At 71.1% G+C, this 57,671-nt stretch carries 46 protein-coding genes and 1 pseudogene (1 of these 47 running past the window's edge); 17 read left to right on the forward strand and 30 right to left on the reverse strand.

Translation table 11 applies throughout. The features are described 5' to 3' along the window. Positions 1-561: 561 nt before the first annotated feature. From D581_RS0128945 to thyX, 3 genes are all read right to left on the reverse strand, one after another. Positions 562-2,247 (reverse strand): ribonuclease J, encoded by a 1,686-nt coding sequence (locus D581_RS0128945; RefSeq protein ID WP_018960638.1) that lies wholly within the window; start codon positions 2,245-2,247, stop codon positions 562-564. A 146-nt stretch (positions 2,248-2,393) separates the two neighbouring features. Then, positions 2,394-3,293 (reverse strand): 4-hydroxy-tetrahydrodipicolinate synthase, encoded by a 900-nt coding sequence (dapA, locus tag D581_RS0128950; protein WP_018960639.1) that lies wholly within the window; start codon positions 3,291-3,293, stop codon positions 2,394-2,396. A 152-nt stretch (positions 3,294-3,445) separates the two neighbouring features. Continuing rightward, positions 3,446-4,183 carry an FAD-dependent thymidylate synthase gene (gene thyX / locus D581_RS0128955; RefSeq protein ID WP_018960640.1) on the reverse strand — a complete coding sequence of 246 codons (738 nt, stop codon included), beginning with the start codon at positions 4,181-4,183 and terminating at the stop codon, positions 3,446-3,448. Positions 4,184-4,378: 195 nt separating this feature from the next. Between thyX and D581_RS0128960 the strand changes: the two genes are divergently transcribed. Both D581_RS0128960 and D581_RS0128965 read left to right on the forward strand, forming a co-directional pair. Continuing rightward, entirely contained in the window at positions 4,379-4,618 is a 240-nt protein-coding gene (locus D581_RS0128960; protein WP_018960641.1) for a hypothetical protein, read from the forward strand. 109 nt (positions 4,619-4,727) lie between these two features. Beyond that, positions 4,728-5,279, forward strand: coding sequence for a hypothetical protein (locus D581_RS0128965; RefSeq protein WP_018960642.1), 552 nt, complete (start codon positions 4,728-4,730; stop codon positions 5,277-5,279). A 108-nt stretch (positions 5,280-5,387) separates the two neighbouring features. Here the strand turns inward: D581_RS0128965 and D581_RS0128970 are convergent, their stop codons facing one another. The 6 genes from D581_RS0128970 to eccD all read right to left on the reverse strand — a co-directional run bounded on the left by D581_RS0128970 (position 5,388) and on the right by eccD (position 12,725). Beyond that, a complete protein-coding gene (locus tag D581_RS0128970) occupies positions 5,388-5,948 on the reverse strand; it encodes a tetratricopeptide repeat protein (protein WP_018960643.1) in 561 nt (186 codons plus the stop codon). An 11-nt stretch (positions 5,949-5,959) separates the two neighbouring features. Next, positions 5,960-6,712, reverse strand: a complete 753-nt coding sequence (dapB, locus tag D581_RS0128975) for a 4-hydroxy-tetrahydrodipicolinate reductase (RefSeq protein WP_018960644.1) — start codon at positions 6,710-6,712, stop codon at positions 5,960-5,962. Between the two features lie 17 nt (positions 6,713-6,729). Further along, positions 6,730-8,109: a M16 family metallopeptidase gene (locus D581_RS0128980; protein WP_018960645.1), complete on the reverse strand. Its 1,380-nt coding sequence runs from the start codon at positions 8,107-8,109 to the stop codon at positions 6,730-6,732. After that, positions 8,106-10,319 (reverse strand): polyribonucleotide nucleotidyltransferase, encoded by a 2,214-nt coding sequence (locus tag D581_RS0128985; RefSeq protein WP_018960646.1) that lies wholly within the window; start codon positions 10,317-10,319, stop codon positions 8,106-8,108. Before D581_RS0128985 ends, D581_RS0128980 begins: the two co-directional genes overlap by 4 nt. Positions 10,320-10,656: 337 nt before the next feature. After that, a complete protein-coding gene (rpsO, locus tag D581_RS0128990; RefSeq protein WP_003965855.1) occupies positions 10,657-10,947 on the reverse strand; it encodes a 30S ribosomal protein S15 in 291 nt (96 codons plus the stop codon). A 275-nt stretch (positions 10,948-11,222) separates the two neighbouring features. Beyond that, positions 11,223-12,725: a type VII secretion integral membrane protein EccD gene (gene eccD / locus D581_RS0128995; RefSeq protein WP_032753250.1), complete on the reverse strand. Its 1,503-nt coding sequence runs from the start codon at positions 12,723-12,725 to the stop codon at positions 11,223-11,225. A gap of 282 nt (positions 12,726-13,007) precedes the next feature. Here eccD and eccCa point away from each other — a divergent pair, with 282 nt between their 5' ends. Then, positions 13,008-16,976, forward strand: coding sequence for a type VII secretion protein EccCa (gene eccCa, locus D581_RS0129000; RefSeq protein ID WP_018960648.1), 3,969 nt, complete (start codon positions 13,008-13,010; stop codon positions 16,974-16,976). A 226-nt stretch (positions 16,977-17,202) separates the two neighbouring features. Here the strand turns inward: eccCa and D581_RS0129005 are convergent, their stop codons facing one another. The 7 genes from D581_RS0129005 to eccB all read right to left on the reverse strand — a co-directional run bounded on the left by D581_RS0129005 (position 17,203) and on the right by eccB (position 24,338). Further along, positions 17,203-17,499 (reverse strand): WXG100 family type VII secretion target, encoded by a 297-nt coding sequence (locus tag D581_RS0129005; protein WP_018960649.1) that lies wholly within the window; start codon positions 17,497-17,499, stop codon positions 17,203-17,205. Between the two features lie 36 nt (positions 17,500-17,535). Continuing rightward, positions 17,536-17,889 carry a WXG100 family type VII secretion target gene (locus D581_RS0129010; protein WP_018960650.1) on the reverse strand — a complete coding sequence of 118 codons (354 nt, stop codon included), beginning with the start codon at positions 17,887-17,889 and terminating at the stop codon, positions 17,536-17,538. 73 nt (positions 17,890-17,962) lie between these two features. Then, positions 17,963-19,210, reverse strand: coding sequence for a S8 family serine peptidase (locus D581_RS0129015; protein WP_026291004.1), 1,248 nt, complete (start codon positions 19,208-19,210; stop codon positions 17,963-17,965). 28 nt (positions 19,211-19,238) lie between these two features. Then, a complete protein-coding gene (locus D581_RS1000000140180) occupies positions 19,239-20,894 on the reverse strand; it encodes a hypothetical protein (protein WP_078625957.1) in 1,656 nt (551 codons plus the stop codon). Continuing rightward, positions 20,891-21,373, reverse strand: coding sequence for a hypothetical protein (locus D581_RS0129020; RefSeq protein WP_026291005.1), 483 nt, complete (start codon positions 21,371-21,373; stop codon positions 20,891-20,893). The genes D581_RS1000000140180 and D581_RS0129020 overlap by 4 nt, the downstream gene beginning before the upstream one ends. 162 nt (positions 21,374-21,535) lie before the next feature. Further along, complete coding sequence (mycP, locus tag D581_RS0129025; protein ID WP_018960653.1) at positions 21,536-22,798, reverse strand: type VII secretion-associated serine protease mycosin; 1,263 nt, start codon at positions 22,796-22,798, stop codon at positions 21,536-21,538. A gap of 13 nt (positions 22,799-22,811) precedes the next feature. Further along, on the reverse strand, positions 22,812-24,338 hold the full coding sequence (gene eccB, locus D581_RS0129030; protein WP_026291007.1) for a type VII secretion protein EccB: 1,527 nt from the start codon (positions 24,336-24,338) through the stop codon (positions 22,812-22,814). A gap of 183 nt (positions 24,339-24,521) precedes the next feature. Between eccB and eccE the strand changes: the two genes are divergently transcribed. The 9 genes from eccE to D581_RS0129075 all read left to right on the forward strand — a co-directional run bounded on the left by eccE (position 24,522) and on the right by D581_RS0129075 (position 36,766). Next, complete coding sequence (eccE, locus tag D581_RS0129035) at positions 24,522-25,877, forward strand: type VII secretion protein EccE (RefSeq protein ID WP_026291008.1); 1,356 nt, start codon at positions 24,522-24,524, stop codon at positions 25,875-25,877. Continuing rightward, positions 25,874-26,584, forward strand: a complete 711-nt coding sequence (locus tag D581_RS0129040; protein WP_018960656.1) for a hypothetical protein — start codon at positions 25,874-25,876, stop codon at positions 26,582-26,584. The genes eccE and D581_RS0129040 overlap by 4 nt, the downstream gene beginning before the upstream one ends. 86 nt (positions 26,585-26,670) lie before the next feature. After that, positions 26,671-26,904, forward strand: coding sequence for a DUF397 domain-containing protein (locus D581_RS0129045; RefSeq protein ID WP_003965867.1), 234 nt, complete (start codon positions 26,671-26,673; stop codon positions 26,902-26,904). A gap of 449 nt (positions 26,905-27,353) precedes the next feature. Continuing rightward, complete coding sequence (locus D581_RS0129050; RefSeq protein WP_018960657.1) at positions 27,354-30,521, forward strand: SCO5717 family growth-regulating ATPase; 3,168 nt, start codon at positions 27,354-27,356, stop codon at positions 30,519-30,521. A 218-nt stretch (positions 30,522-30,739) separates the two neighbouring features. Beyond that, positions 30,740-32,617, forward strand: coding sequence for an ABC transporter substrate-binding protein (locus tag D581_RS0129055; protein ID WP_026291009.1), 1,878 nt, complete (start codon positions 30,740-30,742; stop codon positions 32,615-32,617). A 3-nt stretch (positions 32,618-32,620) separates the two neighbouring features. Next, entirely contained in the window at positions 32,621-33,712 is a 1,092-nt protein-coding gene (locus tag D581_RS0129060; protein ID WP_018960659.1) for an ABC transporter permease, read from the forward strand. Between the two features lie 8 nt (positions 33,713-33,720). After that, complete coding sequence (locus tag D581_RS0129065) at positions 33,721-34,665, forward strand: ABC transporter permease (protein WP_018960660.1); 945 nt, start codon at positions 33,721-33,723, stop codon at positions 34,663-34,665. Then, a complete protein-coding gene (locus D581_RS0129070; RefSeq protein ID WP_018960661.1) occupies positions 34,662-35,738 on the forward strand; it encodes an ABC transporter ATP-binding protein in 1,077 nt (358 codons plus the stop codon). Before D581_RS0129065 ends, D581_RS0129070 begins: the two co-directional genes overlap by 4 nt. Then, a complete protein-coding gene (locus D581_RS0129075) occupies positions 35,735-36,766 on the forward strand; it encodes an ABC transporter ATP-binding protein (protein WP_018960662.1) in 1,032 nt (343 codons plus the stop codon). The genes D581_RS0129070 and D581_RS0129075 overlap by 4 nt, the downstream gene beginning before the upstream one ends. Before the next feature lie 12 nt (positions 36,767-36,778). Here the strand turns inward: D581_RS0129075 and D581_RS1000000142300 are convergent. Further along, positions 36,779-36,886 (reverse strand): annotated as a pseudogene (locus D581_RS1000000142300) (dihydrofolate reductase family protein); the annotation flags it as partial. A 194-nt stretch (positions 36,887-37,080) separates the two neighbouring features. Here D581_RS1000000142300 and D581_RS0129080 point away from each other — a divergent pair. Both D581_RS0129080 and D581_RS0129085 read left to right on the forward strand, forming a co-directional pair. Next, a complete protein-coding gene (locus D581_RS0129080) occupies positions 37,081-37,719 on the forward strand; it encodes an ArsR/SmtB family transcription factor (protein WP_018960663.1) in 639 nt (212 codons plus the stop codon). Continuing rightward, entirely contained in the window at positions 37,716-39,056 is a 1,341-nt protein-coding gene (locus tag D581_RS0129085; RefSeq protein WP_018960664.1) for an MFS transporter, read from the forward strand. Before D581_RS0129080 ends, D581_RS0129085 begins: the two co-directional genes overlap by 4 nt. Here the strand turns inward: D581_RS0129085 and D581_RS0129090 are convergent, their stop codons facing one another. The 10 genes from D581_RS0129090 to rimP all read right to left on the reverse strand — a co-directional run bounded on the left by D581_RS0129090 (position 39,057) and on the right by rimP (position 52,323). After that, complete coding sequence (locus tag D581_RS0129090) at positions 39,057-40,184, reverse strand: XdhC/CoxI family protein (RefSeq protein ID WP_018960665.1); 1,128 nt, start codon at positions 40,182-40,184, stop codon at positions 39,057-39,059. A 119-nt stretch (positions 40,185-40,303) separates the two neighbouring features. Next, positions 40,304-41,260 carry a bifunctional riboflavin kinase/FAD synthetase gene (locus D581_RS0129095; protein ID WP_018960666.1) on the reverse strand — a complete coding sequence of 319 codons (957 nt, stop codon included), beginning with the start codon at positions 41,258-41,260 and terminating at the stop codon, positions 40,304-40,306. A 43-nt stretch (positions 41,261-41,303) separates the two neighbouring features. Then, the gene (locus D581_RS0129100; RefSeq protein ID WP_018960667.1) at positions 41,304-44,855 is read right to left on the reverse strand and encodes a trypsin-like peptidase domain-containing protein; all 3,552 of its coding nucleotides are present in this window, start codon (positions 44,853-44,855) and stop codon (positions 41,304-41,306) included. Between the two features lie 301 nt (positions 44,856-45,156). Then, positions 45,157-46,056 (reverse strand): tRNA pseudouridine(55) synthase TruB, encoded by a 900-nt coding sequence (gene truB / locus D581_RS0129105; RefSeq protein ID WP_018960668.1) that lies wholly within the window; start codon positions 46,054-46,056, stop codon positions 45,157-45,159. Further along, positions 46,053-46,547 (reverse strand): 30S ribosome-binding factor RbfA, encoded by a 495-nt coding sequence (gene rbfA / locus D581_RS0129110; protein WP_018960669.1) that lies wholly within the window; start codon positions 46,545-46,547, stop codon positions 46,053-46,055. The genes truB and rbfA overlap by 4 nt, the downstream gene beginning before the upstream one ends. Positions 46,548-46,583: 36 nt before the next feature. After that, positions 46,584-46,877, reverse strand: coding sequence for a DUF503 domain-containing protein (locus D581_RS0129115; RefSeq protein WP_018960670.1), 294 nt, complete (start codon positions 46,875-46,877; stop codon positions 46,584-46,586). A gap of 199 nt (positions 46,878-47,076) precedes the next feature. Beyond that, on the reverse strand, positions 47,077-50,232 hold the full coding sequence (gene infB, locus D581_RS1000000140190) for a translation initiation factor IF-2 (RefSeq protein WP_078625959.1): 3,156 nt from the start codon (positions 50,230-50,232) through the stop codon (positions 47,077-47,079). 152 nt (positions 50,233-50,384) lie between these two features. Continuing rightward, on the reverse strand, positions 50,385-50,663 hold the full coding sequence (locus D581_RS0129125; RefSeq protein ID WP_199787847.1) for a YlxR family protein: 279 nt from the start codon (positions 50,661-50,663) through the stop codon (positions 50,385-50,387). Between the two features lie 113 nt (positions 50,664-50,776). After that, positions 50,777-51,817, reverse strand: coding sequence for a transcription termination factor NusA (nusA, locus tag D581_RS0129130; protein WP_018960673.1), 1,041 nt, complete (start codon positions 51,815-51,817; stop codon positions 50,777-50,779). Between the two features lie 2 nt (positions 51,818-51,819). Further along, positions 51,820-52,323, reverse strand: coding sequence for a ribosome maturation factor RimP (gene rimP / locus D581_RS0129135; RefSeq protein ID WP_018960674.1), 504 nt, complete (start codon positions 52,321-52,323; stop codon positions 51,820-51,822). Between the two features lie 176 nt (positions 52,324-52,499). On the opposite strand from rimP, the gene D581_RS0129140 reads away from it, so the two are divergent. The 3 genes from D581_RS0129140 to D581_RS0129150 are packed head-to-tail and all read left to right on the forward strand — an operon-like array spanning position 52,500 to position 54,519. Then, positions 52,500-53,039, forward strand: a complete 540-nt coding sequence (locus tag D581_RS0129140; protein ID WP_026291011.1) for a hypothetical protein — start codon at positions 52,500-52,502, stop codon at positions 53,037-53,039. Continuing rightward, positions 53,036-53,554, forward strand: a complete 519-nt coding sequence (locus tag D581_RS0129145) for a ferritin-like domain-containing protein (protein ID WP_018960676.1) — start codon at positions 53,036-53,038, stop codon at positions 53,552-53,554. Before D581_RS0129140 ends, D581_RS0129145 begins: the two co-directional genes overlap by 4 nt. Before the next feature lie 50 nt (positions 53,555-53,604). Beyond that, positions 53,605-54,519 (forward strand): aminoglycoside phosphotransferase family protein, encoded by a 915-nt coding sequence (locus D581_RS0129150; protein ID WP_018960677.1) that lies wholly within the window; start codon positions 53,605-53,607, stop codon positions 54,517-54,519. A gap of 71 nt (positions 54,520-54,590) precedes the next feature. Here the strand turns inward: D581_RS0129150 and D581_RS0129155 are convergent, their stop codons facing one another. The 3 genes from D581_RS0129155 to D581_RS0129165 all read right to left on the reverse strand — a co-directional run. Then, positions 54,591-56,294 (reverse strand): proline--tRNA ligase, encoded by a 1,704-nt coding sequence (locus D581_RS0129155; RefSeq protein WP_018960678.1) that lies wholly within the window; start codon positions 56,292-56,294, stop codon positions 54,591-54,593. 69 nt (positions 56,295-56,363) lie between these two features. After that, entirely contained in the window at positions 56,364-56,945 is a 582-nt protein-coding gene (locus tag D581_RS0129160) for a GNAT family N-acetyltransferase (protein WP_018960679.1), read from the reverse strand. Positions 56,946-57,067: 122 nt separating this feature from the next. After that, on the reverse strand, positions 57,068-57,671 hold the 3' portion of the coding sequence (locus D581_RS0129165) for a GNAT family N-acetyltransferase (protein ID WP_018960680.1). The gene runs 242 nt beyond the window's last position; the window shows 604 of its 846 coding nt (coding positions 243-846); its start codon lies beyond the right edge, outside the window — the gene reads right to left on this strand; its stop codon occupies positions 57,068-57,070.

The raw sequence follows: 57,671 nt of genomic DNA on the forward strand, positions 1-57,671 counted from the left end.
ATTGCCTACCGGTCACCGAAGTGAACCCGTAGGACTTTCAAAGGAACCACCAACCTGCCGAAGCAGGCCGGGGTATCAACATATCTGGCGTTGACTTTTGGCACGCTGTTGAGTTCTCAAGGAACGGACGCTTCCTTCGGTCCCGTTTCACCGGGGCCCTCCGGGCGCTTCCCTTCGTTTACTTCTTTGTCTTGCTGTCTTGCGTTTCCGACTCTATCAGACTCTTTCTTGTCCGATTCCCGGTCGAAGCGGGTCTCACATCTCGCTTTCCAGGTCCTCCGCTTTCGCGTTCTCCCTTTCCAGCGAGTCCGACTTTACCAGACTCTTTTCCGTTCCGTTTCCGGTTCGAATTCGATTTCTGATGGCCTGCGGAGTGGCCTTACCTTTCGGCGGATCCGACTTTATCAGAGATTCTGAGTCGGAATTCCCGCCCCGTCCGGGGCTTCCCAGGCGCACGAGTGCGCGCGGTGCTTCCCGTTCAGGCGGAGACGTAAACGTACTGGAGCGGGGCTCCCCGATGCAAATCGGGGGCCCCGCTCCAGGTCAGGCGGTCGTGAGGGATCAGACCTCGACGACGACCGGAAGGATCATCGGGCGCCGGCGGTAGGTGTCGGACACCCACTTGCCGACGACCCGGCGGACCATCTGCTGGAGCTGGTGGGGCTCCATCACGCCGTCCTGCGCCGACTTGTCCAGGGCTTCCTGGATCTTCGGCGTGACGGCCACGAAGGCGCCGTCGTCGATACCGGAGCCCCGGGCCTGGATGTGGGGACCGCCCACGATCTTGCCGGAGGAGCTGTCGACCACGATGAACACCGAGATGATGCCCTCGTCGCCGAGGATGCGGCGGTCCTTGAGGGAGGTCTCGGTGACGTCTCCGACGGAGAGGCCGTCGACGTAGACGTACCCGGCCTGGACCTTGCCGACGATCTTCGCCTTGCCGTCGATGAGGTCGACGACCACGCCGTCCTCGGCAATGACGATGTGGTCCTTCGGCACGCCGGTAAGGGCGCCCAGTTCGGCGTTGGCGCGCAGGTGGCGCCATTCGCCGTGGACCGGCATCAGGTTCTTCGGCTTGCAGATGTTGTAGAAGTACAGCAGCTCGCCGGCCGAGGCGTGGCCCGAGACGTGGACCTTGGCGTTGCCCTTGTGGACGACGTTGGCGCCCCAGCGGGTCAGGCCGTTGATCACGCGGTAGACCGCGTTCTCGTTGCCCGGGATCAGGGACGACGCGAGGATCACCGTGTCGCCCGGGACGATCCGGATCTGGTGGTCGCGGTTGGCCATCCGGGAGAGGGCGGCCATCGGCTCGCCCTGCGAACCCGTGCAGACCAGCACGACCTCGTCGTCCGGGAGGTCGTCGAGGGTCTTGACGTCGACGACCAGTCCGGCGGGAACCTTCAGATAGCCCAGGTCGCGGGCGATGCCCATGTTGCGGACCATCGACCGGCCGACGAAGGCGACCCTGCGGCCATACTCGTGTGCGGCGTCCAGGATCTGCTGGATGCGGTGCACATGGCTGGCGAAGCTCGCCACGATGATGCGCTTCTGGGCGTTCGCGAAGACCGTGCGCAGGACGTTGGAGATGTCCCGCTCCGGCGGCACGAAGCCGGGAACCTCGGCGTTCGTGGAGTCGGAGAGGAGGAGGTCGATGCCTTCCTCGCTCAGCCGGGCGAACGCGTGGAGGTCGGTGAGACGGCCGTCCAGCGGAAGCTGGTCCATCTTGAAGTCACCGGTGGCCACGGCCATGCCCGCAGGGGTGCGGATGGCGACGGCGAGAGCGTCCGGGATGGAGTGGTTGACCGCGATGAACTCGCAGTCGAAGACGCCGATGCGCTCGCGCTGGCCCTCGGTGACCTCAAGGGTGTACGGGCGGATCCGGTGCTCCTGGAGCTTCGCCTCGATGAGCGCGAGGGTCAGCTTCGAGCCGATGAGGGGGATGTCCGGCTTCAGGCGCAGCAGGTACGGGACACCACCGATGTGGTCCTCGTGGCCGTGCGTGAGGACGATGCCCTCGACGTCGTCCAGGCGGTCCCGGATCGTGGTGAAGTCCGGAAGGATCAGGTCGATGCCGGGCTGCTCCTCCTCGGGGAAGAGGACGCCGCAGTCGACGATGAGTAGGCGGCCGCCGTACTCGAAGACCGTCATGTTGCGGCCGATCTCGCCCAGGCCGCCGAGCGGGGTGACCCGCAGGGCGCCCTTCGGGAGCTTCGGCGGGGTACCGAGTTCAGGATGCGGATGACTCAAAAGACTCTCCTTACCACGCACGCCACGTACCGCTGAGGCACGTGGCGCGCATGTCATTCGTGCACTTGCTGCTGTCTTGGGGTGGTGCTCGATGCGAGTCGCCTCGCGTGTTCAGTTGTGAAGTCCGTGTTCAAAGAAGTCGGTGCTCAGAGCTGTACCCCGCCGGCGGCGAGATCGATCTTGAGCTGCGCCGTCTCCTGGGCGCTGAGTTCCACCAGCGGCAGGCGCAGCGGTCCGGCCGGGAGTCCCTGGAGGGTCAGGGCGGCCTTCGTGGTGATGACGCCCTGGGTGCGGAACATCCCGGTGAAGACCGGGAGCAGCTTCTGGTGGATCTCGGTGGCCTTCTGGACGTCGCCGCTCACGTACGCGTCGATCAGGGCCCGGAGCTCGGGGGTGACCATGTGGCCGACCACGGAGACGAAGCCGACCGCGCCGACCGAGAGGAGCGGCAGGTTGAGCATGTCGTCGCCGGAGTACCAGGCGAGTCCCGATTCGGCGATGGCCCAGCTGGCGCGGCCCAGGTCGCCCTTGGCGTCCTTGTTCGCGACGATCCGCGGGTGGTCGGCCAGCCGGACGAGGGTCTCCGTGTCGATCGGCACTCCGCTGCGGCCGGGGATGTCGTACAACATCACGGGCAGGCCGGTGGAGTCGGCGATGGCCGTGAAGTGCCGGAGCAGGCCCTCCTGCGGCGGCTTGTTGTAGTACGGCGTCACGGCGAGCAGCCCGTGGGCGCCGGTGCGCTCGGCCGTCCGGGCGAGCTCGACGCTGTGCCGGGTGTCGTTGGTGCCGATGCCGGCGACGACATGCGCTCGGTCGCCGACCGCTTCGAGCACCGCCCGTACGAGCTGGTCCTTCTCCGTGTCACTGGTGGTCGGGGACTCACCGGTGGTGCCGTTGACGATCAGGCCGTCATTGCCTGCGTCCACCAGGTGGGCGGCGAGCCGCTGGGCGCCGTCGAGGTCGAGAGCGCCGTCCGCCGTGAAGGGCGTGACCATAGCGGTGAGGACCCGCCCGAAGGGGGTCTGCGGAGTGGAGATCGGAGCCATGGGTAACACGCTACTCGCTGCTCAGCGCGCGGGGTCCCCTCGGGGGGACGGGGAAGAGGAGCCCGGCACTGCCTGCTCGGGGGTTCAAGCAGTGCCGGGTCCGTTTGATCAGCCTAGATGAACTTCTCGAAACGCCGCAATACGGACACCGCCTACGGGGCTACCCGTCCATTTTTGTTGAAGGCCGCATGAGTGAGCGGCATGAGCTGCTCCCAGTGGGCTTCCATCTGCTCGCCGACCATCTCGATCTCGCGCTGCGGGAAGGACGGAACCTTCGCCAGCTCGTGCTGGGTGCGCAGGCCGAGGAAGTGCATCAGGGAGCGCGCGTTGCAGGTGGCGTACATGGTGGAGAAGAGGCCGACCGGCAGGACCGCGCGGGCGACCTCGCGGGCCACGCCCGCGGCCAGCATCTCCTGGTACGCCGCGTAGGAGGCCCGGTAGGACTCCTCCATGGCGCGGGTCGTCAGGTCGTACTGCTCCTCGGTGCCCTCGACGAACTCGTACTTGCCGGGGCGGCCCTGCTGGACGAGCTTGCGGGAGGTCCCGGGGACGTAGAAGACCGGGTCAAGCTCCCTGTAGCGGCCCGATTCCTCGTTGTACGACCAGCCGACGCGGTGCCGCATGAACTCGCGGAAGACGAAGATCGGGGCGCTGACGAAGAACGTCATCGAGTTGTGCTCGAACGGGCTGCCGTGCCGGTCCCGCATGAGGTAGTTGATGAGCCCCTTGGAGCGCTCGGGGTCCTTGGTGACCTCTTCGAGCGACTGCTCGCCGGCGGTGGAGACCCGGGCGGCGAACAGCACGTCCGCGTCGCGCGCGTCGCTCTTCACCAGCTCGACGGTGACGTCGCTGCGGAAGTGGGGCTTTGCGGGTTCGGGAGTGTCGGTCACCGACAGGGGTCCTTCCAATGGCGTCGCTCTGGCGGCGACCACTTTACGGGCCGTCGGCACGCGTGCACGCGCCGACCTCGGGGCAGCCGTTCGTGGAGTTCCCCCAACAAGTACGGCGATTCGGGCACCGATCCGGTCTCTCGTACGTCTGACTCATTAGCAGCACCCGTCACTGAGATCAAGGAGAGTTTCCTCATGTTCCGCCGGCGTGAAGCCGTCCCGTTCTCGTTCGTCGCCGAGTCCGACCGATTCCGCAGCAATGTCACTCCCCCTCCCTCGGCCCGCGCCACCGTTCCCGAACTTCTGGGACGGTCCCTCGTCGGGCTCACCGTGGTCGCCGGCCTCGTGGGCTCGCTGCTGCTGGGGCTCCCGGGTCTCGAATCCCCGCAGTCCCCGGCGCACGGCAAGCAGTCCGAAGCGTCACAGGGTCGCTGACTCGTACGCCGCTGACTCGTACGGACCCCCTGGGGTGGTCGGGCCGGTGGCACTCTCGGTAGCCTCACCGGGCACAGCAATCGAGCGTGCTTGTGAGTGAGGATGAGTCGTGCCCCTGCCCTTTCTGACGGCCGACCGCGCATTCGACGCGAGCGCGGAGGACGTCGCACTGCCGTTCGACGACCACGACAGCTGGCGGCGGCCCTACCGCCCCGGCCCGTGGCGGGTCGCGGCGGCGGCCACCCTGTTGTTGCTGGCCTCGTTCGTTCTGCTCGCGGCCATGATCATCGGTGTGGCCGGAGCGCCTTCGGGCGCCACCGTGTGCCTGGCTCTGGCCGGCGCGCTGATCGGCGCCGCCCTGCGACTGCTGCGGGTCGGCGCTTGGGTCAGCCGTCACGGAGTGCGGCGCGTCGCGTTCTTCCGGACCACCACGGTGGCCTGGAGCGGCACGTCCGCGGTTCGTACGGTCCAGCAGCCCGTGAAGTGGATGGGTCTTCCCCGTACGGTCCAGGGCCAGGCGCTCGTCGTGGTCCGGCAGAGCGGTGAGACGCTGCCGCCGCTGACCACGGACCACAACGCGGACTTCCTCGGGCGTGAGGAGGCGTTCGAGCGGGCCACGGACGCGGTGGAGGCCTGGGCGGACGAGTACCGCCAGGTGTGAGCCGTCGCTTGTACGTGGATGAGCCCGGGGCCCCTGGTGGGGTCCCGGGCTCATCTGCGTACGCGGGGAGGGATGTCCTCGATCGCCGGACGGGCTTGGTTGGTGTCCTCAAGCGCCGGACGGGCCGGATGGTGCGGTCGGGCTTGGTGGTGCGGTCGGGCTTGGTGGTGCGGGGGCGTCGGACGCACCGGAGGGTGCGGGCTCGTCGGGCGGGGCGGAGGCGGTCGCCGGGCTGGATCGGTGCAGGGCGATGGCCCTCTGCATGGCCTTGCGGGCTCTCGGCGTGTCCCTCGCGTCCTGGTAGGCGACCGCCAGCCTGAACCAGGTGCGCCAGTCGTCCGGGGCGTCCTCCGTCTCCTCGCGGCGCTTGGTGAAGACCGCGTCGGCGGCGTCCCGGTCGATGCGGCCGGACGGCGTGCGGGCCAGGTCGTCGACCGGCAGGCCGCCCTCCGCGTCCAGCTCGGCTGCCAGGGCGTTGGCGCGGCGGACGAACTGGGTGTTCTTCCAGAGGAACCAGACGCCGATCACCGGCAGGATCAGCACGGCGACGCCGAACGTGACCGTGACCAGCGTGCCGTGCCGGATGAGCATCAGGCCGCGGCTGCCGACCAGGACGAAGTAGAAGACCAGGACGGCGGCCGTGACGATGTAGGTGATCTTTGCGCGCATGAGGGGCTCAGTCAGTTCAGGTCGAGGAAGTGTTCCAGGCCGAACGTGAGGCCCGGAGTGGTCACCACGCGGCGGACACCGAGCAGGATGCCCGGCATGAAACTGCTGTGGTGGAGGGAGTCGTGGCGGATGGTGAGGGTCTCGCCCTCGCCGCCGAGGAGCACTTCCTGGTGGGCCAGCAGGCCGCGGAGCCGGATCGCGTGGACCGGGACGCCGTCGACGTCCGCACCGCGCGCGCCGTCCAGCGCGGTGGCGGTGGCGTCCGGCTGGGGTGCGCTGCCCGCCTTGGCGCGGGCCGCCGCGATGAGCTGGGCGGTGCGGGTGGCGGTGCCGGAGGGGGCGTCGACCTTGTTCGGGTGGTGCAGTTCGACGACCTCGACGGACTCGAAGTAGCGGGCGGCCTGCTCCGCGAACTTCATGGTGAGGACGGCGCCGATGGAGAAGTTCGGGGCGATCAGGACGCCCGTTCCCGGGGAGTCGTCCAGCCAGGTGGTCAGCTGCGCGAGCCGTTCGTCGGTCCAGCCCGTGGTGCCGACGACGGCGTGGATGCCGTGCCGGACGCAGAAGTCGAGGTTGCCCATCACCGACGCGGGGGTGGTGAGCTCGACGACTGCCTGGGCGCCGGTGTCGGTGAGGATCTCCAGCTCGTCGCCCCGGCCCAGGGCCGCCACCAGCTCCAGGTCGTCGGCGGCCTCGATCGCGGTGACGGCCTCTGAGCCGATGCGGCCCTTCGCACCGAGAACGGCTACGCGCAGCTTGCTCATCTTGATTCCTTAGGGGATTAGGAGACCGCTTCGTGGAGGCGGTCCGCCTGCTTGTCCTTGAGCGGGCCGATGACCGAGAGCGAGGGGCGTCGGGTGAGGAGCTCGCCCGCCACCTCCCGTACGTCGTCGGGGGTGACCTCCGCGATGCGCGTGAGCATGTCGTCGACGGACATCTGCTCGCCCCAGCACAGCTCGCTCTTGCCGATACGGTTCATCAGCGCGCCGGTGTCCTCCAGGCCGAGGACGGTGGAACCGGATAGCTGCCCGATGGCGCGGGCGACCTCGTCGTCGTCCAGGCCGTGCGTGGCGACCCGGTCCAGCTCGTCGCGGCAGATCTTCAGGACGTCGTGGACCTGGTTCGGGCGGCAGCCCGCGTACACGCCGAAGAGGCCGCAGTCGGCGAAGCCCAAGGTGTACGAGTACACGCTGTAGGCCAGGCCGCGCTTCTCCCGGACCTCCTGGAAGAGGCGGGAGCTCATGCCGCCGCCGAGGGCGGTGTTGAGCACGCCGAGCGCCCAGCGGCGCTCGTCGGTGCGGGCGAGGCCGGGCATGCCGAGGACCACGTGGGCCTGCTCGGTCTTGCGGTTCAGCAGCTCGACCTTGCCGGCGGTGCGCAGGGTGCGGGAGCCCTCGCGGGGCGCCATGGGGGCGGCGTCGTGACGGGAGAGGGCCCCGGCGCGTTCGAAGGCCTTGCGGACCTGTCGTACGACCGTGGCGTGGTCGACGTTGCCGGCGGCGGCGACGACCAGGTGCGTGGGGTCGTAGTGCTTCTTGTAGAAGCGGGCGATCTGGCCGCGGTTCAGCGCGTTGACCGTGTCGACGGTGCCGAGGACGGGGCGGCCGAGGGGGGTGTCGCCGAGCATGGTGTGCGCGAACAGGTCGTGCACGCAGTCGCCCGGGTCGTCCTCCGTCATCGCGATCTCTTCGAGGATGACGCCGCGCTCGGCGTCGACATCCTCGGGGGCGATCAGCGAGCCGGTCAGCATGTCGCAGACGACGTCGATGGCCAGCGGCAGGTCGGTGTCCAGGACCCGCGCGTAGTAGCAGGTGTACTCCTTCGCCGTGAAGGCGTTCATCTCGCCGCCGACCGCGTCGATCGCGGAGGAGATGTCGAGGGCGGTGCGCTTGGCGGTGCCCTTGAAGAGGAGGTGTTCGAGGTAGTGGGTCGCGCCGTTCAGGGTGGGCGTCTCGTCGCGGGAACCGACGTTGGCCCAGATGCCGAAGGTGGCGGACCGGACGGAGGGCAGGGTCTCGGTGACGATCCGCAGACCGCCGGGGAGGACGGTCCGGCGGACGGTGCCGATGCCGTCCTTGCCCTGGAGAAGCGTTTGGGTACGGGCGACGGCCCGCCCCTCCGAAGAGGGGCGGGCCGTCGTCGCGGAACTACGGGACGTCACTTGTCGGTGTCGTCCTTCGTCTCGTCCTCTTCACCCTCGACGACGGGGATGAGGGAGAGCTTGCCGCGGGAGTCGATCTCGGCGATCTCGACCTGGACCTTGGCGCCGACGGCGAGCACGTCCTCGACGTTCTCCACGCGCTTGCCACCGGCGAGCTTGCGGATCTGCGAGATGTGCAGCAGACCGTCCTTGCCCGGCATGAGCGAGACGAACGCACCGAAGGTGGTGGTCTTGACGACCGTACCCAGGTAGCGCTCGCCGACCTCCGGCATGGTCGGGTTGGCGATCGCGTTGATCGTGGCGCGGGCGGCCTCGGCCTGCGAACCCTGCTGGGCACCGATGTAGATGGTGCCGTCGTCCTCGATCGTGATGTCGGCGCCGGTGTCCTCCTGGATCTGGTTGATCATCTTGCCCTTCGGGCCGATGACCTCACCGATCTTGTCCACCGGGATCTTGACGGTGATGATCCGCGGGGCGTTCGGGGACATCTCGTCCGGGACGTCGATGGCCTCGTTCATGACGTCCAGGATGTGCAGACGCGCGTCACGGGCCTGCTTCAGCGCGGCGGCCAGGACCGAGGCGGGGATGCCGTCGAGCTTGGTGTCGAGCTGGAGCGCGGTCACGAACTGCTTCGTGCCGGCGACCTTGAAGTCCATGTCGCCGAAGGCGTCCTCCGCACCGAGGATGTCGGTGAGGGCGACGTAGTGGGTCTTGCCGTCGATCTCCTGCGAGATCAGGCCCATGGCGATACCGGCGACGGCGGCCTTGAGGGGCACACCGGCGTTCAGCAGCGACATGGTGGAGGCGCAGACCGAGCCCATGGACGTCGAGCCGTTGGAGCCCAGCGCCTCGGAGACCTGGCGGATCGCGTAGGGGAACTCCTCGCGCGAGGGGAGGACCGGCACGATGGCGCGCTCGGCGAGCGCTCCGTGGCCGATCTCGCGGCGCTTGGGCGAGCCCACGCGGCCGGTCTCGCCGACGGAGTACGGCGGGAAGTTGTAGTTGTGCATGTAGCGCTTGCGGGTCACCGGGGAGAGGGTGTCCAGCTGCTGCTCCATCCGGAGCATGTTGAGGGTGGTGACGCCCAGGATCTGGGTCTCGCCACGCTCGAACAGCGCCGAGCCGTGCACGCGCGGGATGGCCTCGACCTCGGCGGCGAGCGTACGGATGTCCGTGACGCCACGGCCGTCGATGCGGACCTTGTCCTTGATGACGCGCTCGCGGACCAGCTTCTTGGTCAGCGAGCGGTACGCGGCGGAGATCTCCTTCTCGCGGCCCTCGAACGCCGGGAGGAGCTTCTCCGCGGCGATCTCCTTGACGCGGTCCAGCTCGGCCTCGCGGTCCTGCTTGCCGGCGATGGTGAGCGCCTGCGTCAGGTCGGAGGTGACGGCCTTGGAGAGCGCCTCGAAGACGTCGTCCTGGTAGTCCAGGAAGACCGGGAACTCACCGACCGGCTTGGCGGCCTTGGAGGCCAGGTCGGACTGGGCCTTGCAGAGCGCCTTGATGAAGGGCTTCGCGGCGTCCAGACCGGCGGCGACGATCTCCTCGGTGGGAGCCTCGGCGCCGTCCTTGACGAGCTGGATGGTCTTCTCGGTGGCCTCGGCCTCAACCATCATGATCGCGACGTCGCCGTCCTCCAGGACGCGACCGGCGACGACCATGTCGAAGACGGCGTCCTCGAGCTCGGTGTGCGTCGGGAACGCGACCCACTGGCCCTTGATCAGGGCGACGCGGGTGGCGCCGATCGGGCCGGAGAAGGGCAGGCCCGCCAGGATGGTGGAGCAGGAGGCGGCGTTGATCGCGACCACGTCGTACAGGTGGTCGGGGTTGAGCGCCATGATCGTCTCGACGATCTGGATCTCGTTGCGCAGGCCCTTCTTGAAGGAGGGGCGCAGCGGCCGGTCGATCAGGCGGCAGGTGAGGATCGCGTCCTCGGAGGGCCGGCCCTCACGGCGGAAGAAGGAGCCGGGGATCTTGCCGGCCGCGTACTGCCGCTCCTCGACGTCCACCGTGAGGGGGAAGAAGTCGAGGTTGTCCTTGGGCCGCTTGGAAGCGGTGGTGGCCGACAGCACCATGGTGTCGTCGTCCAGATACGCGACGGCGGAGCCTGCGGCCTGCTTGGCCAGGCGGCCCGTCTCGAAGCGGATGGTGCGGGTGCCGAAGGTTCCGTTGTCGATAACGGCCTCGGCGTAGTGGGTCTCGTTCTCCACTAGTAATTTCTCCATACTCGTCGTCTTTCGTCCTCACGCCCGTGTGGCGGGGGACGGTGCGGGAGAGGCGCACCGTGGATGCGGGCCGGTCTTCGATCGAAGCTCCCGGGCATGTTCCCGGGGGCCACTACCGAGGACCGGCGGCGGCGTCGTCGCGCCTCTCCCTCGTTCCTGCGTTCTTGCGTCCTGCATTTTTTGCTCGCGCGTTCCCGCTGATGCGTTCTCGGGCGAGCGGGTGTCACTGCACCCAGGTTACTGAGCTTGACACCGGTCGTGCACATACGGCAAAGGGAGCGGTCCCCTCAAACGCGGGAACCGCTCCCTTTCCACAGCGTCCTTACTTGGCGCCGCCGGCCGCGCCACGGCGGATGCCGAGGCGGTCGACGAGCGCACGGAAGCGCTGGATGTCCTTCTTGGCCAGGTACTGCAGGAGGCGGCGACGCTGGCCGACCAGGATCAGCAGACCACGACGGGAGTGGTGGTCGTGCTTGTGCGTCTTGAGGTGCTCCGTCAGGTCCGAGATCCGGCGGGAGAGCATGGCGACCTGGACCTCGGGGGATCCGGTGTCACCCTCCTTCTGGGCGAACTCGGACATGATCTGCTTCTTCGTAGCGGCGTCGAGCGGCACGCGTACTCCTCTTGATGTTCGAAGCGCCCACGAGTGCCCCTGGTCTTGATCTCAGGGGAGCTTCCGTGACTCGGAGGCGAAGGTCCGATGAGCGCAGCCCCCAGGATGATCCGAGGACGCGTACACAAACGGCCACTGGACAGAGTACCAGCCATTCGGGTCATGCCTCACCGCTGGTCAGCCGGTGCCCGGCGCTGAACGACCACCGCCCGCCGGTCGCTGATCGACCCGTGCCCTTCGGTGATCATTCGACGCCCTTCGACGCCTTCTGGTGATCAGCTGGTGAGGGCCCGGATCGAGTGGTAGACGTCGAAGACCGCGAGGCAGAGCGGGAGCAGGGTCAGCAGGACGACCGTCTCGGCGATCTCCAGGAAGCGTCCCCAGAACGGGGTCACCCCCTTGCGCGGCACGATCAGGCCGATGGCGGTGATCAGGACGGCGACGCCGGCGACCGCGGCGGCGAGCCACACCGTACGGATGTCGAGTGCGGCGCCGTCTCCCCGCAGCGCGTCGCGCACCAGGGCGACCGGCGGGTTGAGGGACAGCCCCAGGCCCAGCAGGACGAGGGAGCCGAGGCCCGCGGCGAGCGCGCAGCCGACCTGGGCCGTGTAGCGGAACAGATGGGCGCGCATCAGCATGGCGACGCCGGTGGCCAGGGCGAGCAGCTGACCCCAGACGTTGTTCGAGAATCCCAGCACCGCTGCGGCGGCCACGGCGACCAGGGCGCAGCCGCCGACCAGGCCGAGGAGCAGTTCATGGCCGCGCCGCGCCTGGGCGGCGAGGCGTACGGCGTCCACCGGGCCCGTGGACGCGGGCTCGGAGGTCCCGTAGTCACCGACCGTGGTGCGGGGCGGCTCGAACCCGATGGGCAGCCGGGCGAAGCGGGTGGAGAGTCCCGGCAGGAAGGCGAGAGCCCCCACGGCGAGCGGGGAGCACACGGCGGCGGCCTCGATCGGCCTCATGTCGCTCAGGATCGCGATGAAGGTGACCAGGAGGCCGACGGCGCTCGCGAAGACGAACGCGACGAACGGCCCGTCCCCGCCGGGCGCGACGATCATCAGAATGACCGCCACGACCAGGACGGCCGCACAGGCGAGCAGGAACTGAAGCCGTCCGACGCCCTGCCCGGCGCTCAGGGGCAGCAGACCGGAACCGGCCACCGCCGCGTTCACCAGGGCCCCGGTGCCGAGCGCGATGGACGAGGCACGGTCGTCGTACACCCGCGCACGCACACAGGCGAAGGCGAGCAGGAGCAGGGCGACGATGCCCGCCAGGATTCCGGGCAGGCCGTTCATGTCGTGGCGCGGATCGGCGGTCCACAGCACGAAACCGAGCAGTGTCAGCAGGACGGAGCCGCCGAAGAGGCCGGCCCCGCGCATGAGGGCGTCGCCCCAGAGCGTGCGGTCCTTGGCCACGGCGGTGGCGACGGCGTCCGACACGTCGTCGAAGACGGCGGGGGGCAGCGATTCGGAGAAGGGCCGCATCGACAGCAGCTCGCCGTCGAGAATGCGGTGGCCGGCGAGCGTACGGGCGCTGTCCAGGACGGTGCCGTCGCGGCGCACCAGGTGGTAGCCGACGGGTGCGCCGGGAGCGGGGCTCTGTCCGGACAGCCGGAGGATCTCGGGATACAGATCGGCTACGGGGATGTCCTCGGGCAGGGCCACGTCGACACGGCTGTCGGGCGCGACGACCGTGACCCGGCAGAATCCGGTGCCGCTGCCGGACGGGGTCCCGTGACTCTGCCGACCGGATCCGGTGGCTGCCGCTTGGGCCGTCATGGTCACCTGTTGCTCCCCCTACTGGCTTGTCCTGCTGCTGTCTGCGCCGCTTCCGCCGGGTCGCGTCCGCTTCTGCCGGAATCACACCGCCGGGACCACGGATCGCACCGCTCGTCCCGAATGACCGTCTTCTCGGATCAGTTAGCGGATGCGTACATGCGTCGCGACACCCTACCGCCATGGGACCGCCGCTTCGCCAGTAGGATCCTTCCCGCGGATGGAGCCCGTCGCCACGGGGGCGCCGATAGGAACACTTCCGTCCGGCAAGGGAATTGGTGAGCTGTGAGCCAGATCGTCGTCAAGCGCCCGCCGCGGGCCCTGCCCACCGAAGTGCCGGTCGAGCAGGTGCAGTTGCAACCTCCGCCGGAACTCCCCCGGGGCCAGCAGGAGGGGGCGCTGATGCAGCTCCTGCCGATGCTGGGCATGGGTGGTTCCGTCGTCTTCTTCTTCATGACGCCGAACCCGATCATGCGCATCATGGGCATGATCATGATCGCCTCGACGCTGGCCATGGCCATCGCGATGCTCGTGCGGTACCGGCGCGGCACTCAGGGCGAGCTGGCGGACATGCGCCGCGACTACCTGAAGTACCTGACGCAGACCCGGCGCACGGTGCTGAAGACGGCCCGCAAGCAGCGGGACGCGCAGTTCTACCTCCACCCCTCTCCCGAGCAGTTGTGGGCGCTCGTCGCCGAGGGCAGCCGGGTGTGGGAGCGGCGTGCCGGTGACGCGGACTTCGCGCAGGTGCGCATCGGGCTGGGCAGTCAGGAGCTGGCCACGCCGCTCATCGCGCCCGAGACGGCGCCCGTGGACGAACTGGAACCGCTGGCCGCCGGGGCCATGCAGCAGTTCCTGGCGACGCACTCCACGCTGGACGGTCTGCCCATGGCCGTCTCGCTGCGGGCGTTCTACCACCTCACGATCAGCGGCCACGCGGATTCCGCGCGCTCCGCCGCGCGGGCCGTGGTCGGCGGGCTGGCCTCTCTGCACTCCCCCCAGGACCTGGTGATCGCGGTCGCGACCGGCACGGAGGCCGCGCCGCAGTGGGAGTGGGCGAAGTGGCTCCCGCACGCCCAGACCTCCGGGCCCGTGGACGGAGCGGGGAGCCGGCGCCTCATCACCACCAACGCCCTGGCCCTGGAGGAGCTGCTGGCCGGACGCCTGGAGGGCAGGCCCCGCTTCCAGCCGGGCGGTCAGCCGCTCATGGAGCAGCCGCACGTCGTGGTGGTCCTGGACGGCGAGTCGGTGCCCCCCATGTCGGTGCTCGCCTCGGCGGAGGGCCTCCAGGGTGTGACGGTCATCGAAGTGGTGCCGGGTGAGGTCACCGGGTCCCGCGGGGGCCTCTCGATCGTGGTGCAGCCGAAGTCGTTGCAGCTGGAGTCGGGCCAGGGGCTCGTCTACGACGGGGTACCGGACCTGCTGAGCTACGAGGCCGCCGAGGCGCTCGCCCGCCAGCTGGCCCCGCTGCACATGGCCACCGGCGGGGACGACGACGAACCCCTGCTGGCCAACCTGGAGTTCACCGATCTGCTGAACCTGGGGGACGCCGCCTCGATCGAGGTCAGCCGGACCTGGCGGCCGCGGTCGCAGGCGGAGCGGCTGCGAGTGCCGATCGGGGTGGGCGAGGACGGCGCGCCTGTGATGCTGGACCTCAAGGAGGCGGCCCAGGAGGGTATGGGTCCGCACGGTCTGTGCGTCGGCGCCACCGGTTCCGGCAAGTCCGAGCTGCTGCGTACGCTGGTGCTCGGTCTCGCCGTCACCCACACCTCGGAGACGCTCAACTTCGTTCTCGCCGACTTCAAGGGCGGTGCGACCTTCGCCGGTATGGCGCAGATGCCTCACGTCGCGGCTGTGATCACCAACCTCGCGGACGACCTGACGCTGGTCGACCGTATGGGTGACTCCATCAGCGGTGAGCTCAACCGCCGGCAGGAGATGCTGCGCGACGCGGGCAACTACGCCAACATCCACGACTACGAGAAGGCGCGCGCGGCCGGTGCGCCCCTGCAGCCGATCCCCTCGCTCGTCCTGGTCATCGACGAGTTCAGTGAACTTCTCACCGCCAAACCCGACTTCATCGAGATGTTCGTCCAGATCGGCCGTATCGGCCGTTCGCTGGGTGTGCATCTGCTGCTGGCCTCGCAGCGTCTGGAGGAGGGGCGGCTGCGCGGTCTGGAGACGTATCTGTCGTACCGGGTGGGTCTGCGGACGTTCTCGGCGGCCGAGTCCCGGGCCGCGATCGGTGTGCCCGACGCGTACCACCTGCCCAACGTGCCCGGTTCCGGGCTGCTCAAGTTCGGTACGGAGGAGATGGTGCGGTTCAAGGCCGCGTACGTCTCCGGGGTGTACCGCTCGGGCGCGCACCGGGCCGTCGCGCCGGGTGCGCCGCTCCCGGTGGACCGCAGGCCGGTTCCGTTCACGGCCGCTCCGGTTCCGGTGCGGTACGTCCAGCCGGCGGCGCAGCCCGGAGGCGTACCGGATCAACGTGCGACGCAGGACGACGCGCTGGCGGACACGGTGCTCGATGTGATCGTGCGCCGTCTGGAGGGCCGCGGGGCCTCCGCCCACCAGGTGTGGCTGCCGCCACTGGACAATCCGCCGTCGCTGGACGAACTGCTTCCGGGGCTCTCCCCGGTGCAGGGACGGGGGCTGACGCAGCCCGGCTTCGAGGGAGCCGGCCGGCTGGTCGTGCCCCTTGGCGTCATCGACAAGCCGTTCGAGCAGCGGCGCGACACCCTCTACCGGGACTTCTCCGGCGCCGCCGGCCACATGCAGATCACCGGAGGGCCGCAGTCGGGGAAGTCGACGCTGCTGCGGACGCTCATCGCCGGCTTCGCGCTCACCCACACACCGGAGGAGGTCCAGTTCTACGGCCTCGACTTCGGTGGTGGCGGTATGTCCTCGATCGCGGGTCTGCCGCACGTCGGCGGCGTCGCGTCCCGCCTCGACCCCGAGCGGGTACGCCGTACGGTCGCCGAGGTGTACGGCATCATGGCGCGGCGCGAGGAGTACTTCCGCAGTGCCGGGATCGACTCCATCGCCACGTTCCGCAGGCTGCGGGCGCGCGGTGACATCTCGGTGACGGACCAGCCGTGGGGTGACGTGTTCCTGGTCATCGACGGGTGGGGCAGCTTCCGGACGGACTACGAGGGGCTGGAGACGGCGGCCACGGACATCGCGGCCCGCGGGCTGGGTTACGGCATCCACCTGATCGTCACGGCGTCGCGTTCCATGGAGGTGCGGGCCAGTCTGAAGGACCACCTGATGAACCGCCTGGAGCTGCGGCTCGGCGACGTGATGGACTCCGAACTGGACCGCAAGGTGGCGGCCAACGTGCCCGCCGGGGTGCCGGGCCGCGGTCTGACCCCGGAGAAGCTGCACTTCATGGCGGCGGTGCCGCGGATCGACAGCATCAACTCCGACAGCGACCTCTCGGAGGCCACCGCGGCGATGAACCAGGAGGTCGCCCGGCACTGGACGGCCGCGCCCGCCCCGGGGGTGCGTCTGCTGCCGCGCGAGCTGCCGGCGAGCCAGCTCCCGGCCGGCTACGCGGTACCGGAGCGGGGCGTCGCTTTCGGTATCGACGAGAACAATCTGGAGCCGGTGTTCCTGAACTTCGAGCAGGACCCGTTCTTCCTGGCGTTCGGCGAGAGCGAGTCCGGGAAGTCCAACCTGCTGCGGCTGCTGATCAAGCAGCTGACCGAGCGGTACGACGGCGATTCCTGCAAGCTCTTCGTCATCGACAACCGGCGTTCGCTGCTCGATGTGACCCCGCGGTCGCACCTGGCGGAGTACATCCCGATGTCCAACAACATGGAACATCACATGGCGGCGCTGCACGACCTGATGAAGCGCCGCACACCGTCCGCCGACGTCACGGCGCAGGAGTTGCGCGACCAGAGCTGGTGGCAGGGCCCCACGGTGTACGTCGTCATCGACGACTTCGACCTGGTCTCCACGTCGAGCGGCAACCCGCTGTCGGCGATCACGGAGCTGCTGCCGTTCGCCCGTGACGTGGGCGTCCGCTTCATCATCGCCCGCAACACGGCGGGGGCGAGCCGGGCCCTGTACGAGCCCTTCCTCCAGCGCATGATCGAGCTGGGCGCACAGGGCGTGATGCTGTCGGGCGACCCGAACGAGGGCGACATCCTCGGCAACGTACGACCGCGCCCGATGCCTGCGGGCCGGGGCATCTTCGTCACCCGGCGCCGGGGGAACCCGTTGGTGCAGACGGGACTCGTGGAGGGGTAGCGGCGGGCCGCTGAGGCAGGGGCCCGGGGCGGAGCGGGGGCGGGAGGCACGGATGGATCGTGCGTCCCGCCCCCGCCTCCGATCCGACGCTCTTGAGCAGGCCCGGCTCGGCTTCGGGGTACAGCTCAGGGTGGACACCTCCCGCGCGTGTCCACCCTGATGTGATGTGCTGTGCTGCTGTGTAGTGCAGTTTCTGTGGTGCTTTTGGTGCTGTGGTCGAACTTCGTCAGAAGTTCGCTGCCGCCCGCTTGTCACCGCTGCGGTAGATGGGCGACGCCTCGCTGACCTTCCTGGCGATGTCATCGAGGTTGCCGCGGATGGCGTCGGCGTCCGTCCTCCACCTGTCCTGGGCGGCGGTGTAGGCGCGCTTCGCCTCTCCCTCCCACACTTCCGAGACCTTCGCGATCATGGACTGGATCTCCTTGAGGTCCATGTCGAGCTGCTTGGCCTGCTTCCGGATCTCACCGGCCGCGAGATCCAGGCTCGCGTAAGTGACGACCGTCGTACCGTCGTTGTTTCCCATGCGGTCCTCCGCTGCTTTCGAGTTACGGGATAAGGGTCAGAAGCTGTTCAGGCTGGACGACTGTTCCTTGGCGCTGGTGTTGTGGCCCTCGACGACGTCCACACCCGCGAGGGCCTGGCGGATCTCGTCCTCGTTGTCGCCCGAGATGGTACGGGCGGCCTTGATGGACTCCTGGAAGCGGACGAGCTGCTTGGCCAGGCTGACCATGCGGTTGTTGATCTCGGTCTGCTTCTGGTTGAAGTGGTTGGCTCCGATGCCCTTCCACTTGCCTTCGAGGTTGTCGATCGTCGCCTGGAGCTGCCGGAGCTGCCCCTTCACCGAGTCGAACTTGATGCTGAGGTCACCCTCCAGCTTCAGGAGCGCGGCATCTGAGACCTTCTGATCTGCCATGGTTCTCTCTTCCCTTTCGGTTGGTTCTGCAAGGCCGGCACGGGTCGCCGGCCGGTACATGCGGAACGTGCGGTCAAGCGGCCCTACGCCTGCGGACCACGGCGTAGGCCACTCCTCCGAGCACGACCACAGCTGCGGCCACTCCGAGGATCAGGCCCAACTGGCTTTCGTCCCCGGAGGACTTGGCTTCTTCTGCCGCCACGGGCTTGTCGGCCTCCGCGCCGTTCTTGGCGGGCTGCGGCGAGGCGGAGGTCGAGGCGTCGGGCTTCTTGGACGGGTCGGCGGGGCCGGTCGTCCTCTCCTTGGTGAGCGGGCTGATGTCCGGGTCGCCGGGGTCGCCCTTGCCCTTGAGGACGTTCATCGAAGGGCGGATCAGACCGTGACCGAGGTACTTGCTGGTCTCGCCCTTCTTCCAGTCACGGCCAGCCGTGTCGAAGAGGACGTTGAGCACCTGGTTGGCGGTCCAGTCGGGGTGGAGGGACCAGACGAGGGCGGCGGAGGCGGAGGCGATGGCGGTGGCGGCGCTGGTGCCGCCGTCGCCGTCGCAGTAGCTCTTGAAGGAGTTGTCGCACCAGTACGGGACGTCGCTCCCGGGGGACGCTACATCCACCGTGCCCGCGTGCTGCGAATAGAAGGAGACCTTCCCCTTGCGGTCTGCTGAAGCGATACCCACTACCTCAGGGAAAGCGGCTGGATACCCCTGCTTGTTCTTCTTGTGCCCTTCATTCCCTACGGCCGCAAAGAGCAGCTTGCCTTTACTTTCTGCGTACTTGATCGCTTCATGTTCCTGAGGCGAGAAGTAAAAGCCACCGAAGGACATGCTGATGATCCGTGCATCACCGTCGGCCGCAGCACGGATGGCGTTCGCCGTGTCCTGGATCGTGATGGAAGGCTTCTTCTTCTCGAACTCGCCCAGGGCAACGCGCAGAGGAATGATCTTGGCTCCCGGGGCGAGTCCCTTCAGACCGCCTCCCTTGCCTGTCCCGGCGATCAACTCAGCCATCGTCGTACCATGACCGTCATAGTCGTCGGTTTCGTCGCCTGGCGCCTCGGTTGCGTCGACTCCCTTGAGCACTTGTCCCTGCAGCGACGGCGTGGACGAATTCACACCCGAGTCAATGACAGCGACTTTGACGCCTTCGCCCGTTGTGACCTTCCACATGTCCTCAGCCTGCATCGCGCTGAGATACCACTGCTTCGACTGCGTGTCGGCTGCGGCGGGCTGCGCCGCGCCGACGAACAACACACTCCACGAAGCGGCCACAGCCAACGCGCCGAGCCCACGTACGCGCCTCTGAGCTCGGCTCATTCCTGCTGTCATCCCGGCTTCCGTACCTTCCATGGGGCTGCTACTCGACCACCGGCGGCACGGCTCCGCGCCGACCGGCATTCCACGTCTCTTCGTCTTCCGTCAGGTAGTCGGGACGGGTCGAACCGTTGCCGTCCTCTTCCTCCCGGCCGGAATTCCGCCGGCCAGCAGGACCACGGACGAGCCCTGCCCCACCGGCCGTGAAGCCCTTGGCATTCGAGCTGGCTCCCCCAACCTTGCGGGGAGCACCCATGACTCCGTTGGCTCCCGAAGCCTGAGCGGGCCGTCCGCCGGGCCGGGATGCGGCAGCCGCTGCTCCACGTCCTCCGATCACGCCCCGCTGACCGGCAGCTCCGATCCTTCCCTGGGGCGCATTCTGAGGGGTTCCGCCGACGATGCCGGTTCTCCCTCCCCCACGAGGACCTCCGACTGTGGACGTTCCTCCTTGGCCGGTAACCGGTCGTCCACCGGTCGGAGTGGAACTGCCAGTGATCGGCGCCTGCGGCCCGACCGGTGGACGGGTGGACGTCCCTCCACCTCCCATGGGGCTGGGACGGCCGACCGGGGGCCCACCCGGGCCCTTGGCCACGGGCCCTCCCCCGGTGGGCTGCGCCTTACCCAAGCTCGGGCCTGCCGGGTTCACCGTCCGTTGCGTTGCAGGCCCTGTCGTACGCGGCGGGTTCCCCTGCGTGGTGGTCATGAAGGGCGGCGGAACGAGCGAGGGCTGCGGAACAGTGGGCCCCGTCGTGGGCGTGGGCGACGGGAGCGGAGGCGTGCCGGTAATCGTCGTCGGAGCAGGCGGCGTTTTGACGCTATTGATCTCCGTAGCTGTGCTCCCGTCCGGCAAGGGTGCCGAGCCGAGAACCTGAGCTGGTGGCCTACTGGTTGTGGCTACCGGAGCGGGGTCCCCCGCCGTAGAGCGTCCTGAAGAGTCTGGCACTGGACTGTTGCCGAGACTCTCGGAGCGCTCGCCGGAAGTACCGGAGGTCGGGGTGCCCCAACGATCCCTCGGCGGAGGCATATAGATACCCAGCGGTTTATCGAACCGCGGCGGCTCCTGCCCCGCCAGCACTTCCTCGGAGACCGAGTAGTACGACGCCAACCGGTTGATCTGGTTGATCGCCTCCTGGCGGTTCTTCTCCACCTCAAGCGCAGCCGCGTACTGCGGGTTCGTCTCGGTCCGGGCCGGGAACAGGATGTCCTTCACGTCTGTCTGGATCATCCGACTGTCACGCGGCGGCATAGCGCTCTTCACTGACGCCAGGCCGGTGCCCGCAACCGTGATCTGGGTGCCGGCCGCGTCCGCGAAGTCGCCCAGCTTCTCGGCGTGGGCGACCAGGCCCGTGCCGAAGGCTCGGAAGGCCGTGCCCGACTCGCCTTCCCAGTCGACTCCCTTGAGGTGGTCCTTCAGCTCCTTCGCCGCGCGCCGGATGGCGTCCCTGGCCTTCCAGAGGGCTTCGCCGGCGCTCTCCAGGTGTTCCGGGTTGGAGTTCTCCACCATGTCGATGAGCGCGTTGAGCTGGTGTCCCTCGAAAGAGGTACGGCCCCCGGTGCGGGGGTTACCGAAGCCGAAGGATTCCATGACCCGGCCGACCGTCTCGGTCATGTCCGTGACGACGATCTGGGTCTGGACCCGTCCCTCGTCCTGCTCCGACTGCTCGGCGGGGGTCAGGTTCGGCTGCTTCTCGTCGCTCATTCCGCTGCCCACCCGGCGTCCGACTGCTGGTCGTTGTTGGTCTGTTCAGGCTTCGCCTGCTCGGCCTTCGCGTGCTTCTCGCGTTCCTGTTCCATGCGCGTCTGGATCTCGTAGAACCGCCGCCTGATGTCGTCCTCGACGTTGTCGAAGCCGACGGCTGCCGCGTGCACGCCCAGGCTCAGGTACTCGATCTGGTCGCCGAGCGACTTGGAGAGCGAGACGAGGGAGGAGTGGACCCGGTTGTACTGGGTGTAGAGGCCGTCCGCCTCGGCGAAGCGTGCGTTCGGGCCGCTCAGTGAGGCCCGCGAGACCTTCTGGTCGGCGACCTTCGTCTTGCTGGCCGCCGAGCCCTCGAAGTCCGCCAGCAGGGCGTCTACACGACTCTTGAACTTCTCCAGCGCACCCACTCCGCGCCTGAGGTCACCCGTACCGCCACCGCCACCTGGATCGGTCACAATGCCGTCCTCCCCGTTCCGCATCCCCGTTTGCTCGGATCGTCCCGCGTTGCTATCGCACTGACGCGGTCCGATCCGATCTCATCCCGACAACTCTAGTCACTGCGTACGACAGCGCCAATCGACTTGCGAGTCACGTGACTTGTCTCATGACCGACTCTTCGCTCTTGGTCACCGTTCCCGTCGTCATGCCTCCCCCGCCAGGCGCCCCGCGCGTCTCCGGTTGTCCCGTACCGCCACAGCCGTACCCGCGATGGCCGCCACCAGGACGCCGCCGCCGACCATGACATACGTCGCCAGGCGCGCGTTCCGCTCGTCGGCCGATTCGCCCAGGTGGAGTTCGGCGGGAGTGGGGGCTTTGCCCTTGCTCATCCCTTCGCTCGCGACCGGGCGGTCGATCGGCTTGTCGTCCTCGGTGAGGGCGCGAACCGGGTCGACCACGCCCCAGCCGACCAGGATGTCGTGGCCCGCGACCGAGCGTTCCGCCGTCTGCTGCATCTGCGCGACGATCTGCTCCTGCGTCCAGTCGGGGTGCTTCGCCTTGATCAGGGCGGCGACTCCCGCGACGTACGGGGCGGAGAAACTGGTTCCGTTGTCGGCGCAGTGTCCGCCTCCGGGAACCGTGGAGACCATGTCCACCCCGGGGGCGGCGATGCCGACGAAGTCGCCGGACTGGGAGAAGGCCGCCCTTTCGTTGTTCCGGTCCGAGGAGGCGACGGCGAGCACGCCCTTGAAGGACGCCGGGTAGGTCTCCTTGACGTTGCCGCCGAGGCCGTCGTTGCCGGCCGAGGCGACGACCACGACGTCCCGGGCGAGAGCGTTGTCCACGGCCTGCCGCAGTTCCGCGGACGGCTTCACGGCGTCGGCGGTGTCCTGCGAGATGTTGATGATGTCCGCGTCCGCGTCGTTGACCGCGTACTGGATCGCTCGGGCGAGGCTGTCGGCCGTTCCGTGGCCCTCGGCGTCGTTCTGCTGGATCGGGATGATCGTCGCGTCGGGGGCCAGACCGCTGAAGCCCGTGCCCTTCATCTCGCGCGCGGCGATGATGCCGGCGACCTTGGTGCCGTGGCCCACGGTGTCCGTGGTGCCGTTCTCCTTGCCGCGTTCGATCTTCGTTCCGTCGTCGTTCTTGAGGTTCTTCGGCAGGAAGTTGCGGCCCGCCCCGGTGTCCACGGCCGGCTTGAGCTGTTTGTTCCTGACGTCGACTCCGGTGTCGATGACCGCTACGCGTACGCCCTTGCCGGTGGACTGCTTCCACACCTCGTCCAACAGGACACGCTGCAACGCCCAAGGCCGGCCCGGGTAGTTCTTCGAGGGGAACGTGCACTGGGTCGAGTCGTCCGCGGCCGCCGGTAGCGCCGGCAGGGTGACGACGAGGACGGCCGCCGCCGCCGTGGCGATGAGCAGGCGGCGGGCCGGCCCGTGGAGGTCGTGGTCGTGGATCGCCATGTCTGTGCCCCGCTCACGAACCCTGCGGCTGGCTGGCCGCGCCGGTGGAGAGCCGGGGGCCGGTCGGCAGAAGGGCGGACCAGACCGCCGGTACGGGGTTGGGGTCGACGCCCTTGTAGCCCAGCCGGTTCTGCGCCTGCTGCGCCTCCTCCTGCTGGGACTCCCGCTCCTTCTTCGAGCCGGATTCGCCGATGCCGGAGTCGCCCTGGCCGCTGTCGCTGTTGGACTGCATCGCGTAGCGCAGGCCGGTGTCGGTGACCAGGAACAGGAAGCCGGCGCTGGTCGAGGAGCCCTTGAACTGGCGGAAGAACTCGCCCGATCCCGGCGTGACGTAGGCGCTGCTGGAGCCGGTGGGGAGCGTCGCGGGGAAGCTCGTACCCACCCAGGTGCTCAGCGTGGTGGCGCCGCTGTCCGCGTCGACGCCGCGCAGTACGTTGCACACGGTGTTCCGGCTGCCCTTCTTGACGTCAGGGGAGTTGACGGGCTCGGGCTTGCTGACCGGCCAGTCCCTCTTCTGGTTGAAGGGGGCGCCCGGCTCGAGTTCGGCGGCGCTGACCGGTTGGGCGTTGCCCGCCTGCTTGAGGTCCACCAGCTGCCGGCTGCTGAGCAGGAGCTTGGCGGTGAAGTCCGAGACGGGGGCGACCCTGCCCGGCAGGACGACGTAACTCTGGGTCTTGGTTCCCGCTGTGGCGGTCAGGACCATGCCGACCCGGTTCGTCCGGTCGTCGAGCGTGCCGGGGGCGCCCGCGGGGGACCCGGGGGTGCCGTCCACGGTCGGGAAGGTGATCGGGTCCCCGGTGTGGAGCGTGGCGAGCCAGGCGGCCGAGACCCGCTGGGGCTTGGGGTTCTGGTCGACCAGGGTGCGCAGGAGCAGTTCGTCCTTCTGGACGGGGTAGGCCTTGCCTGCGGCGTCCACGATGTAGCGGGTCCGGTCCGGTCCCTCGACGTACATCAGCTGACCGCCCCGCAGGGCGTTCTTGCCCCCGGTCTTCTTCTCCTCGCGCTCGGCGAAGATGAAGGTCGCCTTCTGGATGGCCCTGCCGCCCTCGCCGGGCCGTTCGCAGACCGCCCAGCGCTTGGCCGCGCCCGCTTCCTTGGCGTCGGGCAGCCGGTCGGGGGCGTACGGGATGCCGAGCGTCGCACCGTGCGGAATCTTGCCGCTGTCCAGGACCGACTCGTTGACGTTGACGACGGTGCCCTTGTCCGGGGCGAGCAGGAGCTTGGCGGAGGCCATGTTCAGGACGGGGTGCAACTGCTTCTTGCCGTCGGTCTCCAGCACCACGTACCGGGTAGTCGACTTGCTGGCGATGATGACGTGTTCCTTGGCGACGTTCCACTTCTGGGGGGCCACCGGCTTGAACATGCCCCAGGCGCCGAAAACGGCGAGAACGACCACGGCGACGATGGCCCCGGGAAGTACCGCGCGCAGCGGTTTGGGGGCGCCTTCCTCGGAACCGGTGGGGTTGGGTTGCAGGAACTGTGCGATCAACCTCCGCTTCGCAAAGGTATAGGCGTTGAGCTCATCCCGCCGTGATGCCATGTGTCCGCTGACCCTTCTCCCCAGTGATCGAACAGGGTCCCACACGCACCGTCGGCCCCCGCTGCCGTACCGCGCCCCTACTATGCCTGCTGGGGTTCCGCTCCCTGTGCTCAGGTAGGGTGACGAGCCGATCAACACCCGTGTAAAAAGCGGTGAATACGGACACGAGGGGGCAACGCGGCGATGGGTGCAGCTACGCGCGAGCGTACCGGGCGGGCCGGCCGTCGAACCTCCGGGACTTCCCGGAGGCAACGTAGCAACGAGTCGCCCGCGACGCCTCCCGCCCAGCCCTCGGGCACCCCCGGTCCGAACGCCCCCGCCGCGACGACACTGCGTTCGATCTCGCGGACCGACCGGGTGCGCCCCGTGCTGCGGCAGCTGGTCATCGTCGAGGTGGGCCTCGTGATCGCCGCCGTGGGCGCGGCTCTCGGTGGCGCCTGGCTGATCCCGTCGCTCGTGGTGCTCTGTCTGCTGGTCGCTCTCGCGGTGGTACGCCGGCGGGGCCGCGCGCTCCAGGACTGGGTGTCGAGCGCGCTGGGGCTCCGGGCCCGCCGCCGGTCCGCGGCCACGCCGCCCTCGGACGCGGAGCCGATGCTGGCGCCGGTCGCCGAGAACGTGCCCGGCTTCGGCCCGCAGGTGTATGTGGACCGGGCTCACCGGACGGTCGGCATGCTCGGCGACGGCACGTTCCTGACGGCCGTGGTGCGGGTGGAGGCGAGCGGCGAGTCGCTGAGGCCCGCGTTCGGCGCCCGGTCGCTCCCGCTGTCGCTGCTGGGCGACGCCCTCCAGGTCGACGACATCGTGCTGGAGTCGGCGCAGTTGGTGCAGCAGGTGCGGTGCGCGCCGGCCCCTCATCTGCCGCAGCAGTCGGTGGCCCGGCTCAGTTACGCTCCGTTGCAGGACCAGACCGGTGCGCCCGCCCTGCGGATGACGTGGGTGGCGGTGAAGCTGGATCCCGAGCTGTGCCGTGAGGCCATCGAGGCGCGCGGCGGCGGGCTGGAGGGTGCGCAGCGCTGCCTGGTGCGGGTCGCGGACCATGTGGCGAGCCGGGTCACGGGCGCCGGTTTCCAGGCGGCTGTGCTCGACCAGGACGAGCTGAACTCCGCCGTGGCGACCTCCGCGTGCGCCAATCCCATCCTGTCGGGGCGGGCGGGCCGGCCGGACGCCGCTCCGCAGCGGCGCACGATGGAGACGTCCCGGGTCTGGCGGTGCGACGACCGCTGGCACACCACGTACGCGGTGGACCGCTGGCCCGAGTTGGGCCGGGGCGCGACGCCGCTGCCGCAGTTGGTCGCGCTGCTGACCTCGGTTCCGGCCTACGCGACGACGTTCAGCCTCACCGTGCGCCGCGGGGTACGCCAGGGCTCGACGAGCGTGGCCGGGCATGTGCGGGTCACCGGCGGTTCGGACACCGAACTGATCGGTGTGAGAAGGACGTTGGAGCAGGCGGCCCGGCACGCCAAGGTGGGGCTGGCACGACTGGACCGCGAGCAGTTGCCGGGCGTCCTGGCCACGCTCCCGCTGGGAGGCGCACAGTGAGCAACCGGACCGATCCCCGGCGCGGGCTGCGCGGCCCCCGTCATGCGGGTCACACCGTGGCCGCGGACCATCTGGGGGCGTTGTCCCTGCCGGTCGGCGACGACGGCGTGATCATCGGCAACGACGCGAACAACAAGCCGCAGCTGATCGGCTTCCACCGCCCGGTGCCGTACGACGTCACGCTGATCGGCGGGCTGTGGACGGCACAGGTCCTGGCGTTGCGGGCGGCGGGCACCGGCGCCCGGGTGGCGGTCGAGACCGGTCGCGTCCAGGCCTGGACCACGCTCGCCCAGGCGGCGGGCGCCGGGCTTGAGTGTGTCTCCCTGTACGACGTGGGCCGTGTTCCGCCGACGGGAGCGACCGTGGGCAGCCCCGTGGTCGTCGTGCGGGACTGTGGCATGCGACCGCCGCGCGGCCGGGTGGTGTCCTCGCCGTGGCAGTCCGTGCTGACGCTGCTTCCTTATCTGAGCCCTGTCGCACCGCGTTTGATGCGGTCGTCCGCGCTGGTGGGCATCCAGCGGGTGTCGCCCGGCGAGGCCGAGCAGATCGGCCGGATCCTGGGGCTGGCGCGCGCCGAGTACGAGGCGCTGCCCACCCTGGCGGACGGTGTCACCCTCTGGGTGGCGGGGGGCGAACACCATTGGGTGATGACGAACGCGACGGACGCCGAGACCGGACTGCTGGGCACAGCTCGCCGGATGGACTGATTCCTGCACCGTTCTGCCCACGAACACCCCTCCCTCCGGGGAACATGGACCACGCACCGAATCCGTTCGATCGAAGGGACGCCGTCATGGGCACCCAGCAGGAAAAGGACGAGCTCTACGCTCTCGACATCTCGGATGTGACGTGGCTCAGCGCGCCCGGCACCGAGGAGGCGGAGGAGCGGGTCGAGATCGCTCATCTGCCGGGCGGCGCCGTCGCCATGCGCTCCTCGCTGGACCCGGACACCGTCCTGCGGTACACGGAGGCGGAGTGGACGGCGTTCGTCCTGGGCGCTCGCGACGGTGAGTTCGACCTCACATAGGTCGTCCCCTCACACCAGTCCCATCGGGTAGGTCCTCTTGCACGGGTCCGGCGTCACGCGGGTCCGGCGTCGCACGGGTCCGGCGTCACGCGGACCGGTCTCGCGGACCGGTCTCGCGGAGGCGCTGAGCGCCGCGAAGAGCGGCCGCGGGAGTGAGCTTTCCCGTTTCACCCTGTACGCGTATGGCACGGATTGACCGTCTCGTTGTGCCCTTTCCTTCGCACGTCGTTCACCGGGGTGTGACACCTGGCCCGTGGGGCGGGGTTTGCCGTGCCCCACGCCCTGCCTGAGTTCACCGGATGGCGATTAGGGTGGGTGGGGCGCGGCAGAAGAAACCTGCGAGCAGGTGATGCGCGTCGCAAGGGGGAGAGCCGGGCGTACCGGCACATCGGGAACGGTCGCCCCCACCCACCACGGCACAAGGGTGCTCGACCACACCAGGAGGCAAAGTGAACGGCGATCGGGACGAGATCCGCGGCGGATGGGACATGCCCGTCGACGAGTCGTCCGACGCGGATCCCGCCGAGATGACGGGTGAGTTCACCATCGACTACACCCCTCCCGCCTGGTACACGCAGAACGCGGCGGGGGACTCGTCGGGAGGAGCGGGCTCACACCTGGCGCCGCCTCCGCCGCCGGTCGGGGCGCCCCTGCCCTCGCCCGACCTGTCGACGACGCCGGGTGGCTTCGACCCCAACTGGGCGCCCGCCCCTCCGGTGCCCGCCGAGCCGGCCGTCCCCGCGGCTCCGGAGGCCCCGGTCTCCCCCGCCGTGCCGCAGACGCCGTACGCTCCCGCTCCGCACACGCAGGCCCCGCACACTCGTGCTCCGGACGCTCCCGCTCCGCACACGCAGGCGCAGGACGCTCCGGCTGCTGCTCCTGCGGCCGCCGGCGGCGATGCCGGTCCGTTCGGCGGCGGCGATGTGGAGAGCGGCTCGACGATGCGGTTCTCGCCCGCCGCGCTCAAGCGGGAGATCGCGGAGCGCGACGCGGAAGCCGCGGCCGGATCCGCCGGAGGGACGGGTTCCGGGGCGGCCGGGGACGGCCTGTCCGGTGCCGGATCGACGACGGGCGACGGGAAGCCCGACGCTTTCACCTCCGGTTCGGGCTCCGAGGACACTTCCCCGTCCGTTACATCCTCTACGCCCTCTACATCCCCTACGTCCTCCGAGTCGGCCGCCTCCGCCCCTCCTTCGTCCGCCGACACGGACTCCGAGGCCGCCTCCCGTACGGACGCGGGCTCCACTGATTCCGAGGGCGGCGGCACGGCCGGAGCGAGCACCGACGAGGCCCCGGGCCCCGAGGGCGTACCCGCCCCTGACGCCGTTACGAACGCCGGCGCGGACGCGCAGGACGTCGTTTCGCAGCACGCGGGTCCCCAGGACGCCGCGCCCCAGGACGTACCGCCTCCCGCCCCAGACGCCCCGCAGGCCGCCGCCGCACCGGTGCCGTGGTCGCCGCCCGCCCAGGGAGGCGCGCTGCCGCCGCTGCCGCCCACCTTCCAGCCGGCCGCTCCGGCGCCCTCGGCGCCGCAGCCCGCGGCGCAGTGGCCCGGTTCCGCCCCGGCGAACGAGGCGCCCGGCGGTTACGGCTTCCCGCAGACGGGACAGCCGCCGCAAGCACCTCAGGCTCCCCAGGCCCAGCAGCCGCACCAGCGACAGCCGTTCCCCGGTCAGCACGGCCAGCACGGCCCCGGCGCACCGCTGCCGCCTCAGGCGCACCCGCAGGCGCCCCAGGGCGCGGGCGGGTACGGCTTCCCGCCGCAGGGCGGCTACGGCTTCCCGCAGCCCGGCCACCCGGGTCAGCCGGGTCAGGCGCCCAACGCGCCGCAGCCGCACGCGCCCTTCCCCGCCCAGGGCACCCCCAACCTCCCCGCCCCGCAGCAGCCGGAGGCATACGGACAGCAGCCCCAGGCCGCCCAGCCCCAGCCGCCTCAGCAGCCGCACCAGCCGCACCAGCCGCCGGTCGACCCGCGTACGGGCGGAGCCTGGCCCACCCCGGTCGCGCACGACCAGCGCGAGCGGTCGGTGCCCGGCGCCCCGCTCGGGTACACGGCGGCCGTCGAACTCTCCTCCGACCGGCTGGTGCGGGGCAAGCAGAAGGCCAAGAGCAGCCGTAACCCCTCCGCGGCCTCCCGGTTCAAGCTGGGCGGCAAGAAGGAAGAGGCCGAGCGGCTGCGCAAGCTGGAGCTGATCCGCACACCGGTGCTGTCCTGCTACCGGATCGCCGTCATCAGCCTCAAGGGCGGTGTCGGCAAGACCACCACGACGACCGCGCTGGGTTCGACGCTGGCCACCGAGCGGCAGGACAAGATCCTCGCCATCGACGCCAACCCGGACGCCGGCACGCTGGGCCGACGGGTGCGCCGCGAGACCGGGGCCACCATCCGCGACCTGGTCCAGGCGATCCCGTACCTCAACTCGTACATGGACATCCGACGGTTCACCTCGCAGGCGCCCTCCGGCCTGGAGATCATCGCCAACGACGTGGACCCCGCGGTCTCCACGACCTTCAACGACGAGGACTACCGGCGCGCGATCGAGGTGCTCGGCAAGCAGTACCCGATCATCCTCACCGACTCGGGCACCGGACTGCTCTACAGCGCGATGCGCGGGGTGCTCGACCTCGCGGACCAGCTGATCATCATCTCGACGCCCTCGGTCGACGGCGCGTCCAGCGCGTCGACGACGCTGGACTGGCTCTCGGCGCACGGCTACGCCGACCTGGTGCAGCGTTCGCTGACCGTCATCTCCGGCGTCCGCGAGACCGGCAAGATGATCAAGGTGGACGACATCGTCCAGCACTTCGAGACGCGCTGCCGCGGAGTCGTCGTCGTGCCGTTCGACGAACACCTGGCGGCGGGCGCCGAGGTCGACCTCGACATGATGCGGCCCAAGACCCGTGAGGCGTACTTCCACCTCTCGGCGCTGGTGGCCGAGGACTTCGCGCGCGCCCAGCAGCAGCAGGGGCTGTGGACGGGGGACGGCCAGAACCCGCCGCCGCAGTTCGCCCCGCCGATGCCCGGCCAGCAGGGCTACCCGGCGCCGGGACAGCCCATGCCGGGACAGCAGGGCGCCCCCGGTCAGCACGCTCCCGGTCAGCAGGTCCCCGGTCAGCAGTTCCCCGGTCAGCAGATCCCTGGCCAGCAGCCGTACGCACCGCAGCAGCCCGGCCCCGGCCAGCCTTACCCGCAACAGCAGCCGCAGCAGCACCCCGCGCACCCCCTGCCGGGACACCCGGGACACCCGGGGCAGCCAGGACAGCCGGGCCGGCAAGGGCAGCAGGCCGGACAGGCGCAGCCGGGGCACCAGCAGCCGTACGCCCAGCAGCAGCCCTACGGTGGACAGCCGCCGTACGGGGGATATCAGGCGGCCGGTCAGCCCGGTGGCCCCTACGCCCAGCAGGGGGCGGCGGGGGGACCGCAGAACGGATGGGGTCAGGCCCCTCCCCCGCAGGCCGGGCCGGGTGCGCCCGGGGCCGGTGCGCCGCAGCAGCCGCAGCCGGAGCAGCCGGGTGAGCACGCCAACCCGGCAGGCCAGCCCGAGTTGCAGGGTCCGGTGCCTCCCGCCGGCTGGCAGCAGACGCCTCCGCAACCACCGCCGGCGCCGCAGCAGTAGGGCCGAAGTGGTTGAGACCAATGAGGGCCAGAGAAGGGCCGACGAAGGGCCCGTACCGCTCGCGCGGTGCGGGTCCTTCCGCTATTCCCGCAGCCCACACGCTGTTTGACTGACCGTTGACGAGCCTCGACCACCGCTGATAAACCTTCGCTTCACCAACTGGCGAACCAGAGATCTACCCGCCTTCTTCAGCGAGTGATGACGCGAGGTCCCCGTCCATGGTCACTAGAGTTCCCCACCACTCCACCCGGCCACGCCGACGCCTGCGCCTCCTGCTGGCCTCCGGCGTGGCCGCCCTGGCACTCACCGCCGGATCCGTCGTACCCGGAAACCTGCTCGCGCCCGCCCCCTCCGAGGCGCGCGCGGACGACGGGAAGACGACGCTCACGGTCGCCGTCGCGCAGAGCGTCGACTCGCTCAGCCCGTTCCTGGCGCAGCGGCTGCTCAGCACGAGCGTCCTGCGGCTGATGTACGACTTCCTCACCAACTACGACCCCAAGGACAACAAGGCGATCCCGGGCCTCGCCACCGCGTGGGAGCCCTCCGCGGACAAGCTGACGTGGACGTACACGATCCGCTCGGACTCGAAGTGGTCCGACGGGCAGCAGGCCACCGCCGAGGACGCGGCCTGGACGTTCAACAAGATGATGACGGACGAGGCCGCCGCGACCTCCAACGGCAGCTTCGTCGGCAACTTCGAGAAGGTGACCGCCCCCAGCAAGGACAAGCTGGTCATCAAGCTGAAGGAGCCGCAGGCCACGATGGCCGCGCTCGACGTTCCGATCGTCCCGAAGCACCTCTGGGAGAAGGTCGGCGACTTCTCGAAGTTCAACAACGACAAGGAGTTCCCCATCGTGGGGAACGGTCCCTTCATCGTGACGGACTACAAGGTCGACAGCTACGTGAAGCTGAAGGCCAACAAGGACTTCTGGCGCGGGTCCCCCAAGTTCGACGAACTGGTCTTCCGCTACTACAAGGACCAGGACGCGGCGGTGGCCGCCCTGCGCAAGGGCGAGGTGTCCTTCGTCGCCGGCAGCCCCAGCCTGACCCCGGCCCAGTCCGCCTCGCTGGAGAGCGCCCCGGACATCAAGGTGAACGACGCCCCGGGCCGCCGCTTCTTCGCGCTCGCCGTCAACCCCGGCGCCCGGACCAAGGACGGACAGAAGTTCGGCGACGGGCACCCGGCGCTGCTGGACCAGAAGGTGCGGCACGCGCTGTTCATGGCGGTCGACCGCAAGACCATCATCGACAAGGTCTTCCAGGGCCATGCCGTCGAGGGCGAGGGCTACATCCCGCCGCGCTTCGGCGACTACTTCTGGAAGCCGTCGGCGGACCAGAAGCTGGCCTACGACCCGGCGAAGGCCGCGGCCCTGCTGGACGAGGCCGGGTACAAGAAGAACGGCGCGGGCAAGCGCGTCGGCAAGGACGGCAAGCCGCTCGACTTCCGCATCCTCTGCCACGCCACCGACCCCAACGACAAGGCGATCGGCAAGTACCTCCAGGAGTGGTGGGGCGAGCAGGGCATCGGACTGAAGGTCGACTGCCTCGACAACGTTTCCGACCCCTGGTACGCCGGTGAGTACGACCTCGCCTTCGACGGCTGGTCCGTCAACCCCGACCCCGACTTCGTCCTGTCGATCCACACCTGCGACGCCCTGCCGACGAGGGCGAAGGAGACGGCCTCGACCGACAACTTCATCTGCGACAAGCAGTACGACGAGCTCTACAAGAAGCAACTGGCCGAGTACGACCCCGCCAAGCGGGCGGATCTGGTCAAGCAACTGGAGTCGCGGCTGTACGACACCGGGTACATGAACGTCATGGCGTACCCGAATGCCGTCGAGGCCTACCGCACCGACCACATCGAGTCCATCACCACCATGCCGTCGGCCGCGGGCAACATCTACGGCCAGGACGGCTACTGGAGCTGGTGGTCGGCGGTCCCGGCCGCCGGGGCCTCCTCGTCCGGTTCCTCCGATTCCGGTGGCAGCTCCACCGGGGTGCTCATCGGGGTCGGGATCGCCGTCGTCGTCCTCGCCGGTGGCGGACTCCTGTTCGCCATGCGTCGCCGCTCCACCGCGGAAGACCGTGAATAGTCCATGAGCTCAGAAAGCACTCCCGCCCTGCTGAAGGGCGCGGCGGGCGTGGAGAGCACCGAATCCGGCGGCCCGGCTCCGGCCGGGCCGTCGGCCCGCTCCCCGCGCTCCCGCTCCACCGCCGCCTACGCCCGCTACGCGGCGGGCAAGCTCGCCGGGGCGGCCGTCTCCCTCTTCGCCGTCCTCGTCACCAGCTTCTTCCTCTTCCGGCTGATCCCCGGCGACCCGGTCAAGCAGATGACCGGCGGCCGTCAGGTGTCGACCGAGCAGATCGCGGCGATGCGCCGTGAGTTCGGCCTCGACCTGCCGCTGTGGGAGCAGTTCACGCAGTACTGCGGCAAGGCGCTGACCGGCGACTTCGGTACGTCGTACCAGTTCCGCGCCCCGGTCGTCGACAAGATCACCGAGGCGCTGCCCGCCACCCTGCTGCTGACCGGCACCGCCTTCGTGATCTACACGTTGCTCGGCATCTGGCTGGGCGCCCGCTCCGCGTGGCGCAACGGCTCTGCCGGGGACCGTGCCAACACCGCGTTCGCGCTGACGCTGTACTCGGTGCCCTCGTTCTGGCTCGGCCTGCTCCTCATCATCACCCTGTCGGTGGGCATCGGACCGATCCCCGGGCTCTTCCCGACCGGCGGCATGGAGTCCGGTGACACCGAGGGCTTCGACCGGGTGCTGGACATCGCCCACCACATGGTGCTGCCCGTCATCACGCTCGTCGCCGTGGAGTACGCGCGCACCCTGCTGGTGATGCGCTCCTCTCTGCTGGACGAGATGGGCAGCGACTATCTGACGACCGCCCGCGCCAAGGGGCTGCGCGACGACCTGGTCCGCCGGAAGCACGCCGTGCCGAACGCGATGCTGCCGACCGTGACGCTGCTCTTCGTGAACCTCGGCACGACGGTCGCCGGGGCGATCCTGGTGGAGACGGTGTTCTCCTGGCCGGGGCTCGGCGGCCTCTTCTACCAGGCGCTGAGCGTGCCCGACCTGCCGTTGGTGCAGGCGCTGTTCTTCGTGTTCGCCGCCGCGGTGATCCTGATGAACACGCTGGCCGATGTGATCTATCCGCTGCTCGATCCCCGGGTGGGCCGATGACGACGTCGATGGAGAAGCCCTCCGAACAGCCGGAGGTGAAGGCGGAGCAGGCGGTCCCGCTGCCGGGCCCGCGCGCCCTCACCCGGGCCCGGCGGCGGCAGGCGGTGGCCCGCTTCTGGCGGCAGTACCGCACGCACCGCGCCGGACTCGTCGGGCTCGCCGTGCTCGCGGTGATCGCCCTGCTCGCGCTGACCGCCCCGCTGCTGGTCGGAGCCGACTCGCAGAGCGTGACCAACGCTCCGGGCGGCCCGATGGAGGAGCCGAGCGGCGAATTCCCGCTCGGGACCGACCAGTTCGGCCGCAGCCTGCTGGCCCTGATGCTCTGGGGCACCCGGGTCTCGCTGACGGTCGGCCTGCTCGCCGCCTTCCTGTCCGTGGCGATCGGCACCCTCATCGGGATCACCGCGGGCCACTTCAAGGGCTGGTACGCCACCGTCATCATGCGGGTCACCGACTGGTTCCTGGTGATGCCGACCCTGGTGCTTGCCATCGCCCTGGCGACCGTCCTGTCCCGGTCGGTGTGGACGACGATCCTGGCGATCGGCGTGACGACCTGGCCGACGACCGCACGTCTGGTCCGCGCCCAGACGCTGTCGGTCGAGTCCCGACCGTACATCGAACGCTCCCGGGCGCTCGGCGGCGGACACCGCCACATCATGTCCCGTCACGTCCTGCCCAATGTGATGCCGCTGGTGCTGGCCCAGACCACGCTCGTGATCTCCACCGCCATCCTCACCGAGGCGACCCTCGCCTTCCTCGGGCTCAGCGATCCCACGATCGTCTCCTGGGGCGGTCTGCTCCAGGACGCCCGCGAGGCCGGCGCGGTCAGCTCCGGCAACTGGTGGTACCTCGCTCCGCCCGGACTCGCCATCGCCGTCGTCGCCCTCGCCTTCACGCTGTGCGGCCGCGCCATCGAGTCCGTGCTCAACCCCAAGCTGGGGGTGTCCCGTTGACCGCCACGACCACGACCACCACGCCGAATCCGGACCCGGCCGGCTCCTCCGACCTGTCGAAGCCGGTCGGCGATCCGCCGCTCCTGGAGGTGCGGAATCTGACGGTCACCTACGGGGGCGGGGCCGACGCCGTCCCCGCCGTGCGGGGGGTCGATCTGCGGGTCGAGGCCGGGCAGAAGCTCGGCATCGCCGGGGAGTCCGGCTGCGGCAAGTCGACGCTGGCCCTCGCGCTGCTGCGGCTGCTGCCCGCGACGGCCACGCTCACCGGCGAGATCCTCCTCGACGGCGAGGACGTCCTGACCATGAAGTGGGGGCGGCTGCGGGCCGTCCGCTGGGCGGGCGCGTCGATCGTCTTCCAGGGCGCGATGCACTCGCTGAACGCCGTGCACCGGGTCGGGGACCAGATCGCCGAGCCGATCCTGCTCCACAGCAGGGCCACCCCCGCCACCGCCCGCAAACGGGCCGGTGAACTGCTGGAGCAGGTGGGGCTGCCCGCCGCCCGGGCCCAGGCCTACCCGCACGAACTGTCCGGCGGTCAGCGACAGCGCGTGATGATCGCCATGGCACTGGCCTGCGATCCGCGGCTGATCGTCGCGGACGAGCCGACCACCGCCCTCGACGTGATGATCCAGGCGCAGATCCTGCGGCTGATCGAGGCGCTCGTCGCGGACCAGGGCGTCGGGCTCATCATGATCAGCCACGACCTCGCGGTGCTCGCCGACACCTGTGACCGGCTCTCGGTGATGTACGCGGGCCGGGTCGTCGAGGAGGGCCCCGCCCGGCAGGTGTACACGGACGCCCGCCACCCGTACGGCAAGGCGCTCTCCGCCGCGTTCCCCAGGATCGGGGACCTCTCCTCCCGGCACGCCCCGCGCGGTCTGCCGGGAGACCCGCCGGACCCCTCGGCGCTGCCCGGCGGCTGCACCTTCCATCCGCGGTGCCCGGTGGCGCTCGACTCCTGCGCCACCGAGGACCAGGAGCTGCGGGAGGCCGGGGCCGAGCACCGGGCCGCCTGCGTCCTGGTGGACGCGCCCGCTGCCGCCGGGGCCGACGACACGAGGAGCACCACATGAGCACCCCCCTTCCGCTCGCCACCCCCCTGCTCAGCGCCGAGACGCTGAAGGTCGCCTTCCCCGGCCGGCGCGGGGCGGCCGCCGCCCGCGCCGTCGACGGCGTCGACCTCGACATCCGGCCCGGCGAGATCGTCGCGCTGGTGGGCGAGTCCGGCTGCGGCAAGACGACGCTCGCCCGTTCCCTGCTCGGCCTGGTCGCGCCCACCTCGGGCCGGGTCACCTTCGGCGGCGCACCGCTCGACTACAGCGGCCGGGCGCTCAAGGCGTACCGAAAACGCGTGCAGCTGGTCCTCCAGGACCCCAGCGGCTCGCTCAACCCCCGGCACACGGTGTACGACGCGGTGGCCGAGGGGCTGCGCATCCACGGGTACGCGGGCGACGAGCGGGCGGCCGTCTCGGAAGCCCTCTCCCGGGCCGGGCTGCGACCGCCGGAGCGGTTCTTCCTGCGCTTCCCGCACGAGCTGTCGGGCGGTCAGCGCCAGCGCGTGGTGATCGCCGGGGCCCTGGTGCTGGAGCCGGAGCTGATCGTGGCCGACGAGCCGGTGGCCTCGCTGGACGCGTCGGTACGGGGCGAGATCCTGGCGCTGCTGCTGCGCCTGCGGGACGAGCTGGGCCTCTCGGCGCTGGTGGTCACCCACGACCTGGGGCTCGCCTGGAACATCGCGGACCGGGTGGCGGTGATGTATCTGGGCCGGATCGTCGAGACGGGCCCGGTCGAGCAGCTGCTCACGACCCCTCGACACCCGTATACGCGGGCCCTGTTGTCCGTGCTTCCGGAGGCGGAGGGCGAACCGGTCGTGCTGGCCGGGGAGCCGCCGGACCCCTCGAAGGTGCCCGGCGGCTGCCGGTTCCACGTCCGCTGCCAGGTCCTGGCCTCGGGCGAGGCGGAGCGGGCGGGCGTGGCGGAGGCGTGCCGCACGGTGGATCTGCCGGTGCTGAGCGGCGGCGGGGACGTCCAGGTGGCGTGCCACTGGGCGGCGGCGTGCGGCGGGGAGGGCCGGGGCGGGCCCGCCGAGCCGCCTGCCTGAGGCAGGTGCTGTTCAGCGGGTCCGGTAGCGGGCGTAGATCAGTCCGCTGGCGAAGGCGCGCTCCTCGACCAGTTCGAGGTCGAGGCGCACGCCGTCGGGGAAGAACCGCTTGCCGCCTCGACGTAGCCGTCGAGCGAGGTGAGCATGGAGTAAATGAGCTTGGCCACGGTTTCTCCTTCGGGTGCGAACGCTTGCCTGCCGGTGGTCCCACAGGTGATGACCCCCGTCCGGCCCGGAACTCATCGGCCGGACCCCTCGGGAAAAACCGCAAAGAATTCTTCGCGAAGAACTCTTTGCGGTTTAGGCTGTGACGTATGACAACAGATGACGCGTCGGACCGGTCGGACGCCCCGGCCGCCGGAGAAGGATCGGTCGTCCTGGACGCCAAGGGGCTGCGTGCTCTGGCTCATCCGGTACGCGTGCAATTGGTCGGGCTGCTGGGGAAGCACGGCCCGTCGACAGCCACCCGCCTCGCGGAACGGCTGGGGGTGAACTCCGGGACGGCCAGCTACCACCTGCGTCAGCTCGGCGCGGCCGGTTTCGTCGAGGAGGACACGGAGCGCGGCAACGCACGCGAGCGCTGGTGGCGTCCGGTGCACCGGACGATCTGGTTCAGCGATCCTGAGCTGACCGAGCAGGAGCCCGAGGCCGCACTCGCCTACCAGCAGTCCGTCGCTGCCCTCCACACCCTGCGCACCCAGCAGACCCTGAACGGGCTGCAGACGATGGACCGCGCCTGGCGGAACGCCTTCGACATGAGCGACTGGGCCCTACGGCTCACGCCCGACGAAACCACCACCCTGTACGAAGAGTTGGCGGAGGTCATCACGCGCTACCGGCGGGACACCCCCGAGGCAGCGGCAAGCGCCCCCGAGGGCGCCGAGCGGGTCGGCGTCATCACCCACATCCTGCCCGAGCCCGACGCCCCCGCTCCGGAAACGGAGACGCGGTGACCACGGACGCTTCCGGCGGCGTCGGCGGAGCATCAGCGAAGCGGTCCTTACGGCCGCTGGTCGGGGTACTGGCGGCCATCGCCGTGTCCGTGACCGGCACACGGATCTCGCTGGTGGCCCTGCCCTGGTTCGTGCTCGTCACCACGGGCAGCGCCGCCATGACCGGGCTGGTCGCCTTCTGCGAGATGACGCCTTATGTGGTGGTCAAGGCGTTCACCGGCCCTGTGGTGGATCGGATCGGGCCGCGGGTCGTCTCCTGGACCACGGACCTGGCGAGCGCGGCCGCCGCCGCGGCGATCCCGCTGCTCCACAGTCTGGACCTGCTGTCCTTCCCCGTCCTGCTGGGCCTGGTCGCTGTGATCGGCGCGGCACGCGGCCCCGGCGATCTGGCCAAGGAAGTCATGGTCCCGGAGGCCGCCGAGCGCTGCGGTACACCCCTGGTGCGGGCCACCGGCCTGTCCGGCGTGATCGAACGACTCGCCTCCACGATCGGTCCGGCGGCGGGCGGCGCCCTGGTGGCACTGCTCGGCCCCATGACGGGCTTGGTCGTCAACGCGGGCTGCTTCGCCCTCGGTTCGGTGATCGTCGCCGTCGCGCTGCCGCGCGGCATGGGGCATCCGGTCGTGGACCCCTCGGCACTGGCCGGCGGAGAGGAGGCGGGCTACTGGCGTCGGTTCGGGGAGGGCTGCACCTTCCTCCGGCACGAGCCTCTGCTGCTCGCCGTGATCGTCATGGTCGGGATCACCAACCTCCTGGACGCGGCGATGACCACCCTGTTGGTTCCCGTCTGGGCGGGGGAATCCGGAAACGGCCCGGCGGCGATCGGCCTGATCGGCAGTGTGATGGGGGCGTCCGCGGTGGGCGGGAGCCTCATCGCCGCGATGGCCGCGCACCGGCTCCGCCGCAGGTTGGTGGTCCTCGGCGGATTCCTGCTGGCCGGAGCGCCGAGATTCCTGGTCCTCGCCGCCGACGCCCCCTTGGGCGCTGTGCTGGCCGTCTTCGCCGTGAGCGGGTTCGGCGCCGGGTTCATCAACCCCGTGCTGGGGGCCGTCCTCGTGGAACGGGTGCCGCGCCGGATGCTGGGCCGGGTCAACGCGCTCGGTGACTCACTGTCCTGGTCCGGAATCCCGCTCGGTGGGCTGCTCGCCGGGGTGGCGGTGTCCGCGGTCGGACTGACTCCAGTGCTCCTCGCCTGCGGGGCCGCGTACTTCCTCACCACGAATCTGGCGGGGTTGCGGCCGGAATGGCGCGCGATGGACCGCCCGAGTGAGGGCCGTGGCGGCCTGTCGCCGCAGGCGGAGGAGAGCACGGCGCGAGGTGGTGCGACGGTGCCCTGACTACTCCTGGACGTCCGGTCCGGCGTGGTGGATCGCCCCCGTCAGTTCGCCGAGCGGGCGGCCCGTGCCGCCCCAGCGGTGCTGGATGATCTCGGCGGCGATGGAGACCGCCGTCTCCTCCGGCGTACGGGCTCCGAGGTCGAGGCCCACGGGTGAGGCGAGGCGCGCTAGATGGGTCTCGTCCACCCCGGCCGCGCGCAGGCGGGCCAGCCGGTCGTGGTGGGTGCGGCGGCTGCCCATCACCCCGATGTACGCGGCGGGCGTGCGCAGGGCCGCGACGAGCAGCGGCACGTCGAACTTGGGATCGTGGGTGAGCACGCAGATCGCGGTGCGGGCGTCGACCTCGGTGGACTCCAGGTAGGTGTGCGGCCAGGCGCGGACGACCTCGTCCGCCGTGGGGAAGCGCTCCCGGGTGGCGAAGGCGGGGCGGGCGTCGCAGACGGTGACCCGGTAGCCGAGGAACGAGCCGATGCGGGCGGTGGCCGCCGCGTGGTCGATCGCGCCGAAGACGAGCATGCGGGGCGGCGGGGCGTACGTCCGGACGAAGACGGCGACCTCCTGCATCCGGCGCTGGCCGTGCGCCCCGTACCACTGGATCGCGGTGTGTCCCTGGGCCAGCAGGCCCCGGGCGTCGTCGGTGACGGCGGCGTCCAGCCCTGCGGAACCGAGAGTGCCGGGGCTGCCAGGAGTGTCGGCGGGCCGGACGACCAGGCGGGCTCCGGTCTCCGCCGCGCCGGACAGGACCGTGGCCTCGGCCACCGGCAGACCGGCGGCGATCAGGTCCAGCACGGCCCCGAGATCCTCGCGCTCGGAGGGGGTCGCGTAGGCGCGCACCAGGATGTCGATCGTGCCGCCGCAGGTCAGGCCGGTTCCGAACGCCTCGTCGTCGCTGATCCCGTACGACACCACGCGCGTCCCGGCCCCGGCGAGCACCTCACGGGCGACCTCGTACACATCGCCCTCGACACAGCCTCCGGAGACGCTGCCGACCACCGTCCCCGCCGCGTCGACGGCCAGCACGGCGCCGGGGTCGCGGGGCGCGCTGCCGTGGACGGCGACGACGGTCGCCAGGGCGAAGGGGATGCCGTCGGCGCACCGGGCACGGAGGGCGGGCAGGATGTCGCGCACTCTGTCAGCATCCGTCGTCCGCGGGCGGATCGCACGGTGGGGGTGGGGCCTGTCGTCACATGGGGGAGTGCGTGCCAGGCGTCGCCCGGCAGACGGGAATGTGACGACGGGCCCCGACGTCAGTGGGTGAGGTCGTACGCGGCGGTCAGCTCGCCGGCGCGCTTCACATCGGCGGCCATGGCGACCAGGAGGTCGTCGATCGAGTCGAACTTCAGCATGCCCCGGACGTAGGCGAGGAAGTCGACGGCCACGTGCAGCCCGTACAGGTCCAGGTCGACGCGGCCGATGGCGTACGCCTCGACGGTCCGCTCCGTACCGTCGAACTGCGGGTTCGTGCCGACCGAGATCGCGGCGGGCATCGACTCCCCGTCCACCTCCAGCCAGCCGGCGTAGACACCGTCGGCGGGGATCGCCGTGTGCGGGAGGGTCTCGACGTTGGCCGTCGGGAAGCCCAGCTCCCGGCCGCGCTGCGCGCCGCGCACCACGATGCCCTCGACCCGGTGCGGTCGGCCGAGGATCTCGGCGGCCCCGGCGACGTCGCCCTCGGCGATCAGCCGCCGGGTGAGTGTGGAGGAGAACGGCTGTCCGCCGCCCGCCTCGCCGGTGACGTACAGGTCGATGACCTCGACGGTGTAGTCGTAGGTGGCGCCCAGATCGGTCAGGAGCGCGACGTTCCCCGCGGCCTTGTGGCCGAAGCGGAAGTTGGGGCCCTCGATGACGGCCTTGGCGTGCAGCCGGTCGACGAGGACCTTCGCGATGAAGTCGGCGGGCGACAGCTGGGAGAACTCGGCGGTGAACGGCAGGATCAGCAGGGCGTCCACGCCCAGCTCGGCCATCAGCTCGGCGCGACGGTGGTGCGGGGCGAGCAGCGGCGGGTGGCTGCCGGGGCGGACGACCTCGCTGGGGTGCGGGTCGAAGGTGACGACGACGGACGGGACGCCCAGCTCACGGGCGCGCTCGACGGCCCGGCCGATGATCAGCTGGTGTCCGCGGTGCACGCCGTCGTAGGAGCCGATGGTGACGACGCTGCGCCCCCAGTCCTGGGGGATGTCCTCCAAGCCACGCCAGCGCTGCACTGTGACCGCTCCTCGCCCGAACCTGTGTACGTGTGTATGTCGATTACGCAGGTCTAAGACTGCCATGCGCACGTCCCGCAGCCTGCATCGGCATCGGCATCGACGGGCGTGACGTCTCCAACGCCTCGACCGTGCGCCGGGCGCTCGGCCCCACGACCGCCGCCCACTCCTGCGGGGCGTCGGCCAGCCAGCGGGTGACGAGCGCGGCGAATCCGGGCACGTCGCGGGCGAGCTCGACCAGCCCCCGGTCGAAACGGGCGGCGCCCTCGGGGGTACGCACCATCAGCATCCCGGTCCGGTGGACGAGCGCGCGCGTACGGATCTCCGGGCGGCGCCCCGAGCCCTCGGCGGCGGCCCGGAGCAGGGCCTCCAGCACATCCGGGTCCCGGCCGGTGACCTGCTCGAACTCCAGCAGGACCTCCAGCAGCTCCGCCCGCAGCGGCCGGGACGCGGCGCTTCCGGCCCCGGCCAGCACCCGGGCGAGCGCGGCGCGGACCGGCGGCGGTGCGGGGCGGTCCCGCAGCAGTCCGGTCACCAGGGGCAGAAGAAGGGCCCGGGCGGCCGGACCGTGCTCCAGGCGGAGGTCTACGTATTCGGCGGCGTGCGTGCCGTCCTCGGGGTGGGCGTCGATGTACTCCCGTACGAGTCCGGCGGCGTGCAGCGCGAGCGCGGGCGTGTCGAGTCCGGCCAGCGCCCGCAGCACCGCTCCCCCGCCGTCCCCGGGGCGGGCCAGACGGGCGCGGAGGGCGGCGAGGACCGGCTCCTGGTGGTCCGGGAACACCTCGGCGAGCAGTTCGACGGGCAGCCGGGGGTCTCCGGCTGCGAACGCCCGCAGCGCCCCGGGGAGGTGGGTTCTCCTGGCCACCGGGTCGCGGACGAGGAGGGTGAGGGCGGCGGCGTGCAGGGCGGCGTCCTCGGGGCGGTCCAGCAGCACGAGGGCGGCGGAGCGCAGCAGGGCCCGGTCGCCCTCGGCGGTGACCCGCTGCTGGAGGAGGCCGGCGTAGCGGGCGGCGGCGGAGCGGCGGGCCGGGCGGTCCTCGTCGCGGGCCCAGCGCTCCACGGCCCGGCAGAGCGCGGTGGGCTCGTCCTCGGCGAGGGCCAGCAGCAGCTCCCCGGCCCGCTGGTGCGGGGTGGCGATCAGCGCGTCGGCCAGTTCGTCGGGGGCGAGGTCGCGGCGGGCGTACAGCAGGGCCTGCGCGGCGGCGGCGACCGTGGGGCGCAGCGGGACGTCCGGCGCGTCGGGGCCCACGAGCAGCGGGCGTTCGTCGGTGAACCAGCGGCACAGCAGCGGCTGGACGGCCGGGGCGTCCAGGGCGAGGCGGCGGGCGACCGCGTCCAGATAGCGTTCGTCGCCGTCGGTGCGGGGCAGTCCGTCGGCGGGCACGAGGCGGCGGAGCAGATCGATCCGGTTCTCCTCGGGCAGCCTCAGCCGCCGCCAGAACCAGGGCCCGAACTCCCCGTACGCCCCGAGGTCCCCGGGTCCTTCGGGGGCGGCGGAGCGCCGGGTGATGCGTCCGGCGAGGACCCGCAGGACGCCCAGATAGGGGCGCGCGTCGGGCACGCGCAGCAGGCTGCCGTTCAACAGGTGGGCCGCCCACCAGGCGGCGTCCTCGTCGCGCGGGCCCGTGTCGGTCCACAGCCGGTCCAGCGCCTCGATCAGGTCGGCCATCCGGTGCGCGAGCGCGGCGGTGCCCTGGCGGCGGCCGAGGAGCACCATCGCCTGGATCACCGGTCCGATGCGGTGCCGGGGCACGGGCAGGCTGCGGGGTTCGCCGGCGGTGCGGGGGTGCGGCACCCGGTCCGGGCCGCCGCTCCCCCGGTGCCAGCGGTGCACCAGGGAGCGCAGGGCCGCGTCCAGGTCGAGGTGGGCGCCCTGCACCCAGTCGCCGAGCTCCTCGTGCGCGAAGCGGTAGCCCGCACCGGCGGGGACCAGAAGGCCCTCGGTCAGGACGGCGGAGGCCCAGCCGGTGCGCCAGGGGAAGATCTCCTCGAACGCCGCCCGGTCCAGCTCGCCCTGGCCCGGACCCAGGCAGCGGCGGGCCGCCTCGTGGACCTGGCCCGCCACGCGCGCGGCGAGGCGGCGCACGGCGGCGCCGCGGGGCTGTTCGTCGGCGGCGGCCGCGATCCGGACGGCGACGCGTACGCACAGCAGGTCGAGGTGGGCGCCGAAGACGTCCTCGGTGTCGGGGCGGCCCGGCACCCCGGGCGGCAGCGCGGCGCGGACCTCGGCGAGGAGTCGCAGGGTGAGCGGGTGCCGGTCGTGGCCGGGGGCGAGGGCGGCGGGCGGGATGCCGTAGGCCTCCTTGGCCCGCCCTGCCTGCTCGGGGGTGAGGTCGCCCAGGCGCAGGGCGGACGGCAGCCTGCGGGCGGGGCGGTCCGGGCGGTGCAGGGCGTCCGGTGGGTAGAGGCCGCCGGCGGTCTCCCAGTGCTCGGGGCGGCAGGCCACGACGAGCCGGACGTCCTGCTCGCGCAGCCAGGCGGCGGTGTCCGCCGTCCAGCCCGCCAGCCGGTGGGCCAGCAGCGGGGGCATCTCCTCGGGGCCGTCGAGGACCACCAGGAGCGGCTGCCCGGCGTCGGCGGCGAGCCGGGCGACGCGCTCCGGGGTGGCCGTGCTCATGTCGCCGCGGGCGCCCGCCGCGGTGACGATCCGGGCGGCGCGGGCGAGGGCCCTGCTCGCGGCGTCCGCGATCGAGGTGTCCTCGGCCAGCAGGTCCGCGCCGCGCAGCCAGAGCGTGGGGGCGGGCGCGCCGCCGTCGGCGCGGCGGGCGGCGAGGGCGGCCAGCTCGGTGGTGCGGCCGGTGCCGGGCGCGCCGACGAGGCCGAGGACCAGGCCCGTGCCCGCTGCGAAGGCGGCGAGCTCGGCGTGGACGTCGGCGCGCGGGACGGGGGCGGTGCGGGCTCGCGGGCCGTCCGCCGAGCCGACGGAGGTGGCGGTGAGCTGGAGGGCCCCGGCGAGGTTGAGATCGGGACCGTAGGCGGGGGCGGCGGTGGCGTTGCGGCGCAGCAGGGCGTCCAGCGTGCCGTCCGCGCCCCGGGTGATCGGGAGGGCCAGGCCGGCCGCCTCGTGCGGGGCGGTGAGGGCGGTGCAGAGGATGCCGACGACGGCACCGGTGGCCGGGTCGGTGACGGGCCCGCCGATGGCCGCGCCCCCGGAGCGCAGGGCGTCGCGGCCGTCGGTGCCCAGCGCGAGCTCCAGGGCGGCGGGGACCGGGTGCCCGATGCCGTCCGGCGCGGTGTAGGTGGCGGGGGTGGTGCCGAGCACCCGGGCCTCGCGCCGCCCGTGGGCGGCGATGTCCACGTAGCCGCCGGGCTCGGCGCGGTCGCGTCCGGCGATGGGCAGGGGTTCCGCGTCGAGGGCGTCGGGGCCGCCGGTGCGCAGGAGGGCGAGGCCCAGGGCGGGCAGGGCGGTGATGTCGTCGGGGGCGACGGTGCAGGTGCGGCCGTCGGTGCCGTGGAGGAGGAGCGGGCCGGGGGAGGTCACGGCCTGATGGGCGGTGACGACCGTGCCGCGGTCGTCCGCGACGAATCCCGTCCCTCGCGGCCGGCCGGCCTGATCACAGATTCTTACCAGTTTCGACCGGTCCCCACTGCCCATGGTGCGACGTTAGGCCGCCGGTGATCTCCTGGGGCGCGCGGACGGGGAAAGCGCCCCCCACGCCCCCGGTATTCACTCCGAGCGCCCGTCCGATGGGGTGAATAAGCGTGTCCCCCGGGGAGCAGGAATGGTGCCGGGGAGGGGAACGTGGAGCGGGCACCGGGTTGGGGGGGTGGGTGCCCGCTCCACGCATGACCCGCCGAAGCGAGGGGGCGGCCCGGACGCGGGGGCGGCCCGGACGCGGGGGCGGCCCGGACGCGGGGCGCGCCAGGTTCGAGGCGCGCCAGGTGCGAGGTGCGGCTCAGGCGAAGACGGCGAGGCTCTTGGCCTTGCCCTTCTCCTCCTCGACGAGCACGAGGAACGCGCCGTCGGGCCCGAAGACCGCGACCGGCCCCGGCGGATGGGCGGGCATGTCCAGCCGTACGCCGTTGAGGAGCAGCTTGGCGCGCTTCTCGTCCACGTCCCAGCGGGAGAACGCGGAGGCGGCCGCCTCGGCGACCGGCATCACGGTCAGCTCCTCCTGGTGCTGGTCGAGCGTCCGCGCCGCGTCCAGTCCGTACGGACCGACCCGGGTGCGGCGCAGCGCGGTCAGGTGGCCGCCGACGCCGAGTCCGGCGCCGAGGTCGCGGGCGATGGCGCGGATGTAGGTCCCCGAGGAGCAGACGACGGAGACGACCAGGTCGAGGACGGGGGTGCCGTCCTCCGCGACGGCCTCACGGACGTCGTAGACGCGGAAGGAGGAGACGGTCACCGGACGGGCCGGGATCTCGAACTCCTCGCCGCCGCGCACCCGCGCGTAGGACCGCTTGCCGTCGATCTTGATGGCGCTGACCTTGGACGGGACCTGCATGATCCGGCCGGTGAGTGCGGCCACCCCGGCGTCGATGCCCTCGCGGCTCACGCCGGAGGCGTCGGTGGACGAGGTGATCTCGCCCTCGGCGTCGTCGGTGACGGTGTCCTGGCCGAGCCGGATCGTACCGAGGTACTCCTTCTCGGTCAGGGCGAGGTGGCCCAGCAGCTTGGTGGCCCGCTGGACCCCGAGCACGAGGACTCCGGTCGCCATCGGGTCCAGCGTGCCCGCGTGGCCGACCCGCCGGGTGCGGGCGATGCCGCGCATCTTGGCGACGACGTCGTGCGAAGTGAAGCCGGACGGCTTGTCGACGATGACAAGGCCGTCCGGCGTGGTGGTCTGCTCGGTCATGCGGAGGCCGGGCCCTCGTTCTTCTCGGAGGATTCGTCGGTCCCGGTCCCGGTCCCGGTCTCGTCGTCCTCGTCCTCGGGCTTGCGGTACGGGTCGGCGTCGCCGGCGTACTGCGCGCCCGTGGAGACCTGGCGCACCTCCGCGTCCTTGGCCCGCGCCTTGTCGAGGAGGTCCTCGATGGTACGGGCGTTGTCCGGGAGGGCGTCCGGGACGAAGGCCAGGCTCGGCGTGAACCTGACCCCGGTCTGCCGGCCGACCTCGGTGCGGAGGACGCCCTTGGCGCTCTCCAGCGCCGCGGCGGAGGCCGCGCGCTCCTCGTCGTCGCCGTAGACCGTGTAGAAGACCGTGGCCTCCCGCAGGTCGCCGGTGACCCGGGCGTCCGTGATCGTCACGAATCCCAGCCGCGGATCCTTGATTCGCCGGTCCAGGGTCTCCGCGACCACGACCTGGATGCGATCGGCCAGCTTGCGGGCCCGCGCGTTGTCGGTCACCGGTCCGTCACTCTTCCTTCTGATTTCGCTCGACTGTCAGTCTTCGTCACTGTGCAGCCGCCGTCTCACCGACAGCAGCTCCACCTCGGGACGTCCCGCGACCAGCCGTTCGCAGCGGTCCAGTACGTCCGTGAGGTGTCCGGTGTCACCGGAGACCACGGCAAGGCCGATCTCGGCCCTGCGGTGGAGATTCTGTCCGCCGGTCTCGGCCGCGCTCACCGCGTACTTGCGCTGGAGCTCGGCGACGATCGGGCGGACGACGGAACGCTTCTCCTTCAACGACCGTACGTCGCCGAGGAGCAGATCGAAGGACAGGGTCCCCACATACATGTGTGTCCGGATGTCCCGCCGGTTCGGGTTCGTGCCCCGCCAGAGCTTGCCGGGGACATCAGAACCGTACCGGAACGGCCGGAGCCGATCGACGGAAATACGACCCGTCGACCGGCCCCGACCTTGGTGGAGGGGGGCCGGGAGCGAACTCCCGGACCCCTTCCGAATCCCCGCGGATCCTCGCGGACCCGAGAGTTGATCAGCCTCGCGGCTTCTCGCGCATCTCGTACGTCGCGATGACGTCGTCGATCTTGATGTCGTTGAAGTTTCCGAGGTTGATACCGCCCTCGAAGCCTTCGCGGATCTCGGTGACGTCGTCCTTGAAGCGGCGCAGACCGGAGATGTTGAGGCTCTCCGCGATGACCTTGCCATCGCGCAGCAGGCGCGCCTTGGTGTTGCGCTTGACCTCGCCGGAGCGGACCAGCACACCGGCGATGTTGCCCAGCTTGGACGAGCGGAAGATCTCGCGGATCTCCGCCGTGCCGAGCTCGACCTCTTCGTACTCGGGCTTGAGCAGACCCTTGAGGGCCGCTTCGATCTCTTCGATCGCCTGGTAGATGACCGAGTAGTACCGGACGTCCACGCCTTCGCGCTCGGCCATCTGCTCGGCACGCCCCGCGGCGCGCACGTTGAAGCCGATCACGATGGCGTCGGAGCCGGTCGCCAGGTTGATGTCCGACTCGGTGACCGCACCCACACCGCGGTGCAGGATCCGGATGTCGACCTCTTCGCCGACGTCGAGCTGGAGCAGCGAGGACTCGAGAGCCTCCACCGAACCGGACGCGTCGCCCTTGATGATGAGGTTGAGCTCCTGGACCAGACCGGCCTTGAGCGCCTCGTCCAGGTTCTCCAGGGAGAACCGGACGCCCTTGCGGGCGAAGTTGGCGTTGCGCTCACGGGCGGCACGCTTCTCGGCGATCTGACGGGCCGTACGGTCCTCGTCGACCACCAGGAGGTTGTCGCCGGCGCCCGGGACGTTGGTGAGACCGAGTACCAGGACGGGGGTCGAGGGACCCGCTTCCTGGACGTTCTGACCGCTGTCGTCGAGCATGGCGCGGACTCGGCCGTAGGCGTCGCCCACGACCACCGTGTCACCGATGCGCAGCGTTCCGCGCTGGACCAGGACGGTCGAGACGGCGCCGCGACCGCGGTCGAGGTGGGACTCGATCGCAATACCCTGCGCGTCCTGCTCCGGGTTGGCCCGCAGGTCGAGCGAGGCGTCGGCGGTGAGGACGACGGCCTCCAGGAGCGCCTCGATGTTGAGGCCCTGCTTGGCGGAGATGTCGACGAACATGGTGTCGCCGCCGTACTCCTCGGCCACCAGACCGAACTCGGTGAGCTGACCGCGCACCTTGGTCGGGTCGGCGCCCTCGACGTCGATCTTGTTGACCGCGACCACGATCGGCACCTCGGCCGCCTTGGCGTGGTTCAGCGCCTCGATCGTCTGGGGCATCACACCGTCGTTGGCCGCCACCACGAGGATCGCGATGTCGGTCGACTTCGCACCACGGGCACGCATGGCGGTGAACGCCTCGTGACCCGGGGTGTCGATGAAGGTGATCTTGCGGTCCTCGCCGTTGACCTCGGAGGAGACCTGGTACGCACCGATGTGCTGCGTGATGCCGCCGGCCTCGCCCGCGACGACGTTCGTCTTGCGGATCGCGTCCAGCAGCCGGGTCTTACCGTGGTCGACGTGACCCATGACGGTCACGACCGGCGGACGCGAGACCAGAGCCTCTTCGCCGCCCTCGTCCTCGCCGAACTCGATGTCGAAGGACTCGAGCAGCTCGCGGTCCTCCTCCTCGGGGCTGACGATCTCCAGGACGTAGTTCATCTCCTCGGCGAGAAGCCGGAGCGTCTCGTCGGAAACGGACTGCGTGGCGGTGACCATCTCGCCGAGGTTCATCATCACGGCGACGAGCGACGCCGGGTTGGCGTTGATCTTCTCCGCGAAGTCGGTGAGCGAGGCGCCGCGCGACAGCCGGACGGGCTGTCCGTTGCCGCGAGGCAGCATGACGCCGCCGACCGACGGGGCCTGCATGGCCTCGTACTCCTGGCGCCTCTGCCGCTTCGACTTACGGCCACGACGCGCCGGACCGCCGGGACGGCCGAACGCACCCTGTGTGCCACCACGGGCACCGGGGCCACCGGGACGGCCACCGAAGCCGGGACGGCCGCCGAAGCCGCCGCCGCCACCGGGACGACCGGCACCGCCGCCGCCACCGGGACCGGCCGGACGGCCGGCGAAGCCGCCGCCACCGCCGCCGGGGCGACCGGCGAAGCCGCCGCCGCCACCGGGACGACCGCCGCCGCCACCGGCACCGCCGGGACGACCGCCACCGCCACCGGGACCACGGCCACCGCCGGGGCCACCGCCGGGACGCGGGCCCGCTGCGGGACGCTGCGGCATCATGCCCGGGTTCGGGCGGTTACCGGCGGGGCCGCCGCCGGGACGCGGAGCCTGCGGGCGGGGCATGCCGCCCGGAGTGGGACGGGCACCGCCCTGACCCTGACCGCCCTGGGGGCGCGGGGCGCCGCCGGGGCCACTGCCCTGGGGACGCGGGGCGCCGGGGCGCTCCGAGCCGCCACCGGGGCGCGGGGCGCCACCCGGACGGGGCGCGCCGGGGCGCGCCATGCCGGTGGAACCGCCGGAGGTGAAGGGGTTGTTGCCCGGACGGGGACCGGCCGGACGGGCGCCGCCGGGGCGCGGGGCGCCCTGGCCCGCGGGACGTGCGGGGCGGTCGCCGCCACGCTCGCCACCACGGCCGCCGTCGCGCTGGCCACCGTCACGGCCGCCGTCGCGCTGGCCGCCGTCACGCTGACCGCCGGCCGGAGCCGGACGGGCGGGTGCGGGACGGGGGCCGGGGGTGGCACCCGCGGGACGCGGGGCCTGGGGCTGCTGCGGGGCAGCCGGCTGGGCCGGAGCCGGAGCCGAGAACTCGGCGGCCGGGACCGGGGTCACCGGGGCCGCCTTCGGCGCGGGCTTCGGACCCGGACGGGGTCCCGCCGACGGCGCGGAGGGCGCCGCCGGGGTGCTGCTGGGGGTCTCGGCCTCGGCGGCCGGCTTGGGAGCCGGTGCGCCGGGCTTCGGGGCCCCGGGGCGTGCCGCAGCTGCCGGGGAGGGCGCTGCGGGCTTCACGGGCGCCGCCTTGCGGGGCGCACCGGGCTTGGCAGCGGACTTGCCGGCGTTGCCGCCGGGCCCCTGCAGTGCGTCGGTCAACTTACGTACAACCGGCGCCTCGATCGTCGAGGACGCCGAACGGACGAATTCACCGAGTTCTTGGAGCTTGGCCATGACGACCTTGCTCTCGACGCCGAACTCCTTGGCGAGTTCGTATACCCGGACCTTAGCCACTTCGCTCCTTTTAGGTCCGGGTTACCGCCGGACCGTCGCTACTTCATGGGCGTACTCATCGCGTACTCATCGAGTGCTGCTCATCGCAATCTCGACCTACTTCCAACTCGCGAGGTACCTGACCGCACGGGGACCCGTGCCGTTCACTTTTCTTACGGTGCAACCCGCTCGACGAACCGCGTCAGTGCCGCGGTGTCGAACGGCCCCTTGGCCTTGAAGGCCCGGGAGAACGCCCGGCGGCGGACCGCCAGGTCGAGGCAGACGGAGACGGGGTGCACATAAGCACCCCGGCCGGGCAGCGTACCGCGTGGATCGGGGGCGCAGGCGCCCTCGTCCACCACGATGCGCAGCAGCTCGCTCTTGGTCGCTCGCTCCCGGCATCCCACACAGGTTCGCTCGGGGCAAGCGCGGGCTTGCGTCCGGCCAGACACGTTTAAGTCTACCTCCCCGTACCGACCTCGCCGCTTTGGGGCAAAAATCGAACGGATGTTGTCGTGATCTCAGCGGCGTACTGCTCAGATCTATTCCCTGGAGCCCCTCCGGGTCAACGCCTTTCCGAGCGCTCCCGGGCCCGCTCGGCCCGCTCGCGGTCGGCGTTCTCGCGCTCCTCGTCCGTCTCGGTGTCCGGACGGATGTCGATGCGCCAGCCGGTGAGGCGGGCGGCGAGGCGGGCGTTCTGGCCCTCCTTGCCGATCGCCAGCGACAGCTGGTAGTCCGGCACGGTGACGCGGGCGGAGCGGGCGCCGAGGTCGACGACCTCGACCTTGCTCACCCGGGCGGGCGACAGGGCGTTGGCGACCATCTCGGCCGGGTCGTCGGACCAGTCCACGATGTCGATCTTCTCGCCGTGCAGCTCGGCCATGACATTACGCACACGGCTGCCCATCGGGCCGATGCAGGCGCCCTTGGGGTTCAGGCCGGCCCGGGTGGAGCGCACGGCGATCTTGGTGCGGTGGCCGGCCTCGCGGGCGATGGCCTCGATGACCACCGAGCCGTCCGCGATCTCCGGGACCTCCAGCGCGAAGAGCTTCTTCACCAGGTTCGGGTGGGTGCGCGAGAGCGTCACCGACGGACCGCGGACGCCCTTGGCGACCCGTACGACATACGTACGAAGGCGCAGGCCGTGCACGTACTCCTCGCCCGGGACCTGCTCCTGGACCGGCAGCATGGCTTCCATCTTGCCGATGTCGACCAGGACGTTCTTGGGGTCCTTGCCCTGCTGGACGAGGCCCGTGACGACATCGCCCTCGTGGCCCGCGTACTCCCCGAAGGTGCGGTCGTCCTCGGCGTCGCGCAGCCGCTGCAGGATGACCTGCTTGGCGGTGGTCGCGGCGATCCGGCCGAAGCCGGACGGGGTGTCGTCGAACTCCTTGGGCTCCTGGCCCTCTTCGAGGTCGGCCGGGTCCTCCTTGGCCCACACCGTGACGTGGCCGTTCGCGTCGAGCTCCACGCGGGCCCGGCGGTGGCTGCCGTCGGTGCGGTGGTACGCGATGAGGAGGGCCGACTCGATCGCCCCGACGAGCACGTCGAAGGGGATCTCCTTGTCCTGCGCCAAGCCCTTCAGAAGCTTCACATCGATGTCCACGGCTACGCCTCCTCTTCCTTCTTGTCCTTGCGGTTGAATTCGATCTCCACGCGCGCCTTGGCGATCTCGTCGAAGTCGAGGCGGCGGGCGGTGGGCTTGCGGCCCTTGACGCCGGGCACTTCGAGGTCGAGCCCGTCCTCGTCGACGGAGAGGATGCGGGCGACCAGCTCACCGGAGCCGTCGCCGGCCAGGTGGAACCTGGCCAGCCGGCCGATGGCGCGTACGTAGTGGCGGTGCTCGGTCAGCGGGCGGTCCGCGCCGGGGGAGCTGACTTCGAGGACGTACTCGCCCTCGCCCATCGCGTCGGTCTCGTCCAGCTTCTCGGAGATCGCGCGGCTCAGCTCCGCACAGGCGTCCAGCTCCACGCCCTCTTCGGAGTCCACGATGATCCGCAGCACTCCTCGGCGGCCGGCCCGGGACACCTCGATCTCCTCGAGGTCCAGCTGCTGCGCGCTGACGAGCGGTTCCAGCAACCCGCGCAGCCTCTCGCTCTGGGTGGTGCTCATCCGGGTGACTCCTCGGCCGCGTGTGCTGTTGTGGGGATCGTCGTGCGTCAGGTCAAAGGGTATCCGGTCGCCAGGGGTGTTGCCGTCCGCCGGCCGCTCGGCCGCGGGTACGCTCGCCTGCGGTGATCACATCAGGACAGATCCTGTCAGGATCGGTCCCGGCCCGAAGGAGAAACGTGCGGCGCACGGGGACGACGCGCAGGGGGGCGCTCACCGCTACGGGAGCCCTCGCCCTGGGTGCGGTGCTGACCGGCTGCGGGGGCGGCGACGAGGCGGCGGACAGTGGGGAGCCCGCGCACTCCGGCGCGCGGGCCGCCGCCGCGAAGGCCGGGAGGACCGTGCGCGAGAAGGCGGCGCGCGACGGCGCCCTCCTGCTCGCCCGGTACGACCTGGTGGCCGAGGCGCATCCGGCGACGGCCGCGGGTCTGGCGCCCCTGCGGGCCGCTGTGCGGGAGCACGGGAAGGCGCTGGCGCCGCCGCGCGCGAAGGGCGACCCGAAGGCCGACGCCCCTCCGGCCGCGCCCGGCCCGGTGTCCGCCGTCCCGAAGGCCGCGGTGCGGGAGCTGGCCGCCGACGAGCGCCGTCGGGCCGACGCGTATGCCCAGGCCCTGCTGAACGTCGAGCCGGAGCTGGCCCGGCTGCTGGCCTCGGTGGCGGCGGCCGCGGCGGCGCACGCGTATCTGCTGACCGAACTGGCCGAGGAGACAGCCGCATGAGCACCCGTTCCGCCCGCCCGTCCGAGGAGGACGCGGACTCCCCCGAGCTGACCGCGGTCCAGGCGGCCCTGGCCGCCGAGCACGCCGCGGTGTACGGCTACGGGCTGCTGGGCGGCCGCCTCGACGGGAAGCGGGGCGACGCGGCCCGCGCGGCGTACGACGGGCACCGGGCCCGCCGGGACGCCCTGGCGCGCACCGTACGGGACCGGGGCGGGCGGCCGGTGGCCTCGGACGCCGCGTACGCTCTGCCGTTCGCCGTCGCGGACTCCTCGTCGGCGGTACGGCTGGCCGCGGTGCTGGAGGACCGGATCGCGGGCGCCTACGCCGATCTCGTACGGGCCACCGAGGGCGCTCGCCGCGAGGAGGCCGCGGGCGCGCTGCGGGAGGCCGCGGTGCGGTCGGCCCGCTGGCGGGGCGGCAACGTAGCCTTTCCGGGGCTAGCCGAGCGGGCCGCCGGTGCGGATCCGGCCGCGACGGGCCCGGTGGAGGCCGCCGGCGCGGACGGCGCGCGCTGACACGGAGAACGCGCGCTGCTACCAAGAACCGGAAAGGGAACACACGACGTATGGGTTGCGAACCGCCGCAGCGCCTGGTGCGCGCGCTCGGTGAGATGTACGGGGACGCCGCGGCGGCCGACTGGCTGGACGCGCTCCCCGCGCTGACCGAGCAGGCGCTCTCCGCCGGGGACGGCCTCACCGTGGAGCGGGTGGCCGCCCCCGGCGGCCGCAGCTCCCTGGTGGTTCTGGTGCGGCGGGCCGACGGGACCCCGGCAGCGCTGAAGATCGCCCCGCCGGTCGCCGGTCCCGGTCTTGAGCGGGCGGCCCTGGAGCACTGGAACGGGTGGGGCGCGGTGAAGCCGCTGGACGCGCCGGAGCTCGACGCGTCCGGCGCGCTGCTGCTGGAGCGGCTGCACCACGAGGTGTCGCTGCGCTCGCTGCCGGAGGCCAAGGCGCTGCTGGAGGCGGCGGGCACGCTGCGGCGGCTGTGGGTGGAGCCGCCGACGGGGCACGCCTTCGAGAGCGTTGCCGGGCGGACCGATCGGCAGAGCGCCGGGATGCGGGCGGCCGCCGAGGCCGATCCGGAGCTGGCGCCGCTGGTGGACGCGGCGCTCGCGGCGCGGGCGGAGCTGGTCGAGGGATCACCCGAGCTCCTGCTGCTGCACGGCAACTTCCGGCAGAGCAAGGTGTTCTCCGGGGAGCGGGCGCCGTGGCTGACGGTGGGTCCGGAGCCGCTGGTGGGCGAGCGCGCCTATGACCTGGCGCGGCTGGTGCGGGACCGGGTGGAGGATCTGATCGCCTCGCCCGGTGGTCCGGTGACGGCCCGGCGACGGGTCAAGCGGCTGGCGGAGTCGCTGGAGGTGGAGCAGGCGCGGCTGCACGGCTGGACGCTGTTCCGGGCGGTCGAGTCGGGCACCCGCGCCCTGGCCGAGGGACGGCGGCAGATGGGCGAGGTCAACCTGGAGTTCGCGGGCTGGCTGTAGTCCGGCGTACGTACGAGGAGGGCCCCCGCGCCACGGTGCGCGGGGGCCCTCCTCGCAGGCGGTGTGCGTGATCAGGCCAGGTCGGCCGTCAGGCGGGCGATCGCCTCGTCGACGGTCAGCTCCTCGCGCTCGCCGGTGCGGCGGTCCTTGAGCTCCAGGACGCCGTCGGCGGAGCGGCGGCCGGCGACCAGGATCTTGGGTACGCCGAGCAGCTCGGAGTCGGTGAACTTCACGCCGGGCGAGACGCCGGGGCGGTCGTCGACCAGGACCCGCAGGCCCGCCGCGTTGAGCTTCTCCGAGATGTCGAGGGCCAGCTCCGTCTGGAGGGCCTTGCCGGCGGCGACGACGTGGACGTCGGCCGGGGCGATCTCGCGGGGCCAGCACAGGCCCTTGTCGTCGGCGGTCTGCTCGGCGAGGGCGGCGACGGCGCGGGAGACGCCGATGCCGTACGAGCCCATGGTGACCCGGACGGGCTTGCCCTGCTGGCCGAGGACGTCGAGCTGGAAGGTGTCGGCGTACTTGCGGCCGAGCTGGAAGATGTGGCCGATCTCGATGGCGCGGTCCAGGGTGAGGCCGGTGCCGCACTCGGGGCAGGGGTCGCCCTCCTCGACCACGACGACGTCGAGGTACTGGTCGACCTCGAAGTCGCGGCCCGCGACGACGTTCCTCGCGTGCTTGCCGTCCTGGTTCGCGCCGGTGACCCAGGAGGTGCCGGGGGCGACGCGGGGGTCGGCGAGGTAACGGACCTTCTCCAGGCCCTGGGGGCCGACGTAACCGCGTACGAGGTCGTCGCGGCCGACGAAGTCCTCGGCGGTGACCAGCTCGACGACGGCCGGGGCCAGGTGCTCGCCGAGCTTGCCGAGGTCGACCTCGCGGTGGCCGGGGACGCCGACGGCCACGATCTCGCCGTCCACCTTGACCAGCAGGTTCTTCAGGGTGGCGGAGGCGGGGACGCCGAGGTGCGCGGCGAGCGTCTCGATGGTCGGGGTGTCGGGGGTGTCCAGCTCCTCGACCGCGCCGTGCGCCGAGCCGTCGACCGGGGCGAGCGCGAAGGTCACGGCCTCGGTGTTGGCGGCGTAGTCGCAGTTCGGGCAGTCGGCGAAGGTGTCCTCACCGGCGGCGGCGGGGGCGAGGAACTCCTCGGAGGCCGAGCCGCCCATCGCGCCGGAGACGGCGGAGACGATGCGGTGGTCGAGGCCGAGGCGCTCGAAGATCTTGATGTACGCGGCCCGGTGCAGGGCGTAGGAGTGCGCGAGGCCCTCGTCGGTGGTGTCGAAGCTGTACGAGTCCTTCATATGGAACTCGCGGCCGCGGAGCACGCCGGAGCGGGGGCGGGCCTCGTCACGGTACTTCGTCTGGATCTGGTAGAGCATCACCGGCAGGTCCTTGTAGGACGTGCACTGGTCCTTGACGGTCTGGGTGAAGATCTCCTCGTGGGTGGGGCCGAGGAGGTAGTCGCCGCCCTTGCGGTCCTTGAGGCGGAAGAGCAGGTCGCCGTACTCCTCCCAGCGGCCGGACGCCTCGTAGGGCTCCTTGGGCAGCAGGGCGGGCAGCAGGACTTCCTGGGCGCCGATGGCGTCCATCTCCTCGCGGACCACGCCTGAGATGTTGTCCAGGACCTTCTTGCCGAGGGGCAGCCAGGACCAGATGCCGGCCGCGTTGCGGCGGACGTACCCGGCGCGGACCAGCAGCTTGTGGCTGAGCGTCTCGGCGTCCGCCGGGTCGTCGCGCAGTGTCTTGACCATCAATCGGGACATGCGCTGGACCTGGGCCATGATGAACTCCTGCTCGCAAGGGTGGTGAGCCCGAGGTTAGCCGGGCGGTGCGGGCTGGCGGAAATCCATTCAGGCCCCGGGCCTCGCGCGCAGCAGCGGCAGGGACGCGCCCATGACCGCGTAGGGCTGCGGGGCGCTCGGGAAGACGACCTGGCGGGCCAGATCGCGGTAGCCCAGCGAGCGGTACAGGGTGCGGGCCGGGCTGTCCTTGTCGATCGCCGAGAGGATCGACCGGGGGTGGCCGACGGCGTCGGTGATGGCGGTGATCAGGGTGCGCCCGATGCCGCGCCGCTGGTGGTCCGGGTGGACGTGGAGTTCGGTGATGACGAAGGAGTCCTCCAGCCAGCCGTCGGAGCCGGTGGCCCGCAGATAGGGCTCGACGACGGTGGACCACCACTGGGCGCGGTCGTTGGGCAGCCCGTAGACGAAGCCGACAAGCCGTCCGTCGGGGGTGGTGGCGCCGAGTGCGCGGGCGTGGGGGTGTTCCAGGTGACGGAGGACGATGTGGCGGCGTACGTCGATCTCGTCCTGGCTCAGTCCGAAGGCGGCCGCCTGGACGCGCAGGGCTTCGTCGACGCGGGCGGCCAGGTCGACGGGGCCGATCTCGGCGTCGGGTGCCGCGGAGCCTTCTTGGGGGACTGCTGCTGCCATGCGGGAACCCTACTGGCCGGGGCGGGCGGTCAGAACCGTGCGTACCCGGGGCGGGCGGTCAGAACCATGCGTTCCCCGGGCGGGCGGTCAGAACCGTTCCTGCGGCGGGGGCGCGTGAGTGTTCAGAACAGGACGCTCATGAACGCGCCGACCTCGCGGAAGCCGACACGGCGGTAGGCCTTGCGGGCGGGAGTGTTGTAGTCGTTGACGTACAGGCTGACAAGGGGGGCGACGTCGGCGAGTGCGTAGCGCAGGACGGCGGCCATGCCCGTTTCGGAGAGGCCCTTGCCCCGGTGTTCGGGGGCGACCCAGACGCCCTGGATCTGGCAGGCCTGTGGGGTGACCGCGCCGATCTCGGCCTTGAAGACGACCTTGCCGTCGTCGATGCGGGCGAAGGAGCGGCCGGTGCCGATGAGTTCGGCGATGCGGGCCTGGTAGAGGAGTCCGCCGTCGCCGGCGAGCGGGGAGATGCCGACCTCCTCGGTGAACATCGCCACGCAGGCCGGCATCAGGACCTCGGTCTCGTCCTTGCGGATGCGGCGGACGAGCGGGTCGGGGGTGACGTCGGCGGAGAGGCTCTCGGTGACCATGAGGGGCTGGTTGGCGCGGACCTCGCGGGCGGGGCCCCAGCTGGGTTCGAGGAGCCGCCAGAGCTGGGTGGTGGGTTCGGCGGGGCCGACGATGGAGGAGCAGCGGCGGCCGGCCCTGCGGGCCCGATCGGCGAAG

The sequence above is a fragment of the Streptomyces sp. CNB091 genome (genome assembly GCF_000377965.1).

Coding starts and splice junctions, on each gene's coding strand:
- eccB (WP_026291007.1), bottom strand. CDS start 24,338: ATGGCATCACGGCGGGATGAGCTCAACGCCTATACCTTTGCGAAGCGG.
- dapA (WP_018960639.1), bottom strand. CDS start 3,293: ATGGCTCCGATCTCCACTCCGCAGACCCCCTTCGGGCGGGTCCTCACC.
- D581_RS0128970 (WP_018960643.1), bottom strand. CDS start 5,948: ATGCGCGCAAAGATCACCTACATCGTCACGGCCGCCGTCCTGGTCTTC.
- eccE (WP_026291008.1), top strand. CDS start 24,522: ATGGGTGCAGCTACGCGCGAGCGTACCGGGCGGGCCGGCCGTCGAACC.
- D581_RS0129045 (WP_003965867.1), top strand. CDS start 26,671: ATGGGCACCCAGCAGGAAAAGGACGAGCTCTACGCTCTCGACATCTCG.
- D581_RS0129080 (WP_018960663.1), top strand. CDS start 37,081: ATGACAACAGATGACGCGTCGGACCGGTCGGACGCCCCGGCCGCCGGA.
- D581_RS0129055 (WP_026291009.1), top strand. CDS start 30,740: ATGGTCACTAGAGTTCCCCACCACTCCACCCGGCCACGCCGACGCCTG.
- D581_RS0129160 (WP_018960679.1), bottom strand. CDS start 56,945: ATGGCAGCAGCAGTCCCCCAAGAAGGCTCCGCGGCACCCGACGCCGAG.
- mycP (WP_018960653.1), bottom strand. CDS start 22,798: ATGGCGATCCACGACCACGACCTCCACGGGCCGGCCCGCCGCCTGCTC.
- D581_RS0129075 (WP_018960662.1), top strand. CDS start 35,735: ATGAGCACCCCCCTTCCGCTCGCCACCCCCCTGCTCAGCGCCGAGACG.
- D581_RS0129015 (WP_026291004.1), bottom strand. CDS start 19,210: ATGACAGCAGGAATGAGCCGAGCTCAGAGGCGCGTACGTGGGCTCGGC.
- D581_RS0129145 (WP_018960676.1), top strand. CDS start 53,036: ATGAGCACCCGTTCCGCCCGCCCGTCCGAGGAGGACGCGGACTCCCCC.
- D581_RS1000000140180 (WP_078625957.1), bottom strand. CDS start 20,894: ATGAGCGACGAGAAGCAGCCGAACCTGACCCCCGCCGAGCAGTCGGAG.
- D581_RS0128960 (WP_018960641.1), top strand. CDS start 4,379: ATGTTCCGCCGGCGTGAAGCCGTCCCGTTCTCGTTCGTCGCCGAGTCC.
- D581_RS0129155 (WP_018960678.1), bottom strand. CDS start 56,294: ATGGCCCAGGTCCAGCGCATGTCCCGATTGATGGTCAAGACACTGCGC.
- D581_RS0129060 (WP_018960659.1), top strand. CDS start 32,621: ATGAGCTCAGAAAGCACTCCCGCCCTGCTGAAGGGCGCGGCGGGCGTG.
- rimP (WP_018960674.1), bottom strand. CDS start 52,323: ATGAGCACCACCCAGAGCGAGAGGCTGCGCGGGTTGCTGGAACCGCTC.
- D581_RS0129115 (WP_018960670.1), bottom strand. CDS start 46,877: ATGTATGTGGGGACCCTGTCCTTCGATCTGCTCCTCGGCGACGTACGG.
- D581_RS0129150 (WP_018960677.1), top strand. CDS start 53,605: ATGGGTTGCGAACCGCCGCAGCGCCTGGTGCGCGCGCTCGGTGAGATG.
- D581_RS0129005 (WP_018960649.1), bottom strand. CDS start 17,499: ATGGGAAACAACGACGGTACGACGGTCGTCACTTACGCGAGCCTGGAT.
- D581_RS0129010 (WP_018960650.1), bottom strand. CDS start 17,889: ATGGCAGATCAGAAGGTCTCAGATGCCGCGCTCCTGAAGCTGGAGGGT.
- dapB (WP_018960644.1), bottom strand. CDS start 6,712: ATGAGCAAGCTGCGCGTAGCCGTTCTCGGTGCGAAGGGCCGCATCGGC.
- eccD (WP_032753250.1), bottom strand. CDS start 12,725: ATGACGGCCCAAGCGGCAGCCACCGGATCCGGTCGGCAGAGTCACGGG.
- D581_RS0129100 (WP_018960667.1), bottom strand. CDS start 44,855: ATGGGCAGTGGGGACCGGTCGAAACTGGTAAGAATCTGTGATCAGGCC.
- D581_RS0129020 (WP_026291005.1), bottom strand. CDS start 21,373: ATGCGGAACGGGGAGGACGGCATTGTGACCGATCCAGGTGGCGGTGGC.
- D581_RS0129065 (WP_018960660.1), top strand. CDS start 33,721: ATGGAGAAGCCCTCCGAACAGCCGGAGGTGAAGGCGGAGCAGGCGGTC.
- truB (WP_018960668.1), bottom strand. CDS start 46,056: ATGACCGAGCAGACCACCACGCCGGACGGCCTTGTCATCGTCGACAAG.